General features: G+C 32.9%; 46 protein-coding genes and 1 riboswitch (1 of these 47 running past the window's edge). Of the genes, 40 read left to right on the plus strand and 6 right to left on the minus strand.

What is annotated here, in order from left to right; genetic code table 11:
• The first annotated feature begins 258 nt into the window (after positions 1-258).
• The 7 genes from IAI10_RS11760 to pyk all read left to right on the plus strand — a co-directional run bounded on the left by IAI10_RS11760 (position 259) and on the right by pyk (position 10,846).
• Complete coding sequence (locus IAI10_RS11760; RefSeq protein ID WP_315673462.1) at positions 259-1,743, plus strand: methyl-accepting chemotaxis protein; 1,485 nt, start codon at positions 259-261, stop codon at positions 1,741-1,743.
• Positions 1,744-1,882: 139 nt separating this feature from the next.
• Positions 1,883-2,845 (plus strand): tRNA-dihydrouridine synthase family protein, encoded by a 963-nt coding sequence (locus IAI10_RS11765; protein WP_315673463.1) that lies wholly within the window; start codon positions 1,883-1,885, stop codon positions 2,843-2,845.
• 100 nt (positions 2,846-2,945) lie between these two features.
• Positions 2,946-4,592: an aspartate 4-decarboxylase gene (gene aspD / locus IAI10_RS11770; RefSeq protein WP_315673464.1), complete on the plus strand. Its 1,647-nt coding sequence runs from the start codon at positions 2,946-2,948 to the stop codon at positions 4,590-4,592.
• 312 nt (positions 4,593-4,904) lie between these two features.
• A complete protein-coding gene (gene licT / locus IAI10_RS11775) occupies positions 4,905-5,744 on the plus strand; it encodes a BglG family transcription antiterminator LicT (RefSeq protein WP_315673465.1) in 840 nt (279 codons plus the stop codon).
• A 199-nt stretch (positions 5,745-5,943) separates the two neighbouring features.
• Positions 5,944-7,836 (plus strand): beta-glucoside-specific PTS transporter subunit IIABC, encoded by a 1,893-nt coding sequence (locus IAI10_RS11780; protein ID WP_315673466.1) that lies wholly within the window; start codon positions 5,944-5,946, stop codon positions 7,834-7,836.
• 78 nt (positions 7,837-7,914) lie between these two features.
• Positions 7,915-9,330, plus strand: coding sequence for a glycoside hydrolase family 1 protein (locus IAI10_RS11785; protein WP_315673467.1), 1,416 nt, complete (start codon positions 7,915-7,917; stop codon positions 9,328-9,330).
• A gap of 124 nt (positions 9,331-9,454) precedes the next feature.
• Positions 9,455-10,846, plus strand: coding sequence for a pyruvate kinase (gene pyk / locus IAI10_RS11790; RefSeq protein ID WP_315673468.1), 1,392 nt, complete (start codon positions 9,455-9,457; stop codon positions 10,844-10,846).
• A gap of 41 nt (positions 10,847-10,887) precedes the next feature.
• Here pyk and IAI10_RS11795 read toward each other — a convergent pair whose 3' ends face one another.
• Together IAI10_RS11795 and IAI10_RS11800 are read right to left on the minus strand one after the other, a co-directional pair.
• Positions 10,888-12,186, minus strand: coding sequence for a DUF4317 domain-containing protein (locus tag IAI10_RS11795; protein ID WP_315673469.1), 1,299 nt, complete (start codon positions 12,184-12,186; stop codon positions 10,888-10,890).
• Positions 12,187-12,441: 255 nt separating this feature from the next.
• The gene (locus IAI10_RS11800; protein WP_315673470.1) at positions 12,442-13,023 is read right to left on the minus strand and encodes a TetR/AcrR family transcriptional regulator; all 582 of its coding nucleotides are present in this window, start codon (positions 13,021-13,023) and stop codon (positions 12,442-12,444) included.
• A gap of 135 nt (positions 13,024-13,158) precedes the next feature.
• Between IAI10_RS11800 and IAI10_RS11805 the strand changes: the two genes are divergently transcribed.
• The 31 genes from IAI10_RS11805 (at position 13,159) to IAI10_RS11955 (ending at position 46,497) form a co-directional block, all read left to right on the plus strand.
• Entirely contained in the window at positions 13,159-14,001 is an 843-nt protein-coding gene (locus IAI10_RS11805) for a DegV family protein (protein WP_315673471.1), read from the plus strand.
• 155 nt (positions 14,002-14,156) lie between these two features.
• Positions 14,157-14,972, plus strand: a complete 816-nt coding sequence (locus IAI10_RS11810; protein WP_396334372.1) for a purine-nucleoside phosphorylase — start codon at positions 14,157-14,159, stop codon at positions 14,970-14,972.
• Positions 14,973-15,227: 255 nt separating this feature from the next.
• Positions 15,228-16,310 (plus strand): ABC transporter permease, encoded by a 1,083-nt coding sequence (locus IAI10_RS11815; RefSeq protein ID WP_315673472.1) that lies wholly within the window; start codon positions 15,228-15,230, stop codon positions 16,308-16,310.
• A gap of 1 nt (position 16,311) precedes the next feature.
• Positions 16,312-16,998, plus strand: coding sequence for an ABC transporter ATP-binding protein (locus IAI10_RS11820; protein ID WP_315673473.1), 687 nt, complete (start codon positions 16,312-16,314; stop codon positions 16,996-16,998).
• Positions 16,999-17,013: 15 nt separating this feature from the next.
• On the plus strand, positions 17,014-17,682 hold the full coding sequence (locus tag IAI10_RS11825) for a response regulator transcription factor (protein ID WP_315673474.1): 669 nt from the start codon (positions 17,014-17,016) through the stop codon (positions 17,680-17,682).
• 20 nt (positions 17,683-17,702) lie between these two features.
• On the plus strand, positions 17,703-18,785 hold the full coding sequence (locus tag IAI10_RS11830) for a HAMP domain-containing sensor histidine kinase (protein WP_315673475.1): 1,083 nt from the start codon (positions 17,703-17,705) through the stop codon (positions 18,783-18,785).
• Positions 18,786-18,972: 187 nt separating this feature from the next.
• Positions 18,973-20,244 carry a 2-hydroxyacyl-CoA dehydratase family protein gene (locus IAI10_RS11835; RefSeq protein ID WP_315673476.1) on the plus strand — a complete coding sequence of 424 codons (1,272 nt, stop codon included), beginning with the start codon at positions 18,973-18,975 and terminating at the stop codon, positions 20,242-20,244.
• Positions 20,241-21,944 carry an acyl-CoA dehydratase activase gene (locus IAI10_RS11840; protein ID WP_315673477.1) on the plus strand — a complete coding sequence of 568 codons (1,704 nt, stop codon included), beginning with the start codon at positions 20,241-20,243 and terminating at the stop codon, positions 21,942-21,944. The genes IAI10_RS11835 and IAI10_RS11840 overlap by 4 nt, the downstream gene beginning before the upstream one ends.
• Before the next feature lie 246 nt (positions 21,945-22,190).
• Entirely contained in the window at positions 22,191-23,981 is a 1,791-nt protein-coding gene (locus tag IAI10_RS11845; protein ID WP_315673478.1) for an ABC transporter ATP-binding protein, read from the plus strand.
• Complete coding sequence (locus tag IAI10_RS11850; RefSeq protein WP_315673479.1) at positions 23,981-25,774, plus strand: ABC transporter ATP-binding protein; 1,794 nt, start codon at positions 23,981-23,983, stop codon at positions 25,772-25,774. Before IAI10_RS11845 ends, IAI10_RS11850 begins: the two co-directional genes overlap by 1 nt.
• Positions 25,775-26,342: 568 nt before the next feature.
• Positions 26,343-27,437, plus strand: coding sequence for a radical SAM protein (locus IAI10_RS11855; protein ID WP_315673480.1), 1,095 nt, complete (start codon positions 26,343-26,345; stop codon positions 27,435-27,437).
• Positions 27,438-27,452: 15 nt separating this feature from the next.
• Complete coding sequence (locus IAI10_RS11860; protein WP_315673481.1) at positions 27,453-27,740, plus strand: PqqD family protein; 288 nt, start codon at positions 27,453-27,455, stop codon at positions 27,738-27,740.
• Between the two features lies 1 nt (position 27,741).
• The gene (locus IAI10_RS11865; protein ID WP_315673482.1) at positions 27,742-29,073 is read left to right on the plus strand and encodes a B12-binding domain-containing radical SAM protein; all 1,332 of its coding nucleotides are present in this window, start codon (positions 27,742-27,744) and stop codon (positions 29,071-29,073) included.
• Positions 29,066-30,421: a B12-binding domain-containing radical SAM protein gene (locus IAI10_RS11870; protein ID WP_315673483.1), complete on the plus strand. Its 1,356-nt coding sequence runs from the start codon at positions 29,066-29,068 to the stop codon at positions 30,419-30,421. The genes IAI10_RS11865 and IAI10_RS11870 overlap by 8 nt, the downstream gene beginning before the upstream one ends.
• Positions 30,422-30,484: 63 nt before the next feature.
• Positions 30,485-31,351, plus strand: coding sequence for a hypothetical protein (locus tag IAI10_RS11875; protein WP_315673484.1), 867 nt, complete (start codon positions 30,485-30,487; stop codon positions 31,349-31,351).
• Positions 31,351-32,583, plus strand: a complete 1,233-nt coding sequence (locus IAI10_RS11880; protein WP_315673485.1) for an MFS transporter — start codon at positions 31,351-31,353, stop codon at positions 32,581-32,583. The genes IAI10_RS11875 and IAI10_RS11880 overlap by 1 nt, the downstream gene beginning before the upstream one ends.
• A gap of 143 nt (positions 32,584-32,726) precedes the next feature.
• Positions 32,727-33,323, plus strand: a complete 597-nt coding sequence (locus tag IAI10_RS11885) for a histidine phosphatase family protein (RefSeq protein ID WP_315673486.1) — start codon at positions 32,727-32,729, stop codon at positions 33,321-33,323.
• Positions 33,324-33,325: 2 nt separating this feature from the next.
• Positions 33,326-33,874, plus strand: a complete 549-nt coding sequence (gene cobU, locus IAI10_RS11890) for a bifunctional adenosylcobinamide kinase/adenosylcobinamide-phosphate guanylyltransferase (protein WP_315673487.1) — start codon at positions 33,326-33,328, stop codon at positions 33,872-33,874.
• Positions 33,875-33,890: 16 nt separating this feature from the next.
• Positions 33,891-34,640 carry an adenosylcobinamide-GDP ribazoletransferase gene (cobS, locus tag IAI10_RS11895; RefSeq protein WP_315673488.1) on the plus strand — a complete coding sequence of 250 codons (750 nt, stop codon included), beginning with the start codon at positions 33,891-33,893 and terminating at the stop codon, positions 34,638-34,640.
• Positions 34,641-34,668: 28 nt separating this feature from the next.
• A riboswitch (cobalamin riboswitch) is annotated at positions 34,669-34,847 on the plus strand.
• A 170-nt stretch (positions 34,848-35,017) separates the two neighbouring features.
• Entirely contained in the window at positions 35,018-36,502 is a 1,485-nt protein-coding gene (locus tag IAI10_RS11900) for a cobyric acid synthase (protein ID WP_315673489.1), read from the plus strand.
• A gap of 1 nt (position 36,503) precedes the next feature.
• Positions 36,504-37,481 (plus strand): adenosylcobinamide-phosphate synthase CbiB, encoded by a 978-nt coding sequence (gene cbiB, locus IAI10_RS11905; RefSeq protein WP_315673490.1) that lies wholly within the window; start codon positions 36,504-36,506, stop codon positions 37,479-37,481.
• The gene (locus tag IAI10_RS11910) at positions 37,481-38,575 is read left to right on the plus strand and encodes a histidinol-phosphate transaminase (RefSeq protein WP_315673491.1); all 1,095 of its coding nucleotides are present in this window, start codon (positions 37,481-37,483) and stop codon (positions 38,573-38,575) included. The genes cbiB and IAI10_RS11910 overlap by 1 nt, the downstream gene beginning before the upstream one ends.
• A gap of 37 nt (positions 38,576-38,612) precedes the next feature.
• Positions 38,613-39,560 (plus strand): ABC transporter substrate-binding protein, encoded by a 948-nt coding sequence (locus IAI10_RS11915; protein WP_315673492.1) that lies wholly within the window; start codon positions 38,613-38,615, stop codon positions 39,558-39,560.
• A 62-nt stretch (positions 39,561-39,622) separates the two neighbouring features.
• The gene (locus IAI10_RS11920; protein ID WP_315673493.1) at positions 39,623-40,606 is read left to right on the plus strand and encodes an iron ABC transporter permease; all 984 of its coding nucleotides are present in this window, start codon (positions 39,623-39,625) and stop codon (positions 40,604-40,606) included.
• Between the two features lie 59 nt (positions 40,607-40,665).
• Positions 40,666-41,373, plus strand: coding sequence for an ABC transporter ATP-binding protein (locus IAI10_RS11925; protein ID WP_315673613.1), 708 nt, complete (start codon positions 40,666-40,668; stop codon positions 41,371-41,373).
• Between the two features lie 10 nt (positions 41,374-41,383).
• A complete protein-coding gene (locus tag IAI10_RS11930) occupies positions 41,384-42,751 on the plus strand; it encodes a cobyrinate a,c-diamide synthase (protein WP_315673494.1) in 1,368 nt (455 codons plus the stop codon).
• 2 nt (positions 42,752-42,753) lie between these two features.
• Positions 42,754-43,248 carry an ECF transporter S component gene (locus IAI10_RS11935; RefSeq protein ID WP_315673495.1) on the plus strand — a complete coding sequence of 165 codons (495 nt, stop codon included), beginning with the start codon at positions 42,754-42,756 and terminating at the stop codon, positions 43,246-43,248.
• Complete coding sequence (locus IAI10_RS11940; RefSeq protein ID WP_315673496.1) at positions 43,230-43,979, plus strand: AIR synthase related protein; 750 nt, start codon at positions 43,230-43,232, stop codon at positions 43,977-43,979. Before IAI10_RS11935 ends, IAI10_RS11940 begins: the two co-directional genes overlap by 19 nt.
• A 24-nt stretch (positions 43,980-44,003) precedes the next feature.
• Complete coding sequence (locus IAI10_RS11945) at positions 44,004-44,834, plus strand: kinase (protein ID WP_315673497.1); 831 nt, start codon at positions 44,004-44,006, stop codon at positions 44,832-44,834.
• Between the two features lie 116 nt (positions 44,835-44,950).
• A complete protein-coding gene (locus tag IAI10_RS11950) occupies positions 44,951-45,781 on the plus strand; it encodes a pyridoxamine kinase (RefSeq protein WP_315673498.1) in 831 nt (276 codons plus the stop codon).
• Positions 45,782-45,843: 62 nt separating this feature from the next.
• Positions 45,844-46,497, plus strand: coding sequence for a TIGR04100 family radical SAM protein (locus IAI10_RS11955; protein WP_315673499.1), 654 nt, complete (start codon positions 45,844-45,846; stop codon positions 46,495-46,497).
• A gap of 91 nt (positions 46,498-46,588) precedes the next feature.
• Here IAI10_RS11955 and IAI10_RS11960 read toward each other — a convergent pair whose 3' ends face one another.
• Positions 46,589-47,869 (minus strand): MFS transporter, encoded by a 1,281-nt coding sequence (locus IAI10_RS11960; RefSeq protein ID WP_315673500.1) that lies wholly within the window; start codon positions 47,867-47,869, stop codon positions 46,589-46,591.
• A gap of 296 nt (positions 47,870-48,165) precedes the next feature.
• On the opposite strand from IAI10_RS11960, the gene IAI10_RS11965 reads away from it, so the two are divergent.
• Positions 48,166-52,131, plus strand: coding sequence for an Ig-like domain-containing protein (locus IAI10_RS11965; RefSeq protein ID WP_315673501.1), 3,966 nt, complete (start codon positions 48,166-48,168; stop codon positions 52,129-52,131).
• A gap of 78 nt (positions 52,132-52,209) precedes the next feature.
• Here the strand turns inward: IAI10_RS11965 and IAI10_RS11970 are convergent, their stop codons facing one another.
• The 3 genes from IAI10_RS11970 to IAI10_RS11980 all read right to left on the minus strand — a co-directional run bounded on the left by IAI10_RS11970 (position 52,210) and on the right by IAI10_RS11980 (position 56,449).
• The gene (locus tag IAI10_RS11970; protein WP_315673502.1) at positions 52,210-53,937 is read right to left on the minus strand and encodes a hypothetical protein; all 1,728 of its coding nucleotides are present in this window, start codon (positions 53,935-53,937) and stop codon (positions 52,210-52,212) included.
• Positions 53,938-54,013: 76 nt separating this feature from the next.
• Positions 54,014-54,985, minus strand: coding sequence for a carbohydrate ABC transporter permease (locus IAI10_RS11975; protein WP_315673503.1), 972 nt, complete (start codon positions 54,983-54,985; stop codon positions 54,014-54,016).
• A gap of 12 nt (positions 54,986-54,997) precedes the next feature.
• Positions 54,998-56,449 (minus strand): ABC transporter permease subunit, encoded by a 1,452-nt coding sequence (locus tag IAI10_RS11980; RefSeq protein ID WP_315673504.1) that lies wholly within the window; start codon positions 56,447-56,449, stop codon positions 54,998-55,000.
• A gap of 303 nt (positions 56,450-56,752) precedes the next feature.
• Between IAI10_RS11980 and IAI10_RS11985 the strand changes: the two genes are divergently transcribed.
• Positions 56,753-57,671: the 5' portion of a sensor histidine kinase gene (locus IAI10_RS11985; protein ID WP_315673505.1), read on the plus strand. It continues 863 nt past the right edge of the window; 919 of the gene's 1,782 nt are visible here — the first part of the coding sequence; the start codon lies at positions 56,753-56,755; its stop codon lies beyond the right edge, outside the window.

A 57,671-nucleotide genomic window follows, 5' to 3' on the forward strand; every position in this document is an offset into this window, starting at 1 on the left:
TTCTTTTTGCGTTAGTAATTAAAAAAACGGGGCGGCCCCAACCCAAATTCAAATTGGCTTAGGCGACAGCCCCAATCCGAAACTTCATAGTTTAATATTCAGAGACTTATTTCTATCAAATTAATAAAATTTAAAATTTATTGTAATATAATTAAAAAATGAATTATAATTATTGTAAGCATAAGAGTATTTTTACAAATATGCGAAAGGTAAAATTTTTCTGATAAATATGCAATAAATTTTGGGGTGATAATTAATATGAAGAAACGTTTTGAAAATTTTCAAATTAGAAAAGCCGATAGGTTAAGTATATTTGTGATAATAATGGTATCGCTTTTCAGTATTGTAAGTAATTTTTTGACAATGAATTTTAGCCAAGCTATTAAGCTGGCGATACCTTTCATATTTTCGGATATTATTATTGCAGCTACATATTTTATTCCTATAAGCAGTAAAATCAAAGGAGTATTTTACAGTATTGTTATTCTTGCAGGTGCAATAGCATCACTTTCAAACGATCCCACGGATCAGACTGCCCAGTATGCAATTGCAGCTTCTATTATAATTTTAGCTTTGTACTTTTCAAAAGAAATGATTATTTTTTATGGAATAGTAATTAATGCAGTATTTATTACTCTGTTTTTTACCGATAATGTGCTGTTATTTGGAACCACAAGACCTATAAGCTATTTAATAAGCACGCTTATTACTGTGGATGGTATATTTATAATATTATTTTTTAATAATATATGGGGACAACAGATGATTGTAAATGCAAACAACAAGGAAAAAGAAGCCAACAGCCTGATGGAAAAACTAAAGGTTACCATGGAGAAAATAGAAAGCTCTTCTGTAGTTTTAAATAAGAATATTTCAGTACTTGATGAAAATGTAGAAGAAATAGTGAAATCCAGTGAAGAAACCACAAAGGCCTTAGGTGATATATCAATTGGTACACAAAATCAGGCAGAAAGTATAAATAATATTAGCATAAACATGTCTAGTGCCATGGGGGAGGTTACTGCTACAAAGGAGCTATCTGAAAAAATATCAGAATCCTCAAAGGATATATCAGCTAGTGTCTCACAGGGTTCAGAGAAAGTAAATGCAATGACAATTCAAATGCATACTATCAATCAGGCCATTTCTGTAGCTTTGACTACTGTAAATGAACTGCAGGCAAATATTAAAAATATTAATAGCTCACTTTTAGGAATAACTCAGATATCTGATCAAATTAATCTTTTAGCATTAAATGCTGCTATTGAAGCCGCTAGAGCAGGGGAACATGGAAAAGGGTTTGCCGTGGTAGCGGAGGAAGTTAAAAAGCTTGCAGAGCAAAGCAGTATAATTGTTAAAGACATAAATGAAACTATAGATGATATCTCTAAAAAAACTACAACAGCTGTAAATATGGTTGGACAAGGTGAAAGCGCAGTAGAGAGCGGAAATACGCTTATTGAAGAGGTGGTTCAACACTTTGATGATGTACAAGCTTCTGTAGAAAACACTTTTAAAGTTCTCAATAGGGAAAAGACAATGGTTGAGGATATGTATAGCATCTTTGAAAAGGTTCAGAGCCAAATGGAGAATATTACTGCTATTTCAGAAGAGCATGTCGCTACCAATGAAGAAGTACTTGCTACAATTGAGAGTGAAAATAGTGATATAATGCTTATCAATAATTCTATTAAGGATATAAAGCAGCTTTCGGAAGAATTAAAGAATATGCTTGTAATTTGAAGCTGTCTGTAATGAAATATAAATTTTATGAATAGAAACTGTGAAGCAAAATCTATCATAGAAATATGGTGGATTTTTATTTATAATAATGCTATGCTTTAAAGCAGAATTTATATTAGGTAAACCAAGGAGTATCAATATGAAATATTATTTAGCGCCAATGGAAGGAATTACTGGATACATATATAGAAACACTTATAATAAATTTTTTGATAATGTGGATAAATATTTTGCTCCTTTTATTTTAGCAAATAAAAGCGAGAGTCTTAAAACAAAAGAACTAAGAGACCTTTTGCCAGAAAATAATAAGGGAATAAAGCTGGTGCCTCAAATACTTACTAATGATTGTGAGGCTTTTGCAGCCACCTGCAGAAAGCTTCAGCAACTAGGGTATAGTGAAGTGAATTTAAATCTAGGCTGTCCTTCTGGAACAGTGGTTTCAAAAAACAAAGGTGCTGGCTTTTTAGGAAATAGAGAGGAACTGGATAGGTTTTTAGAGAAAATTTTCAAAGCAGAAAGTATAAAAGTTTCTATAAAAACTAGGCTTGGACTAGAGAACTCCGAAGAGTTTTATGAGCTGATAAAGATTTATAACAAATATCCTTTATCAGAACTAATTATTCATCCCAGAACGCGTAAGGATTTTTACGGAAATAAACCTAACCTGGAAATCTTCAAGGATGCTTTGGCTTTGAGCAAGAATACAGTGTGTTATAATGGAGATATTTTCACTGTAGAGGATTATAAGGCTTTGACTGATAATTTTTCTGAATTGGAGTCTGTAATGCTTGGACGAGGGATATTAGCAAATCCGGGATTAATGAAGGATATAAAAGAGAAGACCAAATTAGATAAAAAACTGCTTAAGGCCTTTCATGATGAGCTTTTTAATAATTACAAGGAAGTATATAAGGAAGAAAGAAATGCCCTATTTAAAATGAAGGAACTATGGGGATATATGATATATCTGTTTTCAGACAACAAAAAATATGTTAAAAAAATTAAAAAGTCACAAAAGGAAAATGAATATAAAGCGGTTGTTTTAAATTTATTTGAGGAGCAGGAAGTCATAGAAGGCGCTGGATTATTTTATAAGCAATAGTAATAAATTTAACTTTATGTTTCTTTGCGAGAATATGTCTTTTGTATTTGGAAATGATAATTATAGATTGATAAAATACAAAAGGAGAGGAATTTCATAGATGAATACACGTAATGTTCAGCGCAGAGAAATAGAAAAAATTTATGGAGAAATCAGTCCCTTTGAGCTTAAAGATAAGCTGATTCAATTAGCGGAAGGACAGAGAGAAAAAAGTGCACGTACTATGCTTAACGCTGGACGAGGTAATCCTAATTGGATAGCTGCATCGCCACGTGAAGCTTTCTTCGCATTTGGGCAGTTCGCTGTTTTGGAGTCCCGCAGGGTATGGAATGAGCATGATCTTGCTGGAATGCCAAAAAAAGAAGGTATTTCAAATAGGTTTCGTGCCTATATTGAAAATCATCAGGGAGAGCAGGGAATAGAGCTTCTTAAAGCCATCATTGATCATGGTATAACAGATGAAAAATTTGATCCAGATGCTTGGATATATGAGCTGACAGATGGAGTCATAGGTGACAACTATCCTATACCAGACAGGATGCTAACCCATGTAGAAAAGGTTGTCCATGATTATCTCATACAGGAGATGTGTACTTACTGCCGTCCAGAAGGTAAATTTCATTTGTTTGCAGTGGAAGGAGCTACGGCAGCAATGTGTTATATATTTGATTCACTCATTGCAAATAAATTATTATCCCTAGGGGACAGAGTGGCAGTGATGGTTCCTGTTTTCACACCTTATCTTGAGATTCCACATCTATCAAGGTATAATTTTGACGTTGTTGAAATAAATGCCTCTGAAATGACAGCGGATGGTACCCATACCTGGCAGTATCCTGAAGCTGAGATAGAAAAACTTAAGGATTCAAGCATAAAGGCTTTGTTTATCGTCAATCCAAGTAACCCGCCTTCAGTAGCTATGAGACCAGAATCTGTGGAGCAGTTAGTGGAGATCGTAAATAAATATAATCCGAATCTCATGATTATCTCGGATGATGTATATGGCACTTTTGTGAATAATTTCAGATCTCTGACCGCGGATTTACCTTTTAATACTTTGGGGGTATATTCCTTTTCAAAATACTTTGGAGTGACGGGTTGGCGCTTAGGAACTATTGCAATCCATGAAAACAATGTGTTCGATAAGCTGCTTAAGGAGATGCCGAATAACAAGAAGGAAGAGCTTAGAAAGCGTTACGGAGATCTTTCCACTAATCCAGAGGATATACTTTTTATTGACAGGATAGTGGCAGACAGCCGCCAAGTGGCTTTGAACCATACGGCAGGTCTGTCCACTCCTCAGCAGGTACAGATGGCATTTTTTTCAGTTTTTGCTCTTCTGGATAGAGAAGATAAATATAAGCAGATGACAAGAGATATCTGCAGGCGTCGTCAGAAGCTGCTATTTGATAGTCTTGGATTAGATTTAAGAAAGGATCCTTATGATGCTGCCTATTACACTGAATTTGATTTGCTTGAATGGGCACGCCACTATTATGGTACAGAGTTTGCAGAATATCTTCAAAAAAATCATAAACCTATAGACATACTATTTAGTTTGGCTGAAGAGTCTTCCATAGTTCTATTAGGCGGTGGTGGATTTCACGGCCCAGAGTGGTCTATTAGAATATCTCTATCGAATCTTAATGATGTTTATTATTCTGAAATTGGAGAAGTGCTGCATAGAGTATTGAAAAGGTATGTAACATCTTGGAAAGATGAAAAAAATATATTAGTAAAAAAGTGATAAAAACTCATTTCATGTCACTAATCCTTTGATTTTGTAAAATAAATGAATAAAAATATTTGACATTCCTTATATTTTATGATATCCTTATCATAAAATATAAGGAATGTTACTGGTTATGCAGGCTTTACCGCGTTATAGATGATATTTATTAGTATTATTTGTTGTGGTGTGGTCTTTTTTTGTTCCATAAAAATAATACGAAATAGCATTTGTAAAATAATTTTTTACTTGCAAAGCACTTGAAGTTGTATAACTTTGAGGCAGTGTGTCTGTTAAAGTGATTAATCAGCACTAAAAAGGGGAGAATCCATGAAAATTCAAAAGATAATAAACAATAATTTAGTTCAATCCTTCGATAATAGCCATAAAGAAGTTCTTGTTATGGGATGTGGACTTGGATTCAAGAAAAAAATTGGAGAAACTATAGATAAAAATAAAATAGAAAAGATTTATTCTCTTGAAGATAAAAATTATTCCAATAAATTAATAGAGCTATTATCTGGCATCCCTTTAGAAATTATACAAACCACTAATGAAATAGTGTCTTATGCAAGGTATTCCCTTGGTAAGAAGCTTAGTGATAATATATACATTCTATTAACAGATCATATAAACTTTGCGATGGAAAGAATTGGACAAGGATTTCAATATAAAAATCCATTGTTATGGGAGATAAAAAGATTCTATAATCATGAATTTTTAATTGGCAGGGAGGCCCTTCAAATAATTAAAAAAAACCTAAATGTTGATTTGCCAGAAGATGAAGCTGCCAATATTGCATTACATATTGTTAATGCTCAGCTTAATTCTAACAACATGGATGATACCATGAGCATGACTAATATGATTCAAAATATTTTAAACATAGTTAAGTTTCATTATAAGATAGAGCTTGATGAATATTCTCTTCATTATGAAAGGTTTATCACTCATTTGAAGTTCTTTTCTCAGAGAATTTTTAGAGGAACCGAAATTCAGGACGAGGATAACAGTCTTTCTCAAATAATGAGGGGAAAATATAAGGAAGCCTATGCTTGTGCTGAAAAGATAAAAAAATATATCAAGAGCCAATTTAATGCGGAGCTTACCGATGAGGAAATGATGTATTTGGCTGTTCATATATATAGGGTTACAAAACAAACTGAATAATTAAGGATTGTTACTGGTAATGCAGGCTATACCTAAGTGATGTAAAATGAGCGCTCTTTTACATTGCTTAGGTATTTTTTATAAAATTATAAACAATATATTAAATGCAAGGTTGTTACTGTAAGCAGGAAACTGCATTATGGGCTTTACTTCATTAAAATTAATTCAAAAAATTTATTTTAAATGGAGGATTTGTATTATGGACTACTCAAAATCAGCAAAAGAGATAGTAGAAAAGATAGGTGGAGAAAGTAATGTAAATAGTGTTATGCACTGTATGACAAGACTTAGATTCACATTAAAGGATGAAAGTATTGTAAAGGATGAAGAAGTTAAAAAAATAAAAGGTGTTATGGGTGTCATGAAAAAGGGCGGCCAGTATCAGGTTATTATAGGAAACGAAGTAGCAGCATGCTACAAGGAAGTACTTAAGCTAGGAAATTTCAATGATGCTGCACCTACCGAAGTAACTAGTGGAGAAAAGCAAAATATTATTACAAGAATCTTAGATGTAATATCAGGAAGTATGTCAGCTACTATGCCAGCTATCATAGGTGCAGGTATGGTAAAGGTTCTAGTGGTGCTTCTTACTACTATAGGAATACTTTCAAAAACTAGTCAGACTTATACCATATTATATGCACTGGGAGATGCAACATTTTATTTCTTGCCAATGCTTCTAGTAATGTCTACTTCTAAGAAGTTTAATATTAATCCTTATACCTTTGCTGCAGTAATAGGTGTTATGGTTTATCCGGATTTTGTAACTCTACTAGGTGGTGGAAAAGCTGTACATTTTCTAGGACTTCCTGTTACTCAGGCTAGCTATGGTTATGCTGTTATTCCAGTCATTATTATGGCATGGGTAATGAAATATATAGAAAATATTGCAGATAAAATAACTCCAGCTGTAACTAAGAACTTTTTAAAACCAATGTTAATACTTATTATAGCAATGCCAATCGCTGTATTAGTCGTAGGACCTCTTGGATATTTAATAGGTAAGGGTTTGTCTGCTGTTATGTATACAGTTCAAGCAAAGGCTAACTGGCTTGCTCTACCATTAATGTCTGCCTTCATGCCTCTATTAGTTATGACTGGTATGCATTGGGCATTCGTACCAATAGCATTAGCTGCACTTGCAAGTCCTGGATATGAAACTTTACTTTTAGTTGCTATGCTTCCTTCTAATTTAGCACAAGGTGGAGCTTCCTTAGCAGTATCTCTTAAGACTAAAAATAAGGATCTTAAGCAGGTTGCCAGCGCCTCAAGTATTTCAGCTCTTTTAGCTGGTGTTACAGAGCCAGCTATGTATGGTGTAACAATAAAATATAAGAAACCTCTAATAGCAAGCATGATAGCAAGTGGTGTTGCAGGACTTTACGCAGGAATAGTTTCCTTAAAGGCCTATGTATTTGCAACTCCAGCCCTTATAGCAATAGTTCAATTTATAAACCCAAAGGGTGGTTCAAACTTTGTTAATGCTATAATAACAGCAGCTATTGCCATAGTACTTTCCTTTGTACTTACTTGGATAATAGGCTTTGATGATCCAATGAGTGAAGAGAAGGATGAAGCTTCAAATGACAATAAAATAGAAGTTAAAGAAGCTTATTTAGATACAGCAGAACCTAAAGGTGAAGCATTAATTTTAGCTCCAATTCAAGGAAGAGCAGTATCCTTAAGCCAAGTAAATGACATAACCTTCTCAGAAGAAATCATGGGAAAAGGGGCAGCTATAATACCAAATGTAGGAAGAGCAGTATCACCAGTCAATGGAGTTGTTTCTGCAATATTTGAAACAAAACATGCAGTAGGAATTACAGCTGAGGATGGAACAGAAATTTTAATACACATAGGACTAGATACCGTAAAATTAGGTGGAAAGCACTTTACAGCCCACGTTAAGAGCGGAGATAAAGTTAAAGTTGGAGATCTTCTAGTTGAATTCGATATTGAAGCAATTAAAAAAGAAGGATATGAGGTAATAACTCCTGTTATTATAACTAATGTAGGTGATTATAAGGATGTATTGTCACTAATAGATAGAGATGTAAAAGAAAAAGATGAGTTAATAAAAGTAATAAGGTAATAATTAAATGTTTTAAATCAGTGCAGAAATCAGCACTGATTTAAAACAGAGTCAAAATAAAATTTTGGAGGGATAGATATGTCAATTAAATTTTCAAAACAATTTTTGTGGGGAGGAGCTACAGCTGCTAACCAACTTGAAGGTGCTTATAATGAAGATGGCAAAGGTTTATCAACTCAAGATATAGCTCCCAAAGGAGTAATGGGACCTTTAACGGAGGAACCCACAGAAGATAATATGAAGCTTATAGGTATTGATTTTTACCATAGATATAAAGAAGATATTAAACTTTTCGCTGAAATGGGCTTTAAGGTTTTTAGACTATCAATTGCCTGGTCAAGAATATTCCCTAATGGTGACGACAATGAGCCAAATGAAAAGGGCTTACAGTTTTATGATAATGTATTCGATGAATTAGCCAAGTATGGTATTGAGCCTTTGGTTACCATTTCACATTACGAAACACCACTTGCACTGGCTAAGAACTATGATGGCTGGGTAAATAGAAAGGTTATAGGATTTTTCGAAAACTATGTGAGAACAATATTTACTAGATATAAGGATAAGGTTAAATACTGGCTTACTTTTAATGAAATAAATTCAGCAACTCATTTTCCTTATATGAGCGCAGGTATATGGACACCAAAGGAAAAATTAAGTAAGCAGGATCTATATCAGGCCATGCATCACGAGCTGGTTGCCAGCGCATCAGCAGTAAAAATTGGTCATGAAATAAATCCTGAATTTAAGATTGGATGCATGATTCTTGGAGTGCCAAATTATCCGCTTACTCCAAAGCCAAGCGATGTTCTTAAGGCTATGGAAGCAGATAGACAGAATCTATTCTTTGGAGATGTTCATGCCAGAGGAGAATATCCAAGATACATGAACAGATTCTTTAAGGAAAACAACATAGAAATAAAAATGGAGCCAGAGGATAAGGAAATATTAAAAAACACAGTGGACTTTGTTTCCTTTAGCTACTATATGAGTTCCTGTGCTACTGCGGATCCTGAGAAAGATATTAAAGGAAAGGGAAATCTTATTGGAGGAGTTTCAAATCCATATTTAAAAGCGTCAGACTGGGGATGGCAGATAGATCCTGAAGGTTTAAGATATATTTTAAATTTATTCTATGATAGATATCAAAAACCATTATTTATTGTTGAAAATGGATTAGGAGCTGTAGATAAATTAATTACAGATGAAGATGGAAATAAGACTGTAAATGATGATTACAGAATTCAGTATTTAAATGATCACTTAGTTCAGGTGGCTGAAGCTATAGAGGACGGGGTAGAAGTAATAGGCTACACCACTTGGGGATGCATAGATTTAGTAAGTGCATCCACAGCTGAACTTAAAAAGAGATATGGGTTCATCTACGTGGATAGGAATGATGATGGAACTGGAACCTTAGAAAGATACAGAAAAAAGAGCTTCTATTGGTATAAAGATGTTATAGCCACCAATGGAGAAAGCTTAAAGAAATAAATCCTCCACAATATAACTGTGAGTTTTGCTGATTATTAGAAAATAGAAAATATCACGTTTAGAATATAATTCTCTGTGCAATAATAATTATAGATAAATATAAAAATGCGAGGGGATTATTAGTATGCAAAAAACTAAAATGATTTTTACTATTGGTCCTGCCAGTGAGAGCCAGGAGGTGCTATCTAAATTGATAGAGGCGGGCATGAGTGTTGCAAGGCTTAATTTTTCTCACAGCACTCATGAAGAGCATAAATTAAAAATAGACCTTATAAAAAAATTAAGGCAAAAACATAATAGGCATGTAGCTATAATGATTGATATAAAAGGACCAAAGATAAGAACTCATAATTTTAAAGCTGATAAAGTAAAATTGCTTAAAGGTTCAAAATTTACTATAATCTGCGGTGAAGAAATTCTGGGAGATGAAACCCACTGTTCAATTAGTTATAGTGGATTATATAAGGATGTTGCAGTTGGTAATAAAATCTTGGTAGATGATGGTCTATTAGAACTTACGGTTGAGTCCATAGATGGAAATAAAATTCACTGCATAGCGGATAATACTAGTTTCATTGGAAATCACAAGGGCGTAAATGTGCCCAGTGCTTCAATAAATGTTCCAGCTGTGACAGATAAGGATAAAGAAGATCTAATTTTTGGGTGCCAGATGGAAGTGGATATGGTGGCTGCCTCCTACATAAGGAAAGCCAGCGATGTTTTATCCGTTAGAAAAATCTTAGATGAAAATGGCGGAGAAGATATTCAAGTATTTTCAAAGATAGAAAGCTGTGAAGGCATAAAAAATATTGATAAAATTATTGAAGCTTCGGACGGAATAATGATAGCCAGAGGAGATATGGGAGTAGAAATTCCACTGGAACAGGTTCCACTGGTACAGAAAATGATAATAGAAAAGTGCAATAAGGCAGGAAAGCCAGTTATTACAGCTACTCAAATGTTAGACTCCATGATAAGAAATCCTAGGCCTACAAGAGCGGAGGTTTCTGATATAGTCAATGCTATATTTAATGGAACCGATGCAATAATGCTTAGCGGCGAGAGTGCAAATGGCAATTATCCTATAGCTGCAGCACAAACTATGGCAAAAACAGCTCAGGCTGCAGAGGATAAAATAGACTATGTTTCCTGGCTTAATAAAAATAAAAAGTCCTGCACAGCTGATGTTTCTGATGCTATAAGCCTATCAGCTTGTATTATCGCAGCAGAACTTAATGCCTCTGCGATAATTACTGCCTCTGCTGAAAATGCAGCCTCCATGCTATCAAAATATAGACCTAAGTGTCCTATAATTTCTGTTATTTCAAATGAGAAAGCAGCAAGAAAAGCAGCGTTATGCTGGGGAGTAGCGGCATTAATATCAAAGCCCTTTTCTTCTACGGAAGAACTGATTACTAACTGCCAAAAAGAATTATTAGAAACAGGCTATGTTAAAAAAGGTGATTTGATAGTAGTGGTTGCGGGTGTGTATCTATTTGCTATTTTTGTTGAGTAAATAGGCTATGTTTTAAATCAGTGTTAAAAATCAACACTGATTTAAAGCAGGGCATTAACACCATTTACATTAGCTTGTTCATTTTCATTCATGGGAATAATGATGCATTTTTGACCGTCAATTATTTGTGATTTTATTTGAGCTACCTTTTCAGGCTTTACTTGAAGTAAAATATCATATGTCTGATCAGCATTGGAATCAGCTTCTATTTCAGAGTCAGCAGCTGCTTCCAGCATAATATCATTTTCAGGCCTATTTTCAGTATCTTGTTTAGTCTTTTCAAGTTCCTCTTCTAGAATTTGTACTTTTTTCACAAGTCTTTCTTCTTTTCTTCTTTGTTCGTTTGCTGCAAGTGCTTTTTTATCTATTAAATGCTCTATTACAGGAGAAGTATCACCAAATTCTTCTGTATAGGATTTTTCGATTTTTGTGGTAATTTCTTCAGAAATTCCGCTTTCAATCAGAATATCTTGAATATTATCATTAGTTAAAATTATAGGCTCCGCATCCTTGCCATTAACGGTAGCATGCTCATCTACCATGTTATTAAGAGTCTCTTGAATCTCAAGAAATAAATGTTCGGATTTTTTATCATCATTGCCAACAGCTTTACGAATGATAGTATTGAAGACTTCTTTTTGCTCGGTAGCAGTTTGTCTGGAGGTGCAGCCTAGAGCTTGTTCCATTAATTCTGGGTGCGAATCCTTTGCATTTTTTGTATAGTACATAATGGAATTAACATCGCTGCTGCGATCCGTAAAGGCTGGAAATACAAATCCAAGGTCTGGAGTACCAACTACCCAATCTCTAATCCGTGCTCCAATTCTATTTTCATCTTCAAAATATCCAAGAGCCGGCTCTGTTAGAGACACTGGACATATTGCACATAATAAGTATTCATATACTTCTTCGGATTCATCTAATTTTAAATTATCCGTAGTTTTTGTAGGAACATCGTAAGCATCACGAAAGATAAGTATTAAAAAATTACCTGCGTAGTCATAACTATCTATAATTAAATTATAAAAATTATCAAGCAGATTATCATCTTTTAGTTCACTCTTATTTAGTGCCATTAGAGAAAGCTGTCTGCTATTTATATTTTCTTCATCCAGTGGAAAGTTAAGCTCTAGAAGATTATTTCCAACTGTGCCGGATAAGGTCTTTTTTGCAATTTCTAAGTATTTAAAAAATTCTTCCTCACTTAAATTTAAAAAAGTTTCCTTAATTTTTAATACCATATTCTTCTGAGCATCCACATAGCAGCCGCACATTTTTGTAAAGGTACACTCGTCCTTTTTTAAACGTCTTTTTAATTCTAATATATCTTTCTTTTTCATATATAACCCTCTCATTTAAGGAATGTTTTAAATCAGTAGTGAGTTAAAACATTGCCTATTAATATAATAAAAAATACTCTACCTAATATAGTATATTGTTCAATGGACAGCTCTGCAAGAGATAAAATAAATTGGACATGTTTTAAGTCAGTGTAAAAATCAACACTGATTTAAAACAGAACCAATAAATTAAAAAAATTATTCTTTTATAGGGTTTATATATTTTTAGAAAAAATGATTTCACAAAATAGTTTATTAAATTTCATAAAATACACCTTCAGCGTTTAAACCTTTCATGTGATAAAAATTTAAAATAATATTTGTCATTTCCTCTGGAGTTTTTTTTGCACCTTCTTCAATCCAATTTTTTAGAGAGAACCATAATCCTCCTGCTGAAAAATGATTAAAATAACTGTTATCTGATACAAAAGTTAAATTTTTAATTTTTTCATTTACTGCCATTGAATTTAAGTATTTTAAGTGCAAGTCTAATAATATTAAATATACATTGTTATCTATAAGTTTTTTTAAAAATTCTTTGTTTTTATACCAATATTCAAAATATGTAATAAGTAGGTCATATAGAGTTATTTCATTTTTTGATGAAATGATTTCTATAAATTGACTATACAATCCATCAACATAGTATTCTAATATGGCTTTTTTGGTTGAAAAATTTCTGTAAATTGTTTGTCTGGTTAAGTCTGCATTTTCTGCTATTTCTTTTAATGTAATTTCACTGTAATGTTTAGTATCCATTAACTCTAGCAATGAGCTTGTAATCCATTTTTTAGATCTTATAGTTATAGGGTTAACATTTTTTTTGATTTGACTCATTTTTAACATTTCCTCGCATTTGTATAACTTATTTTATTTAGTTGACTTCATACTTTATAGTATTATATGATAAACAATGAAATGTTACAAGTGTATTATTTGTAACATAAATAACATTTTTAAGAGGTAAATTTTATGAATAATATAGCTGTTGTTGTAGATAGTACTGCTGTAATAGGTGAAGAATTATTGAAAAACAATGATAATTTATATATGCTTCCATTAGATCTAATAATAGATGGGAACTCTTTTAGAGATGGATTAGATATAACCCCAAGTGAATTTTGCTTAAAAATGACTGAATGCGTAAAGCCGCCAACTACTTCTCAACCATCATTTGGAGAAGTATTAAATCTTTTCGAAGAAATAGTGGATAAGTACGATTACATTATATATATTACGATTAGTTCTAAATTAAGTGGTACATTCCAAACAGGAATGTTGGTTAGAAATCTAGTTTCAGAAGATAAAATAATAGTTTTTGATTCACTTTTTACAGCCACTATTCAAAAGCAAATGGTAATAACCACTTTGGAATTGATAAAAAACGGAAGTTCAATTGAAAATATTGTTGAAAAACTTGCATATATAAGATCCAATTCAAAGATATATTTAGTAGTAGATGATTTAGCGCATTTGCGTAGAACCGGCAGAATATCTTTGTCTGCCGCATCAGTAGGAAGTCTGCTAAACATAAAGCCAATTCTAGTTTTTGAAGAAGGTCAAATAGCATTAAAAAGCAAAGTAAGAACTCTGAATAAGGTTAATAATTATTTAGCTGAAATAATTGAAAATGATAAATTGACGCCTGATTCAAAGATAATAATAGCTCATGCAAATGGTTATGAATCAGCCTTAAGGTTAAGGGAAAAGGTATTAGAAATATATCCTAAGCATACAATAACAATTGAAGAACTTTCTCCTGTAATAAGCACACATACTGGTTCTAAAAGCTTTGGTATATCGTGGATATATTGATAAATATGCAAATTTTGCTATATTAATTCGCTATAATATCAAACTGATTTTAAAAGAAAAAGCTTATATATTACTTTTTTACATAAAATAAAGTATAATGAATGCAGTTACTTAAGATAAAGTACTATTAAATAACTTAGCAGGAGGAAATTAAAGTGTTTTATGAAAAAGTAAAAGAAACAGCAGATTACATAAAAAAATATATATCAGAGGAGCCCACTATAGGTATTATATTAGGAAGCGGGCTTGGAAGCTTAGTGGATATAATGGAAAATAAAAAAATTATTGCATATAATGAGATACCTAATTTTCCTGTTTCTCAGGTGGCAGGTCATGCAGGCAATTTAGTTTTTGGAAGGATTGGAAATCAAAATATTGTAGCTATGCAGGGAAGATTTCACTACTACGAGGGCTTTGAAATGAAGCAGGTTACTTATCCAATTTTTGTTATGAAGCTGCTTGGAGTAAAGCAGCTTATAGTGACAAATGCCTGCGGAGGAATAAATAAAAGTTTCAAACCTGGAGATTTAATGCTGTTAACAGATTTCATTAATAGTGTTTCAGTGAATCCGCTTATTGGTACTAATGATGAAAGATTCGGAACAAGGTTTCCAGACATGTCAGAGCCCTATAACAAAGAATTGATTAAAAAAGCAAAGGATATAGCAGATTCACTAGGAATACCTTATCAACAAGGAATATATACTTTTTTTCAAGGGCCTTATTATGAAACAGCAGCAGAAATTGCAGCTTTTGGTAGAATGGGTTCTGATGCCATTGGTATGTCTACTGTACCAGAAACCATCGCAGCAAATTATTTGAGCATGAAGGTTTTAGGAATTGCCTGCATTACTAATATGGCTACTGGAATTGCAGAAAGAAAGCATTCTCACGAAGAGGTAGTGAGAGTTGCTAACGAATCCAGTGAAAAACTTTGCAGCTGGCTAAAGAAATTGTTAATAAACTGGTAGAACAGAAAGCTCTGTATTTCAGGGCTTTTTTTTATACCTAGAGATTTCCTAGAAAGGTAAGTCTTAATATAGAAAAGAAGATAACTGGCTATAGATGTATCAAGGAGTAAGTGTGAAGCTATGGTCATATTCAGGTCATATTGTTGTGATAAAGTAAGCTTGTTTCAAGAAAGATAAAAATTCAAATAACAGACTTAAATTTTATCAGAAGGAACAATTTATATAAAAAATATATTAAGATTGGAGAGAATTTAAATGAAGTTAGCATGGAAAGAAATCAGTTATAATAAAAAGAAATATATACTTATTGAATTGATTCTTATAATGATGATATTTATGGTAATCTTTCTGTCTGGACTTGCAAATGGTTTAGCCAGAGCAGTCAGTGCAGGAATTGAAAATGCGGATGCGTTAAATTATGCTGTCAGCTCAGATTCAGAAAATTTAATTACGGTATCCAGCCTTGATGAAAATGTACTTGCTACTGTTAAAAATTCTACTAGCAGCAAGGTTACAACCTTAAATATCCAGAGAATGAACCTTAATAAAAAAGGCGGTACGAAAAGATTTGATGTAGCTTACTTTGCAATTAATCCAGAAGAATTTTTAAATCCAAAGGTAACAGAAGGTGAAAAACTGACAGACAAGACTAATGCCATTGTCCTTGATGAATCTTTGCAGGATTCAGAAATTAAAGTAGGAGATATTGTGGAAGATTCAGCAACAGGTATAGAGCTTACAGTGGTTGGATTTACAAAAGATGAAATGTATGGGCATTCACCTATAGGCTTTATAAGTATGGATACTTATAAAGAGCTTCAGCAAGCTGAAAACCCAATGTACAAAACAAAATATAATGCCATTGCAATAGAAGGCAGTGACATCAGCAAAATCAAAGTAAAAGATGTACAAGTAGTTGATAAGTCCGAGATTGTAGAAAATATTCCAGGATATAAGGCTGAGCAGATGACAATTAAGATGATTCTATGGGTTCTTGTTTTTGTTTCTGCTGCAGTTTTGGGTGTGTTTTTCTATATTATTACTCTTCAGAAACGTAAAGAATTTGGTGTAATGAAAGCAATAGGCATGAAGCTTAAAGAAATTGCTGCTACACAAGTAGCTCAAGTATTAATTCTTGCATGTTTTGGCGTGATAATTGGAAATGCATTAGCATTTGGAATGGCATCAGTCCTACCTAAAAGCATGCCTTTCTACTTAAAGTTTACAGATTCGTCGTTAATATCTGCAGCATTTATATTAATATCAATGATTTGCAGTTTAGTATCAATCAGAGAAGTGGCAAAGGTTGATCCTATTACCATAATTGGAGGTAACTAAAATGAGTGAATATGCTATTGAATTAAATAATATTTCAAAATCTTACAAAGACGGCAGCGGAATGAATGTGGTTTTGGATCACATTACCCTTAAGGTCAAAAAAGGAGAATTCGCAGCTATAGTGGGTCCTTCCGGGTCTGGAAAAAGTACACTGCTGGCTATATCGGGAATGTTACTTTCTTCAGATAAAGGTGATATAATTATAGGTGTCAATAAACTACTTAATAAAACCCATAAGGAAGGGACAAGAATACGAAGAGAGAATATAGGATTTATTTTTCAAAATCATCAGCTGCTTCCTTACCTTACCACAGAAGATCAGTTAAAGCTGGTGGCAGATATGTCTACTTCAAAAGCAAAGGCAGATAAAAGTAAGGCTGTGGATGATATTCTTAGAGATCTTGGAATAGAGGATTGCCGAAAAAAATATCCAAAACAAATGTCAGGAGGACAAAAGCAGCGTGTTGCCATTGCAAGGGCATTTATGAATGAGCCCTATATCATTTTAGCGGATGAACCTACTGCAAGTCTGGATGGAATTAGGGGACGACAGATAGCTGAGATGATAAGACAGCAGGTTAAAAAGAAAAACACAGCTGCCATTATGGTGACCCATGATGAGCGTATATTAGACCTTGTTGACAGCATATACTATTTGGAAAACGGGAAGCTGATAAAGAAAAATTGAAAGCAGTGATATAAATTGTTTACAATATTGGTTGTAGAAGATGATGAAACATTAAATAAAATGATATGCGCAAAATTAAAGCAGGAACAGTTTAAAGCTTTTTCAGCTTTTGACGGTGAAGAAGCACTTACAGTGATGGATGAGGAACATATCGATTTGATTATCTGTGATATTATGATGCCGAAGATGGACGGTTATGAACTTACAAGAGAGCTTAGAAGTTTTTATAAGAGTATTCCAATTCTTATGGTAACTGCAAAAGCTCAGATGGAGGATTTAGAAAAAGGCTTTAAAGCAGGAACCGATGATTATATGGTAAAGCCTATAAATATGAAGGAGCTTATCTTAAGAGTAAATGCACTTCTTCGCCGTGCACAAATTGCTAATGAAAAGAAATTAGCAATAGGAAATGCAGTGCTGGATTATAATGCTTTAACCATAAGAATAGGAGAGGAAAGCTTTGATTTACCGCCAAAGGAATTTTATTTGTTATTTAAACTGCTCAGCAATCCTAATAAAATATTTACCCGTATTGAGTTAATGGATGAAATTTGGGGAATGGATTCTGAGGCAGATGATCGTACCATAGATTCTCATATAAAAAAATTAAGGCGCAAATTTGAAAATTACTCTGATTTTAAAATTATTACTGTAAGAGGACTTGGGTATAAAGCAAAATACTAGAAGCTGGGAGGAAGTATCCTATGCAAAAACAAAATAATAAAAAAGAAACTAGAAAATTCCGTATGTCCTTAAGGGTTTACTTTTTAATGATTTTTATATTAATTTTATGCACAGCTTGCGTTTTTTCCTTCATTTTAGTTTTTGCAGGAATGAAGTTGCTTTATAGCGGACCTATAACTATGCCAGTATTGTTAAGCATGTGCCTTCTTATTTGCTGCCTTACCATGCTTCTTGGAGGCTTTATGATGTGGTGCGGCTCCATACATCTTACAAGGCCAATTGAAGAAATGAGCAGAGCCGTTAAAAAAGTAGCTCAGGGAGACTTTTCGGTTCAAATTAAGAGAAATGAAAAAATGCGAGGCAAGCATGAATTTTCTAATGAAATAGATGAATTGGCGGTGCATTTTAATAAAATGGCTGCAGAACTGAATGGAATGGATTATATGAAAAAGGATTTCATAAGCAATGTAGCTCATGAAGTGCAAACTCCGCTGGCAGCTGTAACTGGCTTTACAGAAATACTGCTTGAAGGAGGATTTTCTAAAGAAGAGCAGCAGGAATACCTGTTACTGGTGAATAAAGAATCCCTCAGATTGTCACGTTTATGTGATAATATGCTTAGCATGTCTAGGCTGGATAATCAGCAGATAGTTTCAAAAAAAGACAGAATTCGTGTAGATGAGCAGCTTCGCAAGTGCATAATAATGCTTTCTGAAAAATGGCCGGAGAAGATTAGAAATTATGAATTAGATTGCAGCAATCTAAGCATTCAAAGCGATGCCAGCCTTTTGATGCAGATATGGGTTAATCTGATTGATAATGCTATTAAATACTCATCAGAAGATAGTACAATATGGATTAATGGAAAAATAGAAGAGGGATTCCTAGTTGTAGCAATTAGAGATGAAGGAGATGGCATCACCCTTGAGAAGCAGTCAAAGATTTTTGAAAAATTCTATCAGGGAGATGAATCTCATAAAAAAATAGGAAATGGACTCGGACTTTCTATTGTGAAAAGAATTGTAGACCTGTTGGGGGGAAGTATTACTTGTATAAGCGATGGGAAAAATGGCACGGTTATGGAAGTAAGACTACCAGTATAATTAAAGCTAGATAAAGACCACTTTGAAGTAGCATTCAAGGTGGTCTTTATTTTATATGGCTCTGGAAGTATATTCAATTTGTGAAGAGTTAAATAAGAAATTTGATAAAAAATCCAATAAGGGATAAAATTAATAAATGTAAGGTCAAATATAGCACAGTAAATTAGACGTAAAAATGAGGTGAAGTATGGATATAGTAAAAAAATATGAAGAATTGACTAAAAAACAAGCTCAGACTAATCCAAAAACGGCTTACAAGATGATTAAATTAGGTCTATTTTTTGAAAAACAGATAGTAAAGCTTACAGCAAAGGAAGTTCCAGAGGCTTATAGGAAATTAAGCTTGATAGCCATCAATTCAATTCTAAAAGCATTGAAGAATCCAGAAAAATCCGCTTGGGTTAATATTTTTACTCCTGTAGAGATACTGCAGTGCTTTGATATAAATCCTCTATCCATAGAATGCATGTCCTGTTTCATGTCAGGCTTTGAATGTGAAGATTTCGTAAATGAATATGCTGAGAATATAGGAGTAGCAGAGACTTTATGCTCTTACCATAAAGGTTTTATAGGAACAGTGGAGAGTGGGATTTTGCCAGAGGCTAAATTTGTTTTTACCACATCAACCTGCTGTGATGGAAATGTTAATACGGTTCGTTATCTTTCTGAAAAGCATGATTTAGATTCTTTTGTACTAGATATACCTTATGAATATTCTCTGGAAAATGAAAAATATGTTGTAACTCAACTAAGACATATGATTGCTATGATTGAAGAAAAGTGTGATAAAAAGTTTGATGAGGACAAGTTAAAGGAAATATTAAGAAGAGAAAATGAATCTAAAAAGTATTTTAAAGAATACTTAAAATATCAGAGAACAAAATATTATCCAAGCTCCTTGACTTTGCATATGTATATGCTTTTTGCTTCCCATGTAGGTATAGGGACAAAAGAAATCTATGATTTTTATAAGCTTTTATCAGAAGATATAAAAAAGTATCCTGAGAGTGAAGGGCTGAAGGTATTTTGGGTACATCTTTTACCCTACTATCAGGAAACTATGAAGGAATATTTTAATTTTAATCCTAAATATCAGATTCAATCTTATGATACAAATTTTGATTATATGGATGAATTGGACATTGAACACCCAATGGAAGCCTTAGCTAAAAAGCTTATTTTGAATGTATACAATGGTTCTTATGAAAGGAAGATTGAAGCTATTAAGGAGGCTGTAGATGAATTGGATTCTCAGGCAGTTATTCATTTCTGCCACTGGGGATGTAAGCAGTCTTCAGGTGGAGTAATGCAGCTTAAACAGGCTATGAAGGATAAAAATATACCAATGCTTATTTTAGATGGGGACTGTATGGATAGGAGAAATTGTCATGATGGTCAGCTTAAAACCAGATTAGAGGCATTTTTAGAAATACTAAAGACTAAGGAGGCAGACAAATGATTGGATATACTTGCAAATACACACCAATAGAGATATTTACAAGCTTAGGAGTGAATACGAAGAGAATAGAGCCTAATGTTACCAGCTATGATAAAGCCGAAACCATGCTGCATACTAATTTGTGCTCCTATGTTAAAGGTGTATTGGAAGATGTTATTATAAATGACTATGAAGGAATAGTATTAACCAGCTGCTGTGATAGTACCAGAAGACTATACGACACCTTAAAAGAAAACTTCCACGATAAGTTTGTTTATATATTAGATCTGCCAAGAAAAATAAATGAAGAGTCTATAAAAATTTATGAATCTGCGGTTAAAGAAATGGTAATTGCTTATGAGAAGTTTAGCAGCAAAAGCTTTGAAGAGAAAAAGCTTAAAGAAGTATGCGATGCATTAAAGATTGAGGCTCATAGATGTTCAAATAAGTTAAATATAGGACTCATGGGTGCAAGATGCAATGAGGGAATAATTGAATTAGTTAAGAAATACGATGCAGATGTATTGTTTAATATTTCCTGCACTGGAGACGAACGAAAATACGATTTGAAGAATGAGGATATATACGGAGAATATATAAAACAATTATTAGGTAAATTACCTTGTCTTCATATGACAGATATTAGTGAAAGAAAGGCTTTTCTTCAAAAGCAGAAGGAAAAACTAGATGGAATCATATATCATACAGTTAAGTTTTGTGATATTTATTCTTATGAATATGCGGATATTAAGGAAAATTATTCTATGCCTGTATTAAAGGTAGAAACAGATTACACTAAGCAGTGCGAGGGGCAGATTAAAACAAGAGTTGAAGCTTTTATTGAATCGCTAAATTCTAATAGGAAACCAAGTTATAATAATATGAGTAAAGATATTGATGATGGATTAAAAAGCAAGGATATAGAAGGAAACAGTGGAAACACAAAATATGTAATGGGAATTGACAGTGGTTCAACTTCCACTAATGCTGTTATTTTTAATAATAGAAGAGAGCTTGTAGCTTTTACTGTAGTAAGAACTGGAGCTAAAAGTAGTGAAAGTGCTAAAAAAGCTTTAGAGGAAGTGCTTAAAAAGGCTGAATTAAATAGAGAGCAGCTTTCTTCAATAGTGTCCACAGGTTATGGAAGAGTCAGCATAACCTTTGCTGACAAGGAAGTGACGGAGATAAGCTGCCATGGCAAAGGTGCTCATTATTTGAACTCTAAAATCAGAACAATAATAGATATAGGCGGTCAAGACAGCAAGGTTATTAAATTAAATGATAAAGGAGAGGTAATTGACTTTGTAATGAACGATAAGTGTGCTGCAGGAACTGGACGATTTTTAGAAATGATGGCTAGAACATTGGAGATAGATATAAAGGATATGGGACTGGAATCTTTAAAATGGAAGGAAGATATAAAGATAAGCAGCATGTGCTCTGTTTTTGCTGAATCTGAAGTGATTTCGCTTATTGCACAGAATAAAGAAAAGGCTGATATTATTCATGCTTTAAATCAATCTATATCCAGCAAAACCAATGCTTTGCTTGGACGAGTGGGCAAAGAAGGTGAATTCATGATGACAGGTGGAGTTGCACAGAATATAGGAGTTGTAAAAGCATTAGAAGAAAAGATTGGAGAAAAATTATTTATTTCAGAGGAACCAGAAATAGTTGGAGCAATAGGGGCTGCTATATTTGGGCTTGAGGGAATAGAATAGCAATTATATATACATATGAACAAATGCCTGTAAGTTACTAAAATAGTTACTTGCAGGCATTTTACTTTATAGTTCATAAATATTACAAAAAAATATCTATTTTACATAAAAAACAGTATCATTATTTGAAGTGAATATATGGTATAATTATATTAAGAATTATTTAAACTTTCAGCTTGATGAAAGCATTTATCAGCATTCATTTAAAACAGCTATAAAGATAATAATTGGATTGGAGTATAGTTTATGAAGAATAAGGATTATAAATTAATTGAAATAATTAAGATACCCTTTGAAGCTGACAAAGGGTATGCTTTTTTTATTGGACTGCAAAAGATAATGGAAGGAATTATTCCAAGCTTGCAGATAATTGTAACTGCCTATTTTCTTGATACAGCTCTTCAGATATTGGCAGGGAAAAAAGTCTTAGAAAGTATAGTAATCCCAATAATTTTATTAATTCTTTTAATAGCCTATAGCTGGGTATCTGCACAGATTGTAAAATTTGCAGAAGTAAAGCTTGAGTTCGCGTTAAGAGAGAAATTTAGAGTAAGTATTACTGAGAAGACAGCAAAGCTAAAGTATAGACATATTGAAAACCAGGAAGCATGGAATTTAATATCCAGAGTTTCTAAAAATCCTGAAGGAATAATTAAAAATGCGTATATGAACATGTTAGCTTTTATTTCTATGCTTGTTAGAATTGTAGGGATATTGATCATACTGATAACTAAGATATGGTGGGCAAGTATCATAATTTTAATTATAAGTATACCTCTTGTGCTTTTATCAATAAAAGGAGGAAAAGCCACCTATAAGGCTGATAGAGAAGTATCTAAAAATATGAGAAAATATGAGTATATTGGAGAAGTATTGACAGGGAGAGAGGCTGCAGCTGAAAGGACAATTTTTGATTTTACAGAAAATATAAATAAAAAATGGAAAGAACAAAATGAAATTGTTAGGAAAGCATTGTTTAATGCCACTTTAAAATACTTTTTTAAGTTAAAAATTTCAAGTATAATTACAGCATTGATATCTATGCTTATGATATCGGTGCTCATTAAGCCGGTCCTAGATAAGGCAATTTCTATTGGGCTATTTATATCCATTGTAAATGAACTTTTAAACTTGGTTCCCATGATGTCCTGGCAGCTTAGCTATTATATAAAGGAGCTTACAAAAAATAGAGAATATCTAAAAGATTTAAGAGCTTTTTCAGAATTAGAGGAGCAGGAGGGAGCAGCAGAGGTACCTTCTTCTGAGAAGTTTATAGTAGAAACTGTAGAGTTTCAGGAAGTATCCTTCAAGTATCCTGGTACAGAAAATTACATATTAAATAAATTGTCTTTCAAGCTTGAAAAGGGTCTTCATTATGCCTTTGTTGGCTGTAACGGTGCTGGTAAGACAACTATTATTAAGCTTATAACAGGTATGTATGAAGATTTTGAAGGAGATATATTAATTAATGGAATAAGCATAAGGGACTATAAATATAGTGAGCTGAAAGCGATGTACTCCATCGTATATCAGGATTTTGCTAAATACTATATATCTGTAAAGGATAATATAGCATTGGGAAATATAAATGAAATGAAAAAAGCTGCTGCAAGAGAAGAGATGATGAAGGCGGTAAAGTTAATCAATATGGAGACAGCGATAGAAGAGCTTCCTAAGAAATACGACACGTCTCTTGGAAGGATAAAAACTGATGGAGTTGATTTATCAGGAGGTCAGTGGCAAAGATTAGCTATGATTAGGGCGTTGATTAGTTCGGCTTCCTTACGAATATTGGACGAGCCTACTGCTGCACTTGACCCTATAAGTGAGAGCAAGCTTTATGAATCCTTTGAAGAAATAAGCAAAGGAGCTACCACACTATTAATAAGTCACAGGCTTGGATCAACAAAATTAGCTGATGAAATATTTGTACTTGATGCAGGCAGGGTTATTGAAAAAGGCTCTCATAAGAAGTTAATGGAATATGGCAGAGTATATGCACAAATGTATAAAAGTCAAAGGAGTTGGTATCTATAATGGTAAGTAAAAGTGACAACTTTTCTTTTTATAAAATATTAAAAAAAATAATTCCTATGATATTTAAAGCATGTCCATTGTATTCTGCATTTTTTTTCTTTATAGCTATGCTGCAAGGTATATCCTATGTGGTGAATACTATAATGACTCAAAAATTTTTTGATTCTATAACAAATGCTGCTAAGGGAAGCTCAACAAATAGCATAATAATCGTAACAATAGGTTTGGGAGCTTCATTAATAATAAACCAAATATTAAATGGAATATATAATTTTATACCAGATGATCTGTCTTACAGAGTAAACTCTTATATAGGCAGCAAAATTAATGAAAAAGCAGGGAGACTTGACCCAATTATGTTTGAGGATACTTCTAGCTTAGATCATATAAATAAAGCTCATCAGGGTTTGATGAACAGTATGTTTATGTTTATAATACTTTCAAGTATAGTTACTTTTTATATACCTTATTTTCTAACAATGGCATTATATCTTTATACTCTAAAACCGATACTTGCAATATCTTTAGTGATTATTTTTATACCTGTAGCTTTCACTCAATTCATAAGGACTAAGCTCTTTACTAATTTATCTGAGGAAGCTGCACCTATAAGAAGAGAGTTTGAATATTATGAAAAGTGCATAGTAGATAAAGAATATTATAAGGAAACCAGATTTTTAGGAGCCTATGAATATTTTAAAGATTTATATATTTCCGCTATAAGACTACTGAATAAGAAAGCTTGGACATCAGAAAAGAAATCAGGGCTTATGGAGCTTGGAATGAAGGTTATAACGCTCTCTGGCTATATTATAGTATTATACATGCTTGTGCAGACACTTATAAAAGGTGAGCTTTCAGTAGGAGCCTTTAGTGCAGTATTTGCCTCCATAGGAAGGATATTTAGTCTCATGGAGCAGATAATTTGCAGGCATATAGGTTCAATTTCTAAAAATATGGGAAATATTAAGCACTTAGTTAGTTTTCTGGAATTACCTGAAAAAGAAGAAAAGGAGTTTACTGTGGAAGCAACTCCAGGCATAAAGCTTCAGAATATATGTTTTAAGTATCCAGGAAAGGAAAGCCAGGCTGTAAAAAATGTCAGTCTAATGGTTCACCCTGGAGAGACTATAGCTGTAGTTGGAGAAAATGGTGCTGGAAAGAGCACTTTAGTTAAGCTTATGATGGGATTATATATTCCTGATAGTGGAAAAGTTTTTTTGGGAGGGGCAGATACTTCTCAAGCTGCTAAAAAAGTCCTATATAAAAGAGTATCTGCAGTATTTCAGAATTTTCAAAGATATAAAATGAGCTTGGGAGACAACATAGCTATAAGTGACTTGAATAGAAATAGCATAATTAAGGAAGAGTTAGATAGTGCTGCAAAAAAGGCAGACTTGGTTATGGATGAAGAAAAATTTAAAGAATCCTATGATACAATGCTTTCAAGGGAATTTGATGGAATAGATTTATCTGGGGGACAATGGCAGAGAATAGCTATTGCCAGAGGCTTTTATAAAAGCCATGATATGATAGTTCTAGATGAACCTACTGCAGCTATTGACCCTATTGAGGAAACAAGAATATATAATATGTTTAGTGAGATTTCTAAGAATAAAACAGCCGTGCTTGTTACTCACAGGCTTGGTTCTGCCAAAATAGCAGATAGGATTGTTGTGATGGATAGTGGAACTATAAGTGAGATTGGCACACATGATGAATTGATTGATAAAAACGGCAAATATGCAGAGCTGTATAAAGCACAAAGCAAGTGGTATGTAGAAAATACATAAATACTCCAAAGAATTTATAAAGAGTCTACTAAGACATAAACAATGTCTTGGTAGGCTTATTTTATTATATTTTCTATGCTATATATCTTGCATTAAGCAATTTAAATTAAAAATGTAAAAAAATTATTTAATTTTTTTGGTAGATGCTTGTAAATGTGAATTAAAGTATTATAATAGTAATAAGAACTAAATATGTAATTAATGTATAAATATTACAGAGAATGTTTGATATATGAAAAAATATTTATACATTAAATAGTGATATATGATATCAGAGCAACAAATAATTACATATAAAGGAGGTGATTGGTATGAGATATATAAAGCCTATGGTTAAAGAAATTTCTGTATGCATAACAGCAGATAAATGGTTATTAAGCCTAAAAAATCAATAGTTTATAAATATTTTTAACGATAAATGACTGCTTAAAAGCTTTAAATTTTAAATGCTCTGATACTTATATAGTCTATGTCGCCAAGAATAGATAAGATATAATCCCCTTACGATCTAATATATATGTATTGTTTGGTGGCATAGACAACTAATTAAGCATATAGGAGGTGCTCAATGAATAATAAGATAGCTATAGCTCATTTTGATGTGACCTCAAAATGCAATTTTAGATGTGCCCATTGTTATGCTGGAGATGTTACAAATAGTAATTCAGAATTAACTTATGATGAAATTAAGACCATTATCAACAATCTAAGCATTCCAGGTGTTGAGACGATAGCTTTTTACGGTGGGGAACCCTTAATGAGGAAAGATATAGAAGATATAGTGGGTTTTTGCTCAAGTAAGGGCATTGCTACTTATATAGTTACAAATGGCTACTATATAAGCAATAAAATTAAAGCACTTTTAGAAAGAGGTTTATCTGGAGTTGCTGTAAGTATAGACGGCGCTAGTGAAGAAACTTATAGAAAAATAAGAGGAATAAATAGTTTTAAGTTAATAAAAGATAATTTTAAAATACTAAGTTCGTTGAATGTAAAAGATAGGGTAATTAATTTTGTGATGATGAAAGAAAATATATTTGAGGTGACTGATATTATTGATTACGCTTTGGAAGTAGGAGCAACAAGAATTAATTATGAATTATTAGCATATGGAGGTAATGCTTCTAAATATAATGTGTGTAATGAATTGACTCCTGAAGAATTTGTGCAGGCAATAGAAAAAATATGCGCATATGCTTATGAAAAAAATATAAAAGAAGAATTAATAAATTTAGATATTTGTCCTCCAAAACTAATAGAATTTATGAATAACAAATATAAAACTAAATTTTCCCTAACAAGAAAGCGACAACATATTCCATTAGAGCTAATGTATATAAATTTTAAAGGCACTGCATTTCCATGCAAAGGACTTTGTGCAGATTTTAATTATAAAAAGAGTAATTACAAAATAAAAGGATACGATCTATTAGGTGGTAATGCATTAGCTGCAATCAAGTCCGAAGAATTTATGAAGACATTTTCTGAGTTAGGACCTAATGTCCTATTAGAAAAGTTAAGCTGTTGCAATGGGTGTAAATACTTAATTAATTACTGTTACCCTTGTCCTATATCTGCTTTAAGCAGTGATGATGGCATAGCTAGAAATTGTACAGAATATCCAATTAGTGAGGTTTGTAAACTTATTAATAATATAAATTAAGAGGAGAGGTTGTTTATGGAAAATTTACGTGATTGTAAACCTAAAAAAAATGAAGGCATAACAGCAAGACCACAAATGGATGATTATGCTTTATTCAATACTCTTACTGCTAGATTCTTTTTAGTTAATGAGGTTGGTTATGTAGTCTTTAATGAATGTGATGGTGAAAAAAGTATATCTGAAATAGTTGATGTTATATATGATAAATGTATTGAAAAGCCTAATAGATTAGATATAGAAAATGATGTTTTAGAAATGATTAGACTTTTGGAAAAATATGAACTTGTAAAAGTGAGTGAGTAATATGTTTGACGTTTCAATAGTAAATGCTAGCTTTTCAGTAAAAAATCCATATATACCTATAGGTCCATTAATCGTTGTCTCTAAATTAGAGGAGCAGGGATTAAAGGTAGAATTTAAGGATTATCAATTGATTAAATCTGAAGCTTCTGATCCTAAGAGCATTTCTGAATTACTTTTAGAACTAAAAAGTAAAATAATTTGTATTGGAGTATTTGCAAACTATCTTCCTCTGATACTGAAAGCAGTTGATATTTTAAAGGAAACCAATCCAGAATTAATAATAGTTCTTGCCGGTCCTGGTGTAGCTAAAATCTCAGACGAAATTTTTAATCTATCTAGAATAGATATTGTAATTAGGGGAGAAGGCGAAATTACCACTCCTTTATTGGTGAAGAAGTTGATAAGTAATAGCTCTTTGAGTGAAATTGAAGGAATATCTTATAGATGTAAAAATAAGATAATACATAATGCTGATAGACAAAATCTTAAGTGTATAGATGTATATCCTTCTTATAATCATATTGAATTAAAAGATTATGATAATAAAGCTACTATTATAACAAGTCGAGGCTGCGCATATAATTGTATGTTCTGTTCCAAACCAATTTGGGAAAAGGGCGTAGTTTATAGAAGTTTAGAGAATGTTTTTGAAGAAATTAAGCAGTTAAAATTTAAGGTTAATAGAATATATTTTTGTGATGATGCATTTATAGTAAATAAAAAAAGGCTTTTCGAGTTTTGTAGAATTTATAAGGAATTAAATATAAATATTCCTTGGGAATGTACTGGCAGAGTTGGCTGTATGGATGAAGAACTACTGGAAGTCATAAGGTCTGCAGGATGTGATACCTTATATGTAGGCATAGAATCTGGATCAAATGTTGTTTTGGAAAAACTAAATAAAAAAATTTCCATTGAACAGGCACGAGAAGAGGTAAATCTTGCCAAAAGATACATGAAGCGTATTTATACATCCTATATATGGGGATTTCCTTTTGAAACACTTGAGGATTTTAATCAAACTATATTTAATTATTTAAGTGATTCAATAGATCATAACTTGAGGCCTGTACTAAATTTGGCTACCCCTTTTATTGCATCAAAACTATATGATGAATACAAGGACAAGCTTGCGTTTATGGAAGACAATATATATAACGGTTCAACAATTAATATGGATTATACAAAAGATTATGAGGATGTAAAGGAATTTATAATCGAAAATAAAAAAATTTTTTCTTCATTTTTTTACATTGAGCATCAAGCTTTTTATGATAAAAAGAAGATAGTTGATAAATTATTAAATAGATATAAGGAGAAGGATTATGTATGATATTACTATTGTGAATTCAGGGCTGTTAATGAAGGGGATTTCTGTTCCTATTGGTCCTCTAATTATTGCCTCCGTACTAAGAAATAATGGCTTTAATGTTGAATTTAGAGATTATCAGGGAAAAAAGCTTAGCAGGCGATTTGATGTTGAGACATTTAAAAAATTTTGTGACAATAGTGCAGATATATTGGCAATATCGGCTACCTGCAATTCTATGCCAATAGTGCTTGGAGCCGTTGAATTAATAAAAAAAGAAAATCCTGATAAAATTATAATATTAGGAGGAGCTGGCCCTAGCGATTTGAGTTCTGAGCTACTCAAATACTTTCCTGTAGATTATGTAGTTATCGGAGAGGGAGAAATAACTACTCTTGAATTAATGAAGGCTATAAAAGATTCTAAAGAAGTTTCCAATATTAATGGAATTGCTTATGTAGAGAATGGCGAAATTTTAGTTACTCCTCAAAGGAAAAGAATTGATAACATTTCTGAAATTCCTCACCCTGCTTATGATTTATTGAATTTAGATGATTATGATAGAATACAAACTATCATAACTGCAAGAGGATGCCCATTTGATTGCCAATTTTGTAGTGCTCATTCTATATGGCAAAGAAAATTAACGCATAGAAGTGTTGAGGATATTGTAGCTGAAATAAAATCGCTTATAGATTATACAAATGTAATAGCCTTTGCTGATGATACATTTGTGTTGGATAGAAATAGGGTTAAAAATATTATTAGCGCAGTTAGAGCTGAAGGGATAGATCTTCCTTGGACTTGTAATGGCAAGATAACACTTATGGATAAAGAGTGGTTTGAATTCATGGAAAAGACAAACTGTATTCAAGTTTTTTATGGTGTTGAGGCTGGTTCTGATAAAATATTAAAGAAAATTCATAAAGGTCATACTGTGGAGCAGGCAAGAAATGTAATAAAAGAAACAACAAATTATGTACGTAATGTACGAGCATCCTATATATGGGGATATCCTTTTGAAACTATAGAAGATTTCTATGACCTCATAGAAACTTTATATGAAGATATGAATATACCTGGAGTTCTCAGCCAGATGTCGTTGTTATCTCCATTACCAAGCTCTCCATTATACAAAGAATATGGTGATTCTTTAGAATTTAGTATTGAAGCTCAGTCAAGGGCTGGTGGATTACCAGTAAATGAAAATATAGAAGATTATCCCAATACTATAGAACTAATATTAAAATATCCTAAACTTTTTTCCTCCTTTTATTACTATAAGCAAGATAATTTTGATTTAAAATTGAAAGCAATAAAAAAAGTTGATTGGATATATGATGCAGAAAAAGTAAAAGCAAATGGATATTAGTACAAAAGAGGAAATTTAAGAAATAGAATAAAGCATTGTAAAAGCTATATTTTAGGAGGAGTTATGAAAAAAAATAAAAAGTTTTATTTCATTAGAAAGCTAGCTGAAATCCTTATGAATCCAGTAAAAGGTAAAATATTTGGTGGAATACTAATCTTGATACCTGCTTTATTTTTTTTAATATATTTAAGAAATATAAAATTAAATTATTTGCTAATATATCTTTTATGCTTAATTCCTGTGACATATTTGGGACTTTTTATGGGAGGATATTTTCATGAATTAGGTCATGTTTTTACCTTAAGATTAATGGGATGTAAATGTAAAGTTAAAGTTCTAAAAAATGATCACTCCAAATTAATATTTTTTAACATGAAAACTGAAATACTCAATGATCATCCAATAAATTCTACCACGGATAGATTAATATTGAGAGCGATTTCTGGAATGATGTCAAATATAATTTTTAGTATTTCATTCATGTTAGCAGGATTTTACTTTAAAAATATCGTTTTGTTTTATATGGCTTTAATTCAAGGTTTTAGTGGTCATGGAGCAACAGCCTTGGCGAGTTTGGATGGGGATACTGATGTAAATACTTTAAGAAAAGCGTTACTTATACGTGATATTCTGAATATTGACTGCATGTCTATAAATGGAGATAGCAAGTTTGATATTAATATTAATATTAAATTAAAGGATACACTGAGTGACAGCTATTGGCTTATTATAGATAATAAAAATATTCGAGATGTTAGAGGTGATTTCATAAGTTTTGATATAGGTAATTCAATGATTTTTATTATTCCAGAAGCAAGAGAGGGATTTTTTCATTTAAGTTTTACTGTAAGTGAATATAATTCTATTACTGTAATAACTAAAACAGGTAAAAAAATACTTTGCCAAAATGATTTTGAGGAGGCAATGTAATGGTACAAATTTTCACAAAAAAAAATATTGTAACGCATAATAAAAATTTTATGACATTGCTTTTAGCGAAAATAGTATCAGAAACAGGAAATTGGATATATTATCTTGCCATAATATATTTGGTAGCAGAGAAAACCAAATCAACTTCAAGCACAGGTATCGTATTGTTTTGCAATATATTTCCGCCTATAGTTTTTGGAATAATTGCAGGTCATATAAGTGATAAGTTTCCAAGAAAAAATATATTAATAATTTCAGATTTTACAGGAGGAATTTTATCGCTATATATAGGATTTAGGGCTTTATTGGGATCGTTAAGCATTTGGGAAATTTACACAATAACTTTTTTACTAGGAATTTCAAAAACATTTTTCTCTCCTTCTATTAATGCAAGTATACCAACGATTGTTAAGGAAAATGAGTTAAATAGAGCCAATTCATTGCTACAATCTGTAAGCAGTATAACCAATATTTTAGGACCAGTATGCGGAGGAGTAATTATAGCTTTTATTGGTACAGCTACAGCTTTTATACTAAACGGAGTATCCTTTATAATATCTGCAATCTGTGAGTTGTTTGTAACAATCCCATATGTGCAAAATAGTATGGAGGGTAAGAAAACTTATTATAAACAAATAATAAACAGCACTTCAACAGCATTTCAATTTATTAAAACAAATAGACTTATTAAAACTATAACCTTAATTTTTTCAATTATGACTTTTTTCGTTGCGCCAATGATATTATTTTTGCAACAGTTAGTGGACAAGTTTTACAATATGGGTCCAGTGGCTTTAAGTATTATTATGATAGCTGATTCTTTAGGAGTGCTTTTAGCTGGGCTACTGCTAATAATTAGGCCAATAATAAAAAATCAGAAGTTGTTCTTAGCTACATTTCCTATATTTTGTGGATTAGCATTAATAATAATAGGAAATGTTAGAAATTTTTATATTGCTGTTATTACAATGCTATTTCAAGGCTTTTACTCAGGGTTTGGTGAAATAAGCATGATGACTATTTTTCAAAGAGAAACCCCGGACTATAAAAGAGGAATGATTTTTAGTTTATATTCAATGATTATCAACATATTGACTCCAATTTCGATGCTTGCATCAGGAATAGTATTAAATTATATACCATTATATCTTATACTTACTATATGTGGATTAATTCTTATAGCCTGCTCAAGTCTCTTGATTAAGAATTTGTTCTTTGTGAAAACAGACTAGATATAAAATACTATTAAGGTATGTTTTTATGTAATCATTATAATTATCACTGTAATATGGTAAATTGTCCAACTTATTAATATAAGCTATAATAAAATTAAGAATTATGAACATTGCATTAAATATATAGGGAGTTTTAGGTTATGAATTTATATTTAATAAGACATGGACAAACTGATGGCAATCTTAAGAGACGTTATATAGGAAGTTCTGAAGATGAGCTATCTATGCAGGGCATAGGTGAAATTGAAAAAGCTAAAAGGCTTATTTATGGGGTGTGTTTTGACAGGGTATTTTCTAGTAAAAGAAAGAGAGCCTTGGATAGTGCAAAAATATTGTTTGATGGAGAAATAGTATCTGACTCCAGATTAAACGAAAGGGATTTTGGAATATTTGAAAATAAAACCTATGAAGAATTGTGTGATAAATATCCTGCTGAGAAAAAGGCTTGGGAAGAAAATTGGATAGATTACAAAATTCCTGAAGGAGAAAGTGTAAAAGAAGTTTATGATAGAGTTATGGATTTTATGAAGACCTTGGAAAAAGCTGATTATAAGAATTGCCTTGTGGTAACTCATGGTGGTATTATAAGATTAATTTATTGTTATATACTAGGTGGCGGCTTAAATAATTTCTGGAAATTTACAGCTGGAAATGGCAATGTAGCTATAGTTAAATTTGAATATGACAATTGGTATATTGATTCCATAATACAATTAGAGGCAATTGGAGGGAAATAAGCTTGAGCAAAATAACATTAGTTACAGGCGGAAGCAGAAGCGGAAAAAGCAGCTTTGGCGAAAACCTGCTTAAGGGAAAAGATAAGGTATTGTATATCGCTACTTCTATTATAACAGATGAGGATATGAAAGAAAGAATAGCTATTCATAAGGCAAGAAGAAATGAAAATTGGCAGACCTTTGAAGGCTATAAGGACTTACATAAGATTATTGAGAAAACAGAATGTACTCATATTATGCTTGAGTGCGTCACAACTATGATAACAAATTTAATGTTTGATAAATATACCGACTTTGATAATATATCAAAAAAGGAAATTCAACTTTTGGAGAATAATATAAGTGAGGAAATTAAGAAAGCGATCTCTGCTTGTAGAAAAGCTGATAAAGAGCTTATAGTGATAACTAATGAAGTAGGCTTTTCTCTAGTATCTGAGTACAGGCTAGGAAGAATCTTCACAGATATATCAGGAAGAATAAATCAAATGCTAGGTAAATTGTGTGATGAGGCTTATTTGGTGGTAGCAGGGCTGCCGCTAAAGCTTAAATAAATTATTGGAGGCTGTTATGAGAGAATATTACTATAATTTTTTGCTTATGCTTCAATTCATGACCAGAATACCAATAAACAAATCTCTTCCCTGTGAGAGAGAGAATTTTAAGTCTGGAGCCAATTTTTTCTGGCTGATAGGACTATTAATAGGGGGAGGCCAGTATTTACTTTATATGCTGCTGATTAAAATAATGCCAGTTAGTTTAACAGCTATTGTAATAATTATATTTGATATATTGATTACTGGAGCCCTGCATATCGATGGTTTTGGTGATACCTGTGATGGATTCTTTGCCTTTAAAGGTGGCAAAGATAAGATAATTGAGATAATGAAGGATAGCAGAATCGGTACCTTTGCCTGCATAAGCATAATATTAAATATTTTAATTAAATATCAGGGATATATAATCCTGCTGCAAAAGAAAAGCCCTTTGCTCTTAATATTGATTCCTATTATAAGCAGATTTTCTATTACTCTGCTTAGCTTGATTGGAAAACCTGCTAAGGAGAAGGGCTCAGGAAATTTATTTATTGATAATGTAAGTGTAAAAGAAGTTTTGGTAAATATAATATTTGCAGCGGCGGTGGGATTGGCATTAGGTTTGATTTACGATACAGTGATACTATTTATCACAGCTGTAATTATAACTTTTATATTTAATTATCTTTGTAAATGCAAAATTAACGGTGTTACTGGAGACAGCTTAGGTGCAAATAATGAATTGGTAGTGCTTATGAGTTTGATGGCACTTTCCTTGACATAATGCTAAAAAGAAATTATAATTAAGTGAAAATTTAATATTAAATTTAGGTGCCTGTAAAAAGGTGAAAAGGGAATGCGGTTAAAATCCGCAGCAGCCCCCGCTACTGTATTTGAGGACGAGTCTTTATAAACCACTCTATTCTATAGGGGAAGGAAAGATAAGGGAGATTCATAAGTCAGGAGACCTGCCTAAATTTGTGGTTTTGGTATGCTTTCGGAGGGAAGGCCTATGAGAGTTCTTATAGCTATTTAAGGTGGCACGTATGCCCTTTTGGGTGTAGTATACCTTTTTTGTAATTAAGTTAATTTCAATGGCAATACGTCTAGGCGTATTGTCATTTTTACTTAATGGCGAAAAATAAAGAGAAGAGGTAAAAAATGGCTAAAATAATGATTCAAGGCACTGGATCATCTGTTGGAAAGAGCATTTTAGTTGCAGCCTTATGCAGAATATTCAAACAGGATGGTTATTCAGTATGTCCTTACAAATCCCAAAATATGTCTTTAAATTCATATATCACTTTAGATGGAAAAGAAATGGGGAGAGCCCAGGTGCTTCAGGCTTATGCGGCGGGGTTAGAACCTCAGGTATTCATGAACCCAATACTTTTAAAGCCTACAGGAGACAGCAGATGTCAGGTAATTGTTAATGGAAAGGTGTATAACAATCATTCAGCTCAGGAGTATCACAATTTAAAACCAATTTTTAAGGATATGCTTAAGGATGAGTTTCTAAAATTGGAAAAGGAGTTTGACATAATTGTTATGGAGGGAGCAGGAAGTCCTGCTGAAATAAACCTAAGAGAAAGAGATATTGTAAATATGGGAATGGCAGAGCTTGTAGATGCGCCTGTACTCATAGTTGGCGATATAGATAAGGGCGGAGTTTTTGCAGCCCTTGCAGGCACTATGCTGCTTCTTACTGAAGAGGAAAAGAAAAGAGTTAAGGGAACAATAATAAATAAGTTTAGAGGAGATATAAACCTTTTAAATCCAGGTATTATCATGTTGGAAGATATCATAAAAAGACCTAACCTGGGAGTTGTGCCTTATTTTAATTTAACTCTTGAAGATGAAGATGGAGCAATGATGGAAATAAACAAAAAAGTTAATGCCACCATAGATGTAGCTTTAATAATGCTGCCGCATGTATCTAACTTTACAGATGCTGATGCCTTAAGGTGTGAGCAGGATGTGAGTGTAAGGTTTATTGAGCGTAAAGAAGAATTCGGAAATCCAGATCTGCTTATAATACCTGGAAGTAAAAATACTATAGCTGATCTTGAAGCCATAAGAAAGGTCGGTTTAGAGGAGCTTATAATAAATTATAGCAGCAGTGGAAGAATTCTTGCCATCTGTGGTGGATATCAAATGCTTGGCAAAGAGATAAAGGATCCATTAAATATTGAAAGTGATATGGAAAGCATAAGGGCCATGGGAGTTATAGATGCCGTGACAGTGCTTGAGAATCAAAAGGTAATGACAAGGGTAGAAGGACAGGTAAAGCTTCCTGATTTCAAAGGAAATATATATGGTTACGAAATTCATATGGGGAAAACCACAGTAGCGGAGGAAGAAAACAGCTTCATAATTTTAAATAAGGAAAATGGCAGAGAGATCAATAAAATCGATGGCGTTTTTGCAAAAGCTGAAAGAGTCTTTGGTACTTATATTCATGGAATATTAGATTCTACAGAGTTTAGAGAGTATTTACTTAACAAAATAAGAGCTGAAAAAGCTTTGCCTGAAAGAAAGTCTCCAGTATATGAAGGCTTTAGGGAAGAAGAATTAAATAAGTTGGCAGGTATTGTTAGAAATTCACTAGATATGGGCAGTATTTATAAAATAATGGGGTTAAAATAGCATGACTGATTTTATATTTGCAAATTTTATAGATGTGTTAATAGCAATAATAATAGACCTTATGTTGGGAGATCCAAGCTGGTTGCCCCATCCCGTGATATTTATTGGAAAGCTTATAAAATTAATTGAAAATAGGGCTAGAGCTAAAGCTAAAAGTGATAGTGAGTTAAAATTTTTTGGAGGAATAATGGTTATTATTGTTACATTAACCTGCTTTTTGCTTCCAGCAATTTTACTTTTTATTACTTGGAGGGTTAAGGCATTATTTCATGTAGTAAATATTATTATCCTTTGGACCACTATTGCTGCCAGGTGTTTGAGAGATGAAAGCATGAAGGTTTATTATGCTTTAGAAAAAGAAGATATTGCTGAGGCAAGAAAATTTACCTCTTATATCGTGGGCAGAGAAACTAAAGATTTGGATGAAAAACAGTTAGTTCGTGCTACAGTAGAAACTATTGCAGAAAATGCTTCGGATGGAGTGATTGCACCTATTTTTTATGCCTTTATAGGTGGAGCTCCTTTAGCTATGCTTTATAAGGGAGTCAATACTATGGATTCCATGGTGGGATATATTAATAAACCGTATATGCATATAGGCTTTTTTCCTGCAAAGACTGATGATGTGTTCAATTTTATACCTGCTAGAATTACTGGCTTATTTATGTGCATTACCGCTCCGCTTTTTGGAGGAAGCATATTAAAAAGCATTAAAATAATGCTAAGGGACAGAAAAAATCACAAAAGTCCTAACTGTGCCTATCCGGAAGCTGCAGCAGCAGGTATATTAGAGGTTCAGCTTGGAGGAAACAATATTTACTTTGGAAAAGTGGTAGAAAAGCCTACAATTGGAGATAAACTTAGAGAGCTAAGGAAAGAAGATATTGAAATTACAAATAAAATTATGTTTGCAGCAGAGTCTTATTTTGCAGCAGCAGCTTCAGCCTTAATTTATTTTATAGCAGGGAGAATAGTTTAATGAGCAATGATAAAAGCTTTATGGAGCATGGTGGTGATATTTACACAGAAGGCAAGTTTAAAGGGGTGGAGCTTATAGACTTCAGTTCTAATATTAATTTTCTAGGAGTACCTGAAAGCTTTAAAAAGAATATAGGCACGGCTTTAGAGAATATCATATGCTATCCGGATTTAAAATACAGAGAAACTAAGCTTCACATTAAAAAATATTTAAAGCAGGAAATAAATGAGGAAAATATTATTTTAGGGAATGGAGCTGCAGAGATAATAAATCTTGCCATTTCTACATTGAAAAGGCCCTGTATTGTTATTCCGTCCTTTGCTGAATATGAAAATACTGCAAAGAAATTTTCTGAAAGAATAGTATATTCTAAGCTTAAGGAGGATTTCTCCTATGACTATCGGGATATACTTGAAAAACTTAAGGAAAGCGATGGATTAATCATTGCTAATCCTAATAATCCTAATGGCGGCATATTAGATAAAGTGGTCTTTCAGGAGATTATAGATTATTGTGAGGAGCATGAAAAGAAGATTATAATCGACGAGGCTTTTGTTGAATTTATTAAGGATGATAAGCAAAGCTTTATAGATAAGTGTTCAAGCTTTAAATGCTTATTTATCATAAGAGCCCTTACTAAGTTTTTTGCTATGCCAGGAATTAGATTCGGGTATGGCATATGTTCAGATATAGAATTCATAAGGAAGCTATCTAAGCTCCAGCTGCCTTGGAATATAAACAACTTTGCTGAATTTGCAGTTAAAAGCGTTTTAGAGGAAGAAGAATACATAAAGGCTTCTAAAACTATGATTTTAAAAGAAAGAGAGTACTTTACTAAGAAACTTAATAAGTTCAAGTTTATAGAAAGAATTTATGAAAGCCATGCTAATTTTCTGCTTTTAAAGCTTAATAAAATTTCAGGAGAAGAGCTTTTTACCTATGCTCTTTCAAATAAAATACTTATAAGACGATGTAGAAATTTTACAGGACTTGATGACAGCTTTATAAGAATAGCAGTTAAAAATAGAGAAGCTAACATTGAATTGTTAAAAATTTTCATGAAGTTTGAACTTGAAAAAGGAATTGAATTATAAATAAAAAAATATTTAATAATAGAAGGATGATGAATAAATGAAAAAAAGAATTAAAAGCCTATCAGCAGCATTTCTTGCTTTGGTTATGATAATTGCCTTTACAGCATGTGGAAAAACAAATAATGATACCAGTTCTTCCCAAACCAAAACTACAGTTTCAGCTACTAAATATCCATTTACCGTTAAGGATTCTAGAGGAAAAGAAGTTGTTATTGATAAAGAACCAAAGAGAGTTATATCTATAGCTCCAAACATTACTGAGACTATTTATGCCTTGGGAAAGGGCGATGAGCTAGTTGGAAGAACAGATTACGATGATTACCCATCACAGGTTAAGAATGTGGAAAGTGTGGGTTCTTTAACTGATCCAAGTGTAGAAAAAATTATTGCATTAAAGCCAGATGTGGTAGTTGCATCAACACATTTCAAAGATGATGTAGCTAAAAAACTAGAAGACTTAGGCATTAAGGTAGTGGTTTTATATGATGCTAAGGATTTTGATGGAGCATACACTACAATAAATACTTTAGGACAGATGCTTAATGGTGAGGATAAAGCAAAAGCAATAGTTTCTTCCATGAAGAAAAAGATTGAAGATGTTGAAGCAAAGGTTAAGGGAAAGAAAGCTCCAAAGGTTTATTATGCAGTTAGTTTTGGTAAGGACGGCGATTTCACAGCGACTGGGGATACTTTTATAGCTCAGATGATTAATATGGCTGGCGGCGATAACATAGCTAAGGATTCTACTAAATGGATGTATAGCCTTGAGAAAATAACAGAAAATGATCCAGAATATATTATTATATCAAAGAATTACAATATGAAGGAGCAGTTTATATCCACAGCAGGTTATAAGGACTTGACCGCAGTAAAGAATAATAAGGTTGTTGAAATAGATGACAATTTATTAAACAGACAGGGACCAAGATTAGCAGATGGAGTTGAAGCTCTTGCAAAAATACTTCATCCAGAAGCATTTAAATAATGAATAGATTTATTATGAAAAAAAGAAAAACCTTATTTTTCGCATTATTGGGGATTTACTTTGTGTTGGCTATTATAGCCACATCAATTGGAGCAGCCAGTATTACACCCTACAGCGTATTAATTGCCATATTAAAAGAAATACCAATTGCAGGGAAATATATAGGAGGAGATGTGCCTAGAGCACATTTCCTCATAATATTTATGGTGAGGATGCCTAGAATTGCAATGGCAAGTCTGGTTGGTATGGGGCTAGCAGTAGTTGGAGCCTCCTTCCAGTCCTTGTTTAAGAATCCTTTAGCGGATCCCTATGTACTTGGAATATCTTCTGGATCCGCTTTAGGTGCCTCAATAGCAATGGTGATGAAGCTTTCAACCATACTTAATTTCTTGAGCATAGTAACCGTCTTTGCTTTTGTAGGTGCTGTGGCTACTACCATTTTAGTTTATTTCATAGCTCAGGTAAGAGGAAGGGTAGCCACAACTAATCTTTTACTTGCAGGAAGTGCTATAAGCTTTTTTATGTCATCTCTGATTTCATTAATAATGGCCTTTAATCAGCAGGAAGTCAATCAGATAGTATTTTGGATGATGGGAAGCTTCAATGCTTCAAGCTGGAAAAATATTTTTATAGTAGCTCCAGTGGTATTCATTGGTACAGCAATCATTTATTTATTTTACAGGGATTTTAATTTAATGCTTGTGGGAGAGGAGAATGCCAAAAGCCTAGGGGTATATACAGAAAGATTAAAGAAAGTCATAGTAATAATTTCTTCTATGATTATAGCGGTAAGTGTTTCTTTCTCAGGTATAATAGGCTTCGTAGGTTTTATAGTGCCTCACATGGTAAGGCTCATATTTGGTCCTAACAACAAGGCTTTAATACCATTTTCTGCTTTAGGCGGAGCTATATTTTTGTTGTTTTCAGATACTATTGCAAGAACAGCAGCTTCACCGGCAGAGCTTCCAGTAGGCGCAGTTACAGCATTGATCGGATCTCCTTATTTTATATATTTACTTATTAAAATGAAAAAGAGAGGTGAGTAAAAATTATAAATATAAAAAATCTCAGTTTTTCATATGATAAAAAAGTAATATTAAAAGATATAGAATTAAGCTTTAGTAAAGGAAAGTTCTATTCTATAATCGGACCTAATGGTTCTGGAAAATCTACTTTTATTAAGAACATATCAAAAATAATAACGCCGAATTCAGCTAGTGTTTTTATAGACAATGAAGATATATGTGATTTAAAAGCTAAAGCTTTGGCAAAAAAAATGGCGGGTATACCTCAAAATATATTAATAGATTATGAGTTTACTGTTTTTGATATAGTAATGATGGGGAGAAGTCCTTACAAGAGAAGATTTGAAGATTTTAATTTCCAGGATGAAAAAATAATAGAAAAATACATGAAAGCTACCAATACATGGCTGCTTAAGGATAAGCTCATAACAGAGTTAAGCGGAGGGGAAGTTCAAAGAGTGATAGCTGCAAGAGCCTTAAGTCAAGAAACTGATATAATTCTTCTGGATGAACCTACCTCACATTTGGATATACAATATCAAATCGAGTTTCTAAATATATTTAAAAACTTAAAAAGTGATAAGATTATTATAGCTGTACTTCACGACTTGAATCTGGCATCTATCTTTAGTGATGAAATAATCATGATTAATAAGGGGGAAGTGATAGCTAAAGGGAACCCTTGGCAGGTTATAAGTAAGGAGAATATTAAGCAGGTGTACAATCTCCATGTGGAGATAATTGAAAATCCTATAAGCAAATGCCCACATATAATTCCTGTGGTATAGAGGTGTATGTATGAAAAGTATAATAATATCATCAAATTGCAGTGGTGGAGGGAAAAGCACCTTCACTTTAGCTTTAATGAAAGCATTAATTGATAGAGGCTATGAGGTTCAAGGCTATAAAGCAGGTCCAGATTACATAGATACAGCCTTTCATACTCATCTGTGCAAAAAAGCATCAAGAAATTTGGATTTATTTATGATGGGAGAAGAAGGAGTAAAAGTATCTTTCTCAAAGGGTGAGGGAGATGTAGGAATAATCGAAGGAGCTATGGGCTTGTATGATGGATTAGGCTATGACAGCCAGTATTCCACTTATCATCTATCTAAGGTACTTGATATTCCTATAATACTGGTAATAACTCCAAAGGCCCAAAGTAACACACTTTGCGCAGAACTTATGGGGTTATTAAATTATGAAGCTGTAAGTATCAAAGGCGTTGTGCTTAACAACATTACAGAAGGGTACTATGAGCTTTTAAAAGCCATGATAGAGAAAAATACGCCTTTAAAGGTGTTTGGATATCTGCCAGGCGATGAAAGAATAACTCTTGGAAGCAGGCATCTAGGTCTAATTCAAAGCAGTGAAATAGAAGATTTGGATGATAAAATAGAGCTTTGCGCAAAGCTTTTAGAAAAGCACCTAAAAATAGGAGAAATAATAAATTGCTTAAAGGAAACTCCTAAATTTATAAACGAAGAAGTTCAAAGTGAAGCAAGGGTTATGATAAATAATTCTGATCCTCTGAGAATAGCTTATGCTTATGACAGAGCCTTCAGCTTTTATTATAAGGACAATCTTGAGCTGTTTGAAAAATACGGTGAACTGATTCCTTTTAGTCCTCTAGCGGATAAAAAATTGCCTGAGAACATAGATTTTCTTTATATTGGAGGAGGTTATCCTGAAGTCTTTGAAAAAGAGCTTAGCGATAATAAAGAGCTTCTGAACGATATAAAAAATAAATTAGATGGTGGTCTACCTGCATATGCTGAATGCGGCGGCTTGATGTACCTAACTAAGGGCTCAGAGAAAAATACTCTTGTAGGGTTTTTAGATGGTATTTATAAAGTGAGTGACAGATTGGTGAACTTTGGATATGCCAAGCTTAGAATATCTGAGGAGAATCATATTTTTGATAAGGGCTTGAATATAAATTGTCAGGAATTCCATAAGAGCTATGTAGAACTTAAGGAGCCTACAATATATACTTTAGATAAGAATTACTATGTACAAAAGCAGTGGCAGTGTGGGTATATAAAAAATAATATGATTGCAGCCTATGCACATGTACATTTTTATGGCAACATTGAGTTTTTTAACAGCTTAATAAAATTAGCTAAAAGCCACGCTGAAAAATTAAATTTTAGGGAGAGTGAATAATTATGAAGTTGAGAAAACTGATTTTAATGGCACTTTTTATAGCAATAAGCTTCATAGGCGCCAATATTAAAATAGCGGGAACCATAGCCTTTGACTCTATGGCAGGTTTCCTTGGAACGTTGATTTTAGGACCAGCGTATGGTGCACTTATCGGTGCAGCTGGACATTTTCTTACTGCGGTTACTAGCGGATTTCCTTTGAGTCTTCCTGTACATCTCATAGTTATGGTGGATATGGCTCTTACTATGTATATATTCGGAGTGTTATATAGAAGCATATCAAAGAAAAATTCCAGATTAGCTATGGTGATTGCTAGCATTGCAGGAATAATGATAAACGGTCCTATATCCATTCTTATGGTTATGCCTATAATCGGTTCAGGAATATTGGCAATGCTTCCTATACTTTGCTTAGCGGCATTTTTAAATGTGCTTATAGCAAATTTCGTTTATAAATTCTTGCCGGAGGAAATAAAGCTATGGAAAGCAGGAAAATAAGAGATTTAAGTCTTATTGAGCTTGATACTGATCGCACTATGGTAATAGCCTGCGATAGCTGTGGCAGCATTGGTATGAAAAGTGGTGATGAGCTTAAAGTGCCTCCAATTTATGTAGGGAAAATGACCGTAAGAGTAGCTATCATGGAGGTAATGTGTTCAGGAGCAGATATTATATCAGTGATAGATGCGGTTTGCAATGAGATGGAGCCTACTGGAAGTGAAATTATAAAAGGAATTAAAGAAGAACTAAAGCTAGCTGGAATAAAAGATATTACACTTACAGGCAGCACAGAGGAAAATTTTAAGACATGTTCTACGGGACTGGGAATCACAGTGGTTGGTATTGCCAGAAATAAAACTTTAAAGGTAAATAAGGTAAAAGGCGAAGCGTTGATTATCAGTGTAGGTGTTCCTAAGGTAGGAAATGAGATAAATCTATTTGAAGACAAGGAAATAGTGGATTATCTATCAATAAAAAAGCTGCTTGAAGAAGAGAGTGTGTATGAAATAGTGCCAGTTGGCTCTAAGGGGATAGCCTATGAAATGGAACAGCTTGCTTTAAATAATAAATTGACTCCATGGTTTGAAAAGGAGACAAAGGTAGATTTAAAAAAATCTGCAGGTCCTGCAACTTGCGTAATTGCAGCAATAGACAATGAAAGTTTAAAAAAAATGTCACATCTTGTTCCTAATGTAAATATTATAGGAGTATTAAAGGCTAATAAATAGGTATATTCCAAGGAGAGAAAAGGCATGGAAGCTGAAGGCTGCTATCCTGGCAGTGTAGGAGAACTTCTGCAGGGTAATTTTCAAGGCAGGGATATATTATTATCTTGCCCAGTGAATCTATATACAAGAGTTAAGCTATTTGAAAGCAAATCTATTAGCAATAAATATAAAAATGAAAAAGCAGATAAATTTTTATTGAATATGCTTAACCGTTGGGAATGCGGTATGTATTATAATACTTTGGATATTGAAATTTGCTCCCATATACCTAAAGGAAAGGGGTTTTCCAGCAGTACTGGAGATTTGTGTGCCCTTTACAAAGCCTTGCTTAAATTGTTTAATAAGAAATTTAACCAGCAGGAGCTTTTAGAGGAATGTATACTCATAGAACCAACGGACAGCATTATCTTTGGAGAAATGACTCTCTTTGATTATAAAAATGGAAGCTTCCATAAATCAATGGGAAGTTATTTTGAATTTTATGTAGTGGTATATGAAGGAAATAATATAGTTGACACCATAGAGTTTAATAAAAGAGCACTTCAGCCCTTAGCTAATATAGAAGATTTGGTGCCGGTATTAGAGGAGGGCATAACAGAAAAGGATATTAACAAAATTGGTTTTGCAGCATCTGAAAGCATAGTAAGAAATCAACAGCGACTAAAGTATGGTATACTAGGTAAAGTTTTAGATATAAACAAAAAAACTGGAGGGGCTGGAGTATTAGGAGCCCACAGCGGAGACTGCCTTGGTATAATCTTTGATGATGAAGAGCGGGCGAAGTACACCAAAGAGCATTATTTATTTCAAGACAGCTACAGAAATTATATAGTGAAGAGCATAAAGATTTTTTAAAATCGTATTGGAGGAACCTGATACGTTTTTTGTCTATTTTAAACATTGTACCCATACACTTTGTTTTTTACGATAATTGCATTATAATGAATGTTATCAGAAAGGATGGTGCAATAATGAGTTTAAGCAAACAAAAGAAAATCGCTGTTGTGAATGATTTTACTGGCTTTGGCAGGTGCTCTATAGCAGTAGCATTGCCTATTATATCAGCTATGAAAATACAATGTTGTCCATTGCCTACTGCAATATTATCAGCACATACAGGATTTTCAAGTTTCTTTTTTGATGATTATACCTCTCATATGAGGGATTATATAAATAATTGGAAAGAACTAGATTTGCAATTTGATGGAATTTCCACTGGATTTCTAGGTTCAAAAGAACAAATTGATGTTGTTGTAGAATTCCTTAAGAATTTTAAAACAAAGGATACTATTGTCATGGTTGATCCTGTGATGGGAGATAATGGGCAACTTTATTCTACCTATACACAGGAAATGTGTGATGAGATGAAGAAGTTAATTAAATATGCAGATGTAATAACCCCAAATCTTACTGAGACCTGCAGACTTTTGGATATACCATATCCAGAAAGAGAGTTAGAGCCTAAAGAACTTGAGAATATTTCCAGAGAACTTTGCCAAAAAGGCCCAGATAGAATTGTTATCACTGGATTGCAGCATAGTGGTAATATAAGAAATTTTATATATGAAATAGGGAAGCCATATACTATGATAGAAGTAAAAAAAATTGGTGAAGATCGTCCAGGCACCGGAGATGTATTTTCTTCTATTGTGTCAGCTAATATCGTAAAAGGGGTAGATTTGGTTACAGCGGTAAAAAAAGCATCAGAATTTATCAGTAAAGCAATTGAGTATACTGGTAAAATAGGCACTCCAGTTGAGAATGGGATTTGCTTTGAAGAATATTTGACTGAATTAAAATAACTTAGGCACTGATTTAAATTAGAAACATACATTTTACTCATAAAGAAAAGAGGAAGATAAATATGGTTATATTATATATTTGTATCAATGGTGCTTATACTAATTTAGAAAATATTGATATCAGTAAGCTGGAGGCTAATCAAAAAAAAATTTATGTTAATTTAACTAACAAGTGTCCTTGTGCTTGTACCTTTTGCTTGAGAAATACTAAGGAAATGGCTGAATCAAATAATTTATGGCTAGATAGAGAACCTACAGTCCAAGAAGTTATAGAAGAGTTTGAAAAATATGATTTAGCTCAATACAATGAAATTATATTCTGTGGATTCGGTGAACCTACTACTCGTCTTGATGATGTATTGGAAGTGGCAAAGTATTTAAAGAATAGAAATAACAGCATTCCAATTCGTATAAATACTAATGGATTAACGGATTTAATTCATAAAAAAGAAACCGCTTCGCTTTTAAAAGGACTCATCGATACTGTATCCATAAGCCTTAACGCATCAAATGAGGAAGAATATTTAAAATTAACTAGAAATAAATTTGGAATTAAATCCTTCGATGCTATGCTGAAATTTGCAGCAAGCTGCAAAGAATATGTTCCTAAAGTAGTTTTGACAGTAGTGGATTGTATTGGAGAAGAAGAAATAGCTGCTTGCCAGGCTATATGTGATACTATTGGAGTACCTTTGCGGGTGCGTCCTTTGGAATAAGAATATATAATTTTTTTATATATAAATAAGGCCTCATTTTTGTTAATAAGCTAACTTAAATGAGGCTTTATATAATTTATAAATTAGTTAATTATGCTTCCAGCACAGAGTTATCTACACTGTACTCTTCTTTATTATCTGGTACTTTTGCAAGAATTATTCCTCCTACAATGAATAGAATTATAATGCTGAATAGACCGTTACTAGATTTACCAGTAATTTGAGTGACTATTCCTACCAGAAATGGACCTAAAATAGCAGCGAATCTTCCAAATATGTTGTAAAATCCAAAGAATTCATTGCTTTTTTCCTTAGGTACAAGTTTTCCGTAATAAGATCTGCTTATAGCTTGTATACCACCTTGTGAAGTAGCAACCATCATGGCTAAAATCCAAAAACCAATTGAATTATGTACAAAGTGTGCATATATGCAAATAATAGAATATATTAGTATTCCAACAAATAACATAGTTTTACCGTTATATTTTTCTGACAGCTTACCGAAGATAATAGCGCAGGGGAAAGCAACAATTTGTGTCATTAAAAGAATGATAAGCATACTGCTGCTGCTTATTTTAAGATCAGAGCCGAAGGAAGTAGCCATGGTTATTATTGTATTTACTCCATCAATATAAAAGAAATATGCTAGTAGAAACATAAATAAATTCTTATGATGCTTTATGTTTTTTAAAGTGCCGCCTAATCTTTTGAAACTATTAGTAATTGGGCGGGGCTCCGGAATTATTCCATAAACCTGCTTAACGTTTTTTATCATTGGTAAGGAGTTTAAGCCCCACCATAAAACTGTTACTAGAAAACATAGTTTAAAGGCGCTAGCTATAGATAATGGAATTATATTTGCTTGAGACAATAAAACTATTGTCATACATATGCCAAAGGATATAGTATTGCCAGCATATCCAACTGAAAAACCTATAGCAGATACCATATTCATTTTTTTTTCTTCAGTAACATCTACCAGAAATGAATCGTAAAATATGCCACAACCAGAGTACCCTATGGAACATATGATAAAACAAATAAGAAGTAATTTCCAAGAAGAGCTTGGAACTAATGCAAGCATTAAAGTAAATATTAGTCCTATAAATAAAAAGCTCTTAAAAAATTTTTTCTTATAGCCTTTGTAATCGGCTATGGTTCCTAACACCGGTGCAAATATTGCAATAATTAATGTGCTTATAGAATTTGAATATCCCCAAAATGCTGTGGCTAGAGAAGAGTTTCCGCCTGAATTTTCATATACCATTCTAAAATATAGGGGCAATATAGTAGTAATGATTATCATGCTAAATGTAGAGCTTGCCCAATCATACATTATCCAACTTTTTTCTATTTTGTTATATTTGCTCATGAGAATCCTCCTAATTAAAATCATAGAATTGATTCTAACACATAAATTTTATATAAATGTTAAATTTATGTTATCACTATGTTTAATGGACTTAGTAGTATTACCTATAGTTTTTATGGTAAAAACTATAATTTTTGTATTGTTTTTCAATGTAAATATAATAAAATTTTCTTAGCTGGCAAAATCCATTTACTAACATTAATGCTAATAATAAACGATTTTTCATGCAATCCTAAGGAGGTGATAGTATTCCATAATCAAATTTTCTCAAAAGGCAAAAATTTAGGAGGGGTAAAATGAAAAAGCTATTGTATAAGATTATGGCTGTTATATTTCTTTTCTCTATTGTCTCTAACTATGGAGCATTAAACATTAAAGCGGCTGCATTAGGGAGGTTTAAAGTAGAGGGAAGCAAAATTATCGGCCCGGATGGAAACGAATTCATACCGAAGGGGGTAAATGTACAAGGGCTTCATTCTTGGGAAGTGAGAAATATTCTTCAAGATGTGGATCTTATTGCTAATGCATGGAAATTCAATGTTGTAAGATTAAATTGTTTTATTGGCGCTAATAATCCTTGGGGAACAGGCTCAGGAGCAAATGATGATATAGATGCCATTATTAAAGCATTTACAGATAGGCATGTTGTAGTTCTTGTGGAGATGCATGATAGCACTGGTTTGCAGCCATATTCAAATACTTCTAGTCCAACATTGGATGAAGCAAAAAGCTGGTTTTCAAATTTAGCAGCAAAATACAAGGACAATACTTATGTTTGGTATGGGACAATGAACGAACCAGGATCATCTACACAGCCGCTTAATGATTCTTGGGACACAGTGAATAAAACATTAATTCAATCCATAAGATCAGCTGGTGCAGATAATATTGTTGTTTGCGATGGATGGAATTATGCAAGTGAAGGCTTAGGCGACTCTGATGTTACTATACCTGATAATAAAAGTGCGTTTTTAACCTATGGACAAGATGTTTTAAATTCTGATCCAAATAAAAATACTATTTTTGCTTTGCATAACTATTTAGCTATGAATGTAAAAAATAAACTGGAGGATTTTATTAATAGGGTAGAAGCAAAGGGCTTATATATGTTTTTGGAGGAGTATGGTAATGATATTACAGATTCCAGTAAGACTGGGGTGAAGGCCTCTTTGCAGACTTGCTATAAATATAATTTAGGAAGAGTCTATTGGAATTGGGATGGTTTTGATTTATATGATTTAACCTCTGGAACAGGAAGAGGCAGCGGATGGGAAATAGATAAGACAGATGGCAGCAAGCCTACAAATCTAAGCTGGGTTGGAGATAAGATTTGGGATGACAACCATGGTAATTCAGTCACTTTTGATGATACAAATCCTAAAACTGACTTGGGACTTGAAAGACTTATTTCTAATGATACTACTTTTAAAGTAGGAGATAAAATAAAATTTACAACTTTTCTGCACAACACAGGGGATATTCCAGTGAATAAAGGCAAAAGTACTTTTGTAAAATTCTATGTAGATGGAAAGCAAATAGGAGATGCTGTAGAAGTAAAGGATGAAATAGGAACAGATACCAGAGTGCCTATTACTTCTCCCGAATATATCGTAGAAAACCCAAATTTTGTTGTAAAAGCTGAAATCGATAACAACAGCACTTATGTGGATGGAGCAAATGATGCACTAAAGGATAATAATTCAATAACAAAGAGTTTTAGCTGTGACACATCAAAGAATGGATATGATCTGGCAGTAACTAATATTAAGGTAACTCCTGATACCGTAAATGAAGGTGACTATGTTGAAGCTGAAGTTACTGTATCAAACCTAGGGAACCAAACAATGCCTTCTCAGATGATAACTGGATGGTTCTATATAAATGATTACTATTATACTGGTGCAGATTCAGGACCTAGCTGTGTTCAAAGTGATTCTCCTAAAGCTTTAGCACCTGGAGAGTCTATCACTTTAAAGACTTCCGTAAAGTATAGGGCTAGCAGTTCATTTAATATGAGTTATGTGCTAGAAAATAAGTATAAGGACGATTTGAATCCTTCAAATAATGCAATAACTGTAGACGTTCCAGTAAAAGCTTCTGAGGATTCAGTTAACATAATCACAAATCCAGGCTTTGAGGATGGTATAAATAATTGGCAGGATTGGCAGAATGATATGTCTGTCACAGCTGATTCACCTTATGCAGGAAAAGCTTCACTTAAGATATGGGGAGGAAAGGCTGCAGGTGGAGGACAAAATTTCACTTTAAAACCAAATACCACATATATACTAGGAATGTGGGGAAAATTTGATGCTAAACCACAGGGAACCTGCGATGCAGTAGTGCAATATCATTTAAAGGATTCTAATAATACCTATATCCAGAATATGATACATTTCAATGAAACTGAATGGACATATAAGCAGGTTACATTTACTACTCCTGCTGAATTTGGAGATACTCCACAGCTTGCTATATGGAAAGGAGATACTACAAGTGCCAATTTCTACGGAGACAATGTAACATTAGTGGAAGTAAATAATAATATATTGCAGAATACAAGCTTTGAAAATGGTAAAGATGGCTGGCAGGATTGGCAAAATGATATGAGTGTTGTTCCAGAGGCTGCCTATACAGGAAGTGCTGGATTAAAGATAGGGGGAGGAAAAGCTGCAGGTGGAGGACAGAATTTTAATTTAAAACCAAATACCACATATATACTTGGCATGTGGGGAAAATTTGACGCTAAGCCACAGGGAACCTGTGATGCAGTAGTGCAATATCATTTGAAGGATACTAATAGTACCTATATAAAGAATATAATAAATTTCAATGAAACTGAATGGACCTATAAGCAGATTATGTTTACTACTCCTGCTGAATTTGGAGATACTCCGCAGCTTGCCATCTGGAAGGGGGATACTACAAATGCTGATTTTTACGCAGACAATGTAATATTGACAGAAGTAAAAAATGAAGTAGTAAATGGTACGGCGGAAAATAAAATGGACAGCTGGCAGGATTGGCAATCAGCTATGGCTGCAACTCCAGAGGCAGCAAAGGTTGGAAATTATGGATTTAAGATATCTGGAGCACAAGCTGCAGGCGGAGGACAGGATATAAGCACATTAAAGACTGATACCACTTATATGTTTGGATTGTGGTCAAAATTCGATAATAAACCTACCACCACCTTTGATGCCGTGCTTCAGTATCATTTAAAGGATGCAAACAATACCTATGTAAAAAATATTATAAATTTTAATGAAACAGATTGGACATATAAGCAAACCATGTTTACAACTCCATCTGAATTTGGAACAACACCTCAGCTGGCACTATGGAAAGGAGATACCTCAGGAGCTGATGTGTATACAGATAATATAGTTGTTACTCAGTTACCTTCACTAATCTATAATGAGCTATCAGCACCAGTACAAGTAAATCCTGATCCACAGCCAGCAACTATTAGCAATATAGATGATATAAATGCGAATGTTGAAACTGGAGAGGCTTATGCACTGCCATCAAAAGTAGCAGCAACTTATAGTGATGGCTCTAAAGCAGATACAGCGGTAACTTGGAGCCCAGAAATTGCGGATACAAGCAAAGCAGGGACTTACATCTTCCAGGGAACTGTAGCTGGTTATGATAAAAAAATTACATTAACACTTACAGTAACCGCAAAGCCAGTTGTTATAACAAGTATAGATGATATAAATGCAAATGTTGAAGCTGGAGAGGCTTATATACTACCATCAAAGGTAGCAGCGACTTATAGTGATGGCTCTAAAGCAGATACAGAGGTAACTTGGAGTCCAGAAATTGCGGATACAAGCAAAGCAGGGGCTTACATTTTCCATGGAACTGTAGCTGGTTATGATAAAAAAATTACATTAACACTTACAGTAAATCCTAAGCCTGCTGTTACCATAACTAGTATAGATAATATAACTGTCAATGTTAAAAAAGGTGAGTCTTATACTTTGCCAGCAGCAGTAGCTGCAAAATATAGTGATGGAAGCATTAAAGATGTAGCGATAACTTGGGATACTCAAACAGTTGATACAAGCAAAGCTGGATACTATGAATTCTATGGAACTGTAGCAGGATATCAATCAAAGGTTAAGTTAACTCTTACAGTTGATTTACCACAGACAGGCTATTTTATAGATTCTAAGATTCTTACCACATTAGGATTGTCTATAATTGCAATAGGAATAGGGCTTATTATTCCTAGGAAGAGAAAGAGATTAATATAAAATAAATTTTAAAAAAGAGTAAACTGTTCTTCGTAAGATAAATAGAGACCTTCTGCTCTACAGAAGGTCCCTAAAATATTATTTAGCTGATCTAGCTTTATCATCCAATGCTTTACGATTATTTGCTTCATTTTGTTGATATTTTACACAATCAGCATATCCATAAGAATTAGCTTTATCAGTCATTTCTTTAACTATAGAATTGAATTCGTCATCAGATTTAGCATAGATTGCTTTCCAAGAGTAGCTTGTTATTGCTGTCTTAACCTGATTCCAAGTTGTAGTTAATTCATTGCTTTGTGCAGTTGCTGAATAAGTTGTTCCAAGGGAAATAGCAACTTGCTTATTCTTTGCTAGAGCATCTTTTGCATTTGTTGCACCAGTTTTAGTTTTCCAATCTTTTTCTATATCGGTTACAGGCAGATTTTGTCTGCTTGCCCAGAATTTATAGTTGTAAGTATCACCATTTTTTGCATCTGGGTTTACTGCATTTATTGACCAAGTAGTGTTATTGATTTTGCATACTCCATCAGTGAATTTTCCACTGTAGTTACCAGTAAGTTCAGTATCTTGGTTGGACATGCAAGTCTCTCCTAACTGAGTTAAATAAGGTTTTCCGTCTTTATCGTAATCCCAAGTAACATGCTGAGGTCCATAATTGTAAGTCATTACGCCTTCAGGAGTGCTTAACCAGTTGATAATAGCCATGCAAAGCTCTGGATACTGAGTTTTAGCACCTATAGTCCAAAGACGATTTCCACCGTTAACATTTAAGCCATAAGCTACATTCTTTTGATCTTTTGCAGTTAATTGCTGCATAGATTTTCCAGCTTTTAAGTGTGCATCAGTGTTGTATAAACCGCTTCCCATCCAATCAAATATATTAAAGAATGCTCCACCTGTTTTGTATGTTTCAGACATGTCGTCATAAGTTTGAGTCATTGAATCTGGAGCAAGAAGTCCTTTTTGATAAAGTGTATTGTAGAATTTCAAAGATCTTAAATACATTCCGTCTTTTTTAAGAGCATCCTGATATTCGCCAGTTTCTACATTGTATAGACCAAATCCAAATTCATCCCAGCCATATAGAGCTGCTGTTGCTTTAACAAACATTACCATATTTCCATCCCAGTCTTTAAACAAGGATACACCATAGGTCTTTTTGCCTGTGTCTGAAGTAGGAGCAAGCTTCTGCATATCGCCGAGAACGCTTACAAAATCCTCTAAAGTATTTACTTGAGGGTAGCCTAACTGCTTGTATAAGTCCCATCTGATATCTGGTCTGTAGGAGGAAGGAGAGTATTCCTTAGAACTACTTCCTACATCATACCCAAAGCCATACAAAGTTCCGTTTGAAATAGATTTGTTCTTTTCTAGTGCTTGTTTCATATTCTTGGAAATGTAAGAACCATAATCTTGCACTAAATTATCTTGATTCCAGTCAAGTAATAGCTTTCCAGTAACAGCTTGCTTGTAATTAGTAGAATCATCACCGAAAACTACAATATCCCCCAAATCCTTAGATTCTGCTCTTGTAGCAAATACTCCATCTCCGGATTTAACAATATTCAACTTTACGTTGAATTTATCTTTAATTACTTTTGCAAACCAACCTATCTGTTCACCTGAAAAGTTAGCTAATTCAGAATAAACATTAAGAGTAACAGTATTTTTGGGAATGATATCCTTTAAGTCATTTTTTGAAGCTGTTGATGTGGTGTTAGTTTTTCCTTTGCCGCAGCCTACGAGAGAAACTGCAACCATGCAAGAAGTTATGATGCTTAGAACTCTAGTTGTTTTTTTCATTTTTAAAGATCCCTCCTATAATATAAAATAAAAGACTTGATTTGTTACATATATATATAATTCTTCCTATTATTTGTTAGCCTTTAACTGCACCAATCATTATTCCTTTTTCAAAGAAACGCTGCATAAAAGGATAAACCAGTAAAATAGGGAGAATAGTAACCATAGCGACAGTAATTCTTATAGTTCTCATGTTAAGAGTAGCATCAAGTACGCCTGTTGATACTGAACCTCCACCTGAACTCATAAGTGCTGATAAATCAGAGGTACTAGTTAAATAAATATATAATCTGTATTGAAGAGTGTAGAGAGCTGGTTTACCAGACATTAAAATCATTGAATCTGTGAAGCTGTTCCAATGTCCTACTGCTCCGAATACAGCAACTGTAGCTAAAATTGGTTTGCTTAAAGGAAGTATGATTCGCCAGAATATAGTGAAGTATCCAGCTCCATCAATTTGAGCGCTTTCTTCCAAATCTTGAGGAATAGATTCAATATAAGTTTTTACTAAGATTATATTGAAAGGTGCCACAATACTAGGTATTATATATCCCCAAAAATTGTTAGTTAATCCAAGCATGGATAGATTCAAATACCAGGGAATCAAACCAGCATTAAAATACATGGTAATTATTATGAATCTATATATGAATTTTCTTCCCCACATTTGCTTTTTCGTTACCAGATATCCGACAAAAGCGGAAGCCAAAACCATTAATACAGTTCCTATTACAGTTCTAGCTATAGATACCATTGCAGCGGTTCCAAGATCATTAACTTTAAACAAAGATATATAGTTATCAAAATGAATTCCCTTCGGAATCAGTTTTATCTCACCATTTCTAACAAGTTTATTATTGCTTATGGTATTTATAAACAAATAGTAGAAAGGGAATATGCATATTAATGAGAATATAGCAAAGAGTGTATAGTTAAAAAAGTCAAATACAATATCAATTATAGTTTTTTCATTTCCAAATTTTTTCTTTCTTTTTTTATACTTAGGGCTGAGATTTGTATTAGTTACATTTGAGCTGTTAGTTATCATTTTTAATTCCTCCTATATAATACTATCGCCTCGGATTAGTTTTGAAACCCAGTTAGCGCCAAGCAATAGCACAACGCTAATAATTGATTTCATCATACCTACTACAGTAGCTAGAGGTATATTTCCAGTTCCTCCATTACCAAGACCAAGCAAATATACATAAAGATCTAAAACTTCAATAGGATTTTGATTTGCAGAATTTCTAAATACGTAGTATTGATCCATTCCGTTGGAAAGAATACCGGCTATGCCCAATAGAAGAAGCACGCAGAAAGTTGGAATTAATCCAGGAACTGTTATGTGCCAAATTCTCTTGAATCTCCCAGCACCATCTACGGTGGCAGCTTCATAAAGCTGCTGGTCTATACTTGATATAGCTGCTATATATATAATTGCACTCCAGCCTAAACCTTTCCAAGTACCCCAAGCCCACATTTTAAGCCAAATATGTGAACCGCTCATTAGAAAGTTTGTTCCTGTTTTTATTAGGCCTAAATCTATCAACATAGAATTGACGAAGCCTTCAGTAGAAAACAATGCAAAAGCAAAACTGAAAACTAAAACCCAGCTTATAAAGTTTGGTATAGTTGTAACTACTTGCACTAATTTTCTAAATTTATTAGATTTAATTTCTGTGAGAAAAATGGCAAATGCCATTGGTACGAAGGAGGTTATTATACCAAGCCCGCTCATAGCAAGAGTATTTGTCATGACTCTGATGATATCTGCTCTGCTTGCAGCATTTTTAAATAGAAAGGTAAACCACTTAAAACCGACGAAATTATCTGAGCTTAAATCTATTCCTGGTTTATAATCAAAGAAGGAATAACGCCACCCCCAAAGTGGAAGGTAACAGAATGCGAAACACAGTATTACGAAAGGAAGAATCATCAAAAATAATCTGTATTTAGCTTCCATTTCATATTTGTCTTCTTCAGTAAGCTTAGGAATCGATTTCATATTTATGAGAGCTAAAACCCCACAAGCTATAAATAAAGCAGTGAAAACCCAAAAACCAAATGCAAACATTGGTTTAATGCTGCCAGGCCTGCTTGACCCAGATAAAGCTAGATATGCAGGTATTAAAAGCATTAAATCAAGAATACCAACACTGCTTCCAATAGAAATTATTAAGGTTCCTAATTTTTGTAGACGTTTTTTTCCTAATGTCATGCAGCAGCCTGCAACAATTGTAAGAATACATAGAAGTCCTAATAGTGAAGAAATATAAATAGTAATTAAAGTACTGCTGTCCACCCAACCCCTATTAATAGCACGTGTAAATGCTTCTGAAAGTGAACCATATGAAGTAGCCATTGTAAAAAAGGCTGAATTCTTGTCTATTAGTTCACTCATTCTTGCTGGATTGAGTGGAGGTATAATTAAGGCTGAAACTAGTACAATCACAGCTCCCCTTAATAGAAGCATCAATGAGTTGCTTTTTTGTAATTTGATTTCTGACATTTTTACATCCACCACCTGTTAAATTTTGTCTTAGAGAAAAATATTATCGTCACCACTTCAATAATTAAGCTTTGAAGAAAAGATAGATTATATATTTCTGCATTTGTTAGAAAAAGTTAATTTCGTTATCTGTATGTTAACATGTTATTAACAAATGGTACATTATAATTATTAGATATAATTTCACATATTTTTTTTATATAAAAAATTATTTAAGAGTTGAAGGAAATATATTGAGATGATACAATGTAGTAGTAGATAATAGTGCAACAACTATATATGTGTAATTGAGGTGGCAGCCAAATGAAAACGTTATTAAGCTTTTTTAGGAATCTTAGCGTAAGTTTGAAGTTTGCATCTACTTATTTTGGAATTTTATTAATCGAAATAATATTCACCGCAGTTTATTTGTATGTTCAAACCTCAAATACTTCGATCAAACAGGCAAGTCTTTTAATGGAACAAAATATCCTTCAAGCTAAAGAAAGTATACTTCAAAAACAAAATTTAATAGAAAGTGAAGCTGCTAATATAATTTACGATAGTGATGTTCAGAATTTTCTTGACACTAAATTCGAAAATCGAATTCAACAGCTAGAAGAATATCAATTTCAAATATCACCTATTATCGAGCATGTTATTAAGCTTAATAATAATATAAATTCTATGATGCTATATATGTCAGATAATGTAGTCACTGAAAAGGCTTATAGTTTTTATAGCGTGAATGAATTAAGCGATTCTAATTTTTACAAGCAATTAGTTAGTGAAAAAAAAGTAAAGGATGGGTGGATAAGCACTCATAAAGAAAATTATTATGTTAATTCAAATGAAGAAACAAATTCAGATCAGGTGCTTACTTTTTCAAAAAAGATAATTTCGAAAAATACATATCAGGACATAGGATTACTCAGTATAGACATAAAAGAGAGCGTAATTTTTAATATGCTTAGGAATCCTATTGTAACAAAATTTGGACGCGTGTTCATTGTAGATGGCAATAATACTATAATATCAGATAACATATCAGAATTATTTAAAAAAAATATTTCTGAAACGGGGATAAGTAAATTTTCTGTACATGATAAAATAAATAGGATTCAGAAGGTGAATGGAGTGAATTCATTACTAATTTCTATTCCTATAGATGAGCTTGGATTTAATATTATTGGAATATTTCCAACAAGTCATTTTAATAATAATGTGAATAAAAACTTTGAAA

Origin of the sequence: Clostridium sp. 19966, assembly GCF_032335695.1 — a bacterium.
Classification (GTDB): domain Bacteria; phylum Bacillota; class Clostridia; order Clostridiales; family Clostridiaceae; genus JACTOJ01.

What these genes read in the sequence shown, in the direction of transcription:
- IAI10_RS11935 (WP_315673495.1), top strand. Translation starts at nt 42,754, where the DNA reads ATGAAGTTGAGAAAACTGATTTTAATGGCACTTTTTATAGCAATAAGC.
- IAI10_RS11860 (WP_315673481.1), top strand. Translation starts at nt 27,453, where the DNA reads ATGGAAAATTTACGTGATTGTAAACCTAAAAAAAATGAAGGCATAACA.
- IAI10_RS11855 (WP_315673480.1), top strand. Translation starts at nt 26,343, where the DNA reads ATGAATAATAAGATAGCTATAGCTCATTTTGATGTGACCTCAAAATGC.
- IAI10_RS11885 (WP_315673486.1), top strand. Translation starts at nt 32,727, where the DNA reads ATGAATTTATATTTAATAAGACATGGACAAACTGATGGCAATCTTAAG.
- IAI10_RS11835 (WP_315673476.1), top strand. Translation starts at nt 18,973, where the DNA reads ATGGATATAGTAAAAAAATATGAAGAATTGACTAAAAAACAAGCTCAG.
- IAI10_RS11900 (WP_315673489.1), top strand. Translation starts at nt 35,018, where the DNA reads ATGGCTAAAATAATGATTCAAGGCACTGGATCATCTGTTGGAAAGAGC.
- IAI10_RS11785 (WP_315673467.1), top strand. Translation starts at nt 7,915, where the DNA reads ATGTCAATTAAATTTTCAAAACAATTTTTGTGGGGAGGAGCTACAGCT.
- IAI10_RS11830 (WP_315673475.1), top strand. Translation starts at nt 17,703, where the DNA reads ATGCAAAAACAAAATAATAAAAAAGAAACTAGAAAATTCCGTATGTCC.
- IAI10_RS11795 (WP_315673469.1), bottom strand. Translation starts at nt 12,186, where the DNA reads ATGAAAAAGAAAGATATATTAGAATTAAAAAGACGTTTAAAAAAGGAC.
- IAI10_RS11815 (WP_315673472.1), top strand. Translation starts at nt 15,228, where the DNA reads ATGAAGTTAGCATGGAAAGAAATCAGTTATAATAAAAAGAAATATATA.
- cobS (WP_315673488.1), top strand. Translation starts at nt 33,891, where the DNA reads ATGAGAGAATATTACTATAATTTTTTGCTTATGCTTCAATTCATGACC.
- IAI10_RS11800 (WP_315673470.1), bottom strand. Translation starts at nt 13,023, where the DNA reads ATGAGTCAAATCAAAAAAAATGTTAACCCTATAACTATAAGATCTAAA.
- cbiB (WP_315673490.1), top strand. Translation starts at nt 36,504, where the DNA reads ATGACTGATTTTATATTTGCAAATTTTATAGATGTGTTAATAGCAATA.
- IAI10_RS11965 (WP_315673501.1), top strand. Translation starts at nt 48,166, where the DNA reads ATGAAAAAGCTATTGTATAAGATTATGGCTGTTATATTTCTTTTCTCT.
- IAI10_RS11875 (WP_315673484.1), top strand. Translation starts at nt 30,485, where the DNA reads ATGAAAAAAAATAAAAAGTTTTATTTCATTAGAAAGCTAGCTGAAATC.
- IAI10_RS11970 (WP_315673502.1), bottom strand. Translation starts at nt 53,937, where the DNA reads ATGAAAAAAACAACTAGAGTTCTAAGCATCATAACTTCTTGCATGGTT.
- IAI10_RS11780 (WP_315673466.1), top strand. Translation starts at nt 5,944, where the DNA reads ATGGACTACTCAAAATCAGCAAAAGAGATAGTAGAAAAGATAGGTGGA.
- IAI10_RS11915 (WP_315673492.1), top strand. Translation starts at nt 38,613, where the DNA reads ATGAAAAAAAGAATTAAAAGCCTATCAGCAGCATTTCTTGCTTTGGTT.
- IAI10_RS11840 (WP_315673477.1), top strand. Translation starts at nt 20,241, where the DNA reads ATGATTGGATATACTTGCAAATACACACCAATAGAGATATTTACAAGC.
- IAI10_RS11870 (WP_315673483.1), top strand. Translation starts at nt 29,066, where the DNA reads ATGTATGATATTACTATTGTGAATTCAGGGCTGTTAATGAAGGGGATT.
- IAI10_RS11975 (WP_315673503.1), bottom strand. Translation starts at nt 54,985, where the DNA reads ATGATAACTAACAGCTCAAATGTAACTAATACAAATCTCAGCCCTAAG.
- IAI10_RS11760 (WP_315673462.1), top strand. Translation starts at nt 259, where the DNA reads ATGAAGAAACGTTTTGAAAATTTTCAAATTAGAAAAGCCGATAGGTTA.
- IAI10_RS11980 (WP_315673504.1), bottom strand. Translation starts at nt 56,449, where the DNA reads ATGTCAGAAATCAAATTACAAAAAAGCAACTCATTGATGCTTCTATTA.
- IAI10_RS11765 (WP_315673463.1), top strand. Translation starts at nt 1,883, where the DNA reads ATGAAATATTATTTAGCGCCAATGGAAGGAATTACTGGATACATATAT.
- IAI10_RS11950 (WP_315673498.1), top strand. Translation starts at nt 44,951, where the DNA reads ATGAGTTTAAGCAAACAAAAGAAAATCGCTGTTGTGAATGATTTTACT.
- IAI10_RS11930 (WP_315673494.1), top strand. Translation starts at nt 41,384, where the DNA reads ATGAAAAGTATAATAATATCATCAAATTGCAGTGGTGGAGGGAAAAGC.
- IAI10_RS11945 (WP_315673497.1), top strand. Translation starts at nt 44,004, where the DNA reads ATGGAAGCTGAAGGCTGCTATCCTGGCAGTGTAGGAGAACTTCTGCAG.
- IAI10_RS11820 (WP_315673473.1), top strand. Translation starts at nt 16,312, where the DNA reads ATGAGTGAATATGCTATTGAATTAAATAATATTTCAAAATCTTACAAA.
- pyk (WP_315673468.1), top strand. Translation starts at nt 9,455, where the DNA reads ATGCAAAAAACTAAAATGATTTTTACTATTGGTCCTGCCAGTGAGAGC.
- IAI10_RS11880 (WP_315673485.1), top strand. Translation starts at nt 31,351, where the DNA reads ATGGTACAAATTTTCACAAAAAAAAATATTGTAACGCATAATAAAAAT.
- IAI10_RS11850 (WP_315673479.1), top strand. Translation starts at nt 23,981, where the DNA reads ATGGTAAGTAAAAGTGACAACTTTTCTTTTTATAAAATATTAAAAAAA.
- IAI10_RS11845 (WP_315673478.1), top strand. Translation starts at nt 22,191, where the DNA reads ATGAAGAATAAGGATTATAAATTAATTGAAATAATTAAGATACCCTTT.
- IAI10_RS11960 (WP_315673500.1), bottom strand. Translation starts at nt 47,869, where the DNA reads ATGAGCAAATATAACAAAATAGAAAAAAGTTGGATAATGTATGATTGG.
- IAI10_RS11940 (WP_315673496.1), top strand. Translation starts at nt 43,230, where the DNA reads ATGGAAAGCAGGAAAATAAGAGATTTAAGTCTTATTGAGCTTGATACT.
- IAI10_RS11805 (WP_315673471.1), top strand. Translation starts at nt 13,159, where the DNA reads ATGAATAATATAGCTGTTGTTGTAGATAGTACTGCTGTAATAGGTGAA.
- licT (WP_315673465.1), top strand. Translation starts at nt 4,905, where the DNA reads ATGAAAATTCAAAAGATAATAAACAATAATTTAGTTCAATCCTTCGAT.
- IAI10_RS11955 (WP_315673499.1), top strand. Translation starts at nt 45,844, where the DNA reads ATGGTTATATTATATATTTGTATCAATGGTGCTTATACTAATTTAGAA.
- aspD (WP_315673464.1), top strand. Translation starts at nt 2,946, where the DNA reads ATGAATACACGTAATGTTCAGCGCAGAGAAATAGAAAAAATTTATGGA.
- IAI10_RS11910 (WP_315673491.1), top strand. Translation starts at nt 37,481, where the DNA reads ATGAGCAATGATAAAAGCTTTATGGAGCATGGTGGTGATATTTACACA.
- IAI10_RS11865 (WP_315673482.1), top strand. Translation starts at nt 27,742, where the DNA reads ATGTTTGACGTTTCAATAGTAAATGCTAGCTTTTCAGTAAAAAATCCA.